A 55,122-nucleotide genomic window follows, 5' to 3' on the forward strand; every position below is an offset into this window, starting at 1 on the left:
CGATCGTGTTCGCCCGCAACGCGGACAGCGCCCGGTCCGACAGTTCGCGGACGGCGTGCCCGTCGATGCGCACCTCCCCCCGCGACGGGTGGTCGAGCGTGCCGATGAGGTTGAGCATCGTCGACTTGCCGGACCCGGACGGGCCGACGATTCCCACCAGCTCACCGCGCTCGACGGTGAGCGACACGTCCCGCAAGGCGACCACCCCCTGGTACTCGCGCCCGACCTCCCGCAACTCCACGACCGGTGTCACCGCGGCACCCCCACTTCGACGCCCTCGGCGATGCCCTCGCCGACGACCTCCACCCGACCGGACGCGAACAGGCCCGTCTCCACCGGCACCGAGCGGACCGCGCCACCCTCGACCACCTGCACGCCGTACGCGCCCCCGCCGAGCGACACCAAAGCGCCCACCGGCACCGCCAAGACGTCCTCCTTGCGCTCCGACACGAGCAGGACGTCCACCGGCGCCGAGTCCAGCCTGCCCAGCGCCGCCTGGTCGACCACGGACACCACCACGTCCACCGTCGTCGTCGAGGTGGCGCCGGCTTGGGCCGGACCGGCGGTGGCCACGGTGCCGACCGACTCGACCTTGCCCTCGACCGACTTGCCGTCCGGCAGCGTGACGGTGGCCGCCACGCCTTCGGCCACCAGGTGCTGCTTGCCCACCTCCAACGGCACGACGACAGCCCTGGTAGTTCCCGTGTAGGTGAGGACGGGGCCGGTGGAGCGGCTGCCAGGCTGGGCCTTCAGCTCGGCCACCCGCACGTCGCCGCCGGCGACCACGACGTCCGTCGGCTGCACCGCCCCCGTCCCCGACACCCCCGACGCCTGCTGCCACGCGCGCACCGCCGTTGCCGTGCCGGCGGTGTAGGTGTCGTCCACGGTGAAGCCGCCGTAGCCGAGCACCTGCAAGTTCTCCTCCAGCTGGCGGACGTCCCGACCGGTCACGCCGGAAGACAGTGGCCGGTACGCCGGGGTCGTGCCGAACAGCAGCGGGACCGGTCTGCCGTCCACCTCGTACACCGGCAGGCCGCGCCCGATGACCGCGCCCGGCTCGGGCAGCCAGGTGATGGTGCCCTGGGCACCGACCGGCAGGGGTGTGGCGGCGCCGTAGCCCAGCGTTCCGGTGACCCTCTCGGTGCGGGTCAGCGTCGTGGCCACCACCTCGGCCGTGGCCGGTGGCAGGTTCGCCGCGCTCGCGGGCGCCGGGTCCGCGCCGCCGATCCCGACGGCGGCGACACCTCCGGCTCCGAGCACGACCAGGGCGCCCGCGCCCACTGCGATCCGCGTCCGGGCGCTCATCGGCCCAACACCGGCAGCTTGTCCCGGCACGCCGTCAGCGCCGCCTTGAAGGCCGGGCTGTCCCGGTCGACCGTGCCCAGGCCGCCGAGCTTGCCGCCGGCCGGATCAGGGTCGGGGATGTCGACGCCGTTGTCCCGCATGCACTGCGCGAACACCCGCAGCTGCTCCAGCTTCTCGGGGTCCAACTTGGACAGGTCGCCACCGCCCGGCAGGAACTCGCGGCACGCGTCGACGGCGCGCTCGAAGTCCGGGTCGGTGCGGTCCACCTTCCCGAAGCCGCCCGCCTTGCCACCGGTTGGATCGGGGTCCGGCATGTCGACGCCGTTGTCCCGCATGCACTGCGCGAACTCCTGAGACCGCTCCTCCTGGCTCAGCTCGGCGCTCGACGACGGCCCCGCCACGTCCGCGACTCCGGTGCCGCACGCGGTGAGTGCCAGTGCCAGCGCCAGCGCGGCCGGCACGATGCTCCATCGCATGTCCCCTCCTTGTTCGGTGGGGACAGTCGACCAGGGCGGCTATAACCAGCGCGTAACTCGATCTGCTTATGCGGAGGTTATAAGGACGGGCGCACCATGGGGCGCATGCGCATCCTCGTGGTCGAAGACGAAACGACGCTGGCGGCGGCCATCGCCGAGTGGTTGCGCCGCGAGGCGTTCGCCGTCGACGTGGTGCACGACGGCGACTCCGCGCTGGAGCGGCTGTCGGTCAACGACTACGACGTGCTGGTGCTCGACCGCGACATCCCCCGCGTGCACGGTGACGTGGTGTGCCGCCAGGTGGCCGACTCGGGGGTCGAGACGCGGGTACTCATGCTCACGGCCGCCGCCGCGGTGCGCGACCGGGTCGAGGGGTTGGCCCTGGGCGCGGACGACTACCTGCCCAAGCCGTTCGCGTTCGTGGAGCTGTCCGCGCGCGTGCACGCCCTGCTCCGCAGGGTCCGACCGCCGAACCCGCCGGTGCTCGAACGGGCCGGCCTGCGCGTCGACCCAGCCCGCCGACAAGTCACCCGAGCGGGTGATTTCATCCCGTTGGCCAACAAGGAGTTCGCGCTGCTGACCGAGTTGCTCCGCGCGCAGGGCGCCGTGGTGACCTCCGAGCACCTGCTGGAGAAGGTGTGGGACGAGCACATCGACCCCTTCACCAACGCGGTGCGGGTCACCATGGTGAAGCTGCGCCGCAAGCTCGGTGAGCCGCCGGTGATCGAGACCGTGTCCGGCGTCGGGTACCGGATCCCGTGATCGGCCGGTTGAGCATCCGGGCCCGGCTGAACGCGCTTTACGGCGGGCTCTTCCTGCTCGCCGGCGCCGCCCTGCTCGCGGTCACCTACCTGCTGGTGTGGCAAAGCCTCAACGGCCGGCTCCAGCCCTACGCCGACCTGATCAGCCTGCGCGACCTGCGCGACGCGACCGCCGACGAGGTGATCACGTCCATCCGCACCGCCCAGGTCCGCTACCGCGACGAGGTGCTGGAGTCGCTGCTCACCCGAGGAGGCCTCGCATTGCTGTGCGTGGCGCTGATCGCGGTGGCGTTCGGGTGGTTGCTGGCACGCAGCGCGTTGCAGCCCGTGCACCGCATCACCGAGGCCGCGCGACGCATCGCGGCAGGCCACGGCCTGCACGAGCGGATCGCGCCGACCGGTCCGCGCGACGAGGTCGCCGAGCTGGCCGAGACGTTCAACGCCATGCTGGACCGCCTTGACCGCGCGTTCGACGGCCAACGCCGGTTCGTCGCCGACGCGTCGCACGAGATGCGCACCCCGTTGGCGGTGAAACGGGCGCTCATCGAGGTTTCCATCACCCGACCGGGCGCATCCGCGGACGCCAAGCAGCTGGGCGCCGAGCTGCTGAAGGTCAACGCCCGCCACGAACGGCTCATCGACGGCCTGCTCACCCTGGCCGACAGCGAGAACGAGCTGACCGAGCGGACCCGCACCTCCGTCTCCGACATCGCCGAGCACGTGCTGTGGCAGTCGAAGGGCATCGCCGACCAGGCCGGCGTCGACCTGCACCACGGCGAACTGGCGCCGTGCGAGGTGGTCGGCGACCCGGTGCTGCTCGAGCGCTTGGTGCGCAACCTGGTGGACAACGCGATCCGGCACAACCACCGCGGCGGGTGGGTGGACGTGGACACGCGGCCCGGTGTCCTGGTGGTCGTCAACACCGGTCCGAAGATTCAGCCCTTCGAGGCGGAAGGGCTGTTCCGACCGTTCCGCAGGTTGGACCGGGTCGCCACCACAACGGGCGAGCGCGGCCTTGGCCTGGGGCTGTCCATCGTCCGCGCCATCACCGCCGCCCACGGTGCGACGGTGACCGCGACACCGGGGGCGGACGGCGGGTTGGCGGTGACGGTCAGGTTTGTCGAAGAGACGTGAGGAAAGCCCGGAATGAGCGATCGGCGAAGGTCAATCCAGGTCCTGGTCGTTTGGTGTCCCTGATGCTGGTCGCGATCCGTCCCACGGCCAGCTCGACGCAGTTGTTCCCCGCGCCGGAGTGCGTGCTCTTGCGCCACGTCTTGTCGTTGCTCATGTGTCCTTCAGTGCCGTTGCCAGTTTTCTGATCAACGAAGCCGACTCCTTGGGCGACAGGGCGACCTCGCTCACCATTTCCTCGAAGTGCAGCAGGTACTTCTGCACGTCGGCGCGATTGTCCACCCACTTGCCGCCGCCCGCGTACTCCAGGTACACGGCCGAAGGATCACTGTCCTCGAAGCGAAGAGCGGTCGCACCACCACCGGACATGGTCCCGTGAGCCCCCGCCCCGAACGGAACCACCTGGATGGTTATGTTGTCCTGCTTCTGCTTCTCCAGCAAATGCGACAATTGCTCGCGCATCACCGCGGGACTGCCCACGACCCGGTGCAGGGCCGCTTCGTCGATCACCGCGTGCAGGCGCAACGCGGGCAGTCGGCGCTGCCGGTTGGCCAGGGCCGCGGCCACCTGTTCCACCGAAACCGAGGAGTCCATGAAACGCCGACCGGCGAGCCGGATCGCCGCCGCGTAGGCGGAGGTCTGGAGCAGGCCCGGAATAACGATCATCTCGATCGTGCGGACCTCGGTCGCGTCGGCTTCCTGACGGGCGTAGGTGCGCGCCTCAGGGGTGTACGCCGCCGCGTACACCAGGCGGGTGCCGTCCTGCTTGGCGTCCTCCCACAACGCTTCCGCCTCACGCCGTTCGGCGTCGGTCGCGCCGTAGATGCCCAACAGCGCGCCCAGTTCGGTCCAACTGGGACTGATGTAACCGTTCTCCATCCGCGACAGCGTGGACTGCGTCTTCCGCGTCAGCGCGTGGTAGTCGATCTCGGTCTTGCCCGCGCGTTTGCGCAAAGCGTTGAGGAACTGACCAAGCTTGCGCTTGCGTCGGGTTTGGACGGCTGCCATGCGGATCTCTCCTCGCTGGAAAAGAACTGCGAACACCCTAGTGCGGTGCCGCATCCTGCCCAGTTTCACTCGATCGAACGTCTAGACGGTGCATATACGCCCCCACGACCCGGTCCCGTCGACCGCCGTCCGGTGGTGCCGTTGGCGGTACCCGGGCACGCTGTGCGACGTGCCGGGCGAACTGGACGAGTCGCGATCGGCGCCGACTAAAGTCTGGCGACATGTACATCTCGCAGGTCCGCCTACGGAACGTCAAGGGGTTCCACGGTGCCCGCGAGGTTGATCTGAAGCTCACCGCGCCCGGTTGGACCGTGATCGCGGGCCGGAACGGGTCCGGCAAGACCTCGTTGCTGCGGGCGATCGCGCTGGCCGTGAGCGGCCCCGCAGTGGCACGCAACCTGGTGCCCGACTTCGAGAACTGGGTCACCGCCGGGCAGCGCGAGGGTGTCGTCCAGGTGCAGTTCACCCACGACCGGCGGGTCGAGAGGTTCGGCAAGGGGCGCCCTCCGGAGGGCAGGCTGTGGGCCGGGTTGAGCTGGACCATGCCGGACGAGGAGAGCCGCCCCACGCACCGGGGGCTCCAGCCGTCGCTCAGGGAAAAGCTCGAAGGCAGCAAGACCGCCGCCACCCGAGGCCCGTGGCAGGACAACCCGACCGGGTGGTTCTGCGCGGCGTACGGCCCTTTCCGCCGGCTCGTCGGCGGCGCGGGTGACGCGCAGCGGCTGATGCTGAGCCCCGGCCCGGTGTCACGGCTGGCGAGCCTCTTCCACGAGGACGCGTCGCTGGCGGAGGGCGTCGGCTGGCTGATCGAGCAGCACCTCAGGTCGCTGGAGCGCAGGCCCGGCGCGGAAGACCTGAAGACAGTGGCGCTGGGCGTGCTGTCGGACGGCCTGCTGCCCGACGACTACCGGATCGAGGGCGTCGACTCCGACGGGCTGTGGGTGGTCAGCGGCGGGCACCGGTTCCCGTTGCGGGAGATGAGCGACGGCTACCGGACGGTCGCCGCGCTCGTGGTCGACCTGATCAAGCAGATCCAGGAGTCGTACGGGACGCTGGAGCACAAGCCCACCGCGAACGGCATGGCGTTGACCGCGCCCGGTGTGGTGATCATCGACGAGGTGGACGCGCACCTGCACGTGTCGTGGCAGAAGCGGATCGGCGGCTGGCTCAAGGAGCACTTCCCGAACATCCAGTTCATCGTCACCACGCACAGCCCGTACCTGTGCCAGGCCGCCGACCGGGGCGGGCTGATCCGGCTGCCCGGCCCGGACCAGCAGGAACCGCCGCGCGTGGTGGACAAGGACCTCTACGAGCGGATCGTCTACGGCAGCGGTGACGACGCGGTGCTGTCCGAGCTGTTCGGCCTGGACACGCCCTACTCGGAGCGGGCGCAGCGGCTGCGCGCCGAACTGGTCGGGCTGGAGGTCGCGGTGATCGACGGCACGGCGGACGAACGCCAGGTCCGCCGTTACGAGCTGCTGCGGGCGCGGCTGACGAGTTCGCCGGTGGCGCGCACGCGCGAGGTGACGGCGCGGATGGAACGCGACGGCACGTGATCCGACTCGTCCGGCCGGTGCTGCCCACCGCTCTCGCGGACCGGCTGCCCGAGCTGACCGCCGAGATCGAGGCGTCCGGTCATCGGACGCGTGCCGCGCGGGCGTTGTGGAAACGGGCTGTGGTGCGGCGGAACGTGCACGCGCCGTTGAGGCGGCTACTGGAGGGCATGGCGCCGGGCTTCCAGCGGTGCATGTACTGCGGCGACAGCCAGGGCACGGACATCGACCACTTCGAACCGCTGTCGCGCAACCCGCTGCGCACGTTCGACTGGCTCAACCACCTGCTGGCGTGCTCGACGTGCAACAGCAACGCGAAGCGGGACCGGTTCCCGGTGGACGGGGACGGCGCGCCGCTGCTGGTCGACCCGACCACCGAGGACCCGTTCGACCACCTCCTGCTCACGCTGTCGCTGGGCGTGTACGTGCCGCGCACGGCGAAGGGCGCGGCCACCATCGACGTGTGCGGGCTCAACCGGCCGGTGCTGACGCAGGGTCGGGTGCACGCACGTCGGGTGGTGCTGATGTGCCTGGCCTTGTGGACGGACGCGCGGGACCGGGGTGCGCGGGACGAGATGCGCGAGGCCGTGCTGACCGTGCAAGGGCAGCCGTTCGCCGACGTGTGCCAGGCGATGCTGCGCCTGGCCCTGTCACCCGGCGCGGAGCGGGTGTTCGAGGACGTGCCGTGGGCGCCGGGGGGTGCTCCTGGACGAGGGTTTGCGGGCCGAACTTCTCGCCTGACGAGGAAAACGACCTGAAATTGTCGGACCCCAGGTCCATCATGACCCGCATGGCAGAAGCAATCGTGGCCGAAGGACTGGTAAAGCGCTACGGGTCGGTGGTCGCACTCGACGGCCTCGACCTGGTGGTGCCGGAGGGCACCGTCATGGGCCTGCTCGGACCGAACGGCGCGGGCAAGACCACGACGGTCCGGGTGCTCACCACACTGCTGGAGCACGACGAGGGCAAGGCGACCGTCGCCGGGCTGGACGTCGTCGCCGACGCGAAGGAGCTGCGCCGCCGGATCGGCCTGTCCGGCCAGTACGCGGCCGTGGACGAGAACCTGACCGGCTTCGAGAACCTCGACATGGTCGGCCGGCTCTACCACCTGGGCAAGAAGGCCAGCCGGGAGCGTGCGCGGGAGCTGCTGGAGCGGTTCGACCTGGTGGACGCGGCCGACCGGCCGGTCAAGGGCTACTCGGGCGGTATGCGCCGGCGGCTCGACCTGGCGGGGGCACTGGTGGCCAAGCCGTCGGTGCTGTTCCTGGACGAGCCGACCACGGGGCTCGACCCGCGCAGCCGGCTCGGCATGTGGGACGTGATCTCGGAACTGGTGGCCGGCGGCACCACGCTGCTGCTCACCACGCAGTACCTGGAGGAGGCCGACCGGCTGGCGGACAAGATCGCGGTGATCGACCACGGCAAGGTCATCGCCCTGGGCACCGCGAACGAGTTGAAGGACCAGGTCGGCGGTGAGCGGCTGGAGCTGACGGTGAGCTCCGCGCAGGACGCCGAGCTGGCGAAGACCGCGCTGGCGCCGTTGGCGATCGGGGAGATCGCGCTGGACGACCGCGGCCACCGGCTGACCGTGCCGGTCTCGGGTGGCGCCGACGTGCTGGTCGACGGGATCAGGCGGCTGGACTCCGAGTCGATCAAGGTGTTGGACATCGGGCTGCGCAGGCCGACGCTGGACGACGTGTTCCTCACGTTGACCGGCCACGCAGCCGAGGAGAAGCAGGGGGAACAGGGAGAATGAGCGCGTTCGCACAGGCGTTGGGTGACGGCGCGGTCGTCGCCAAGCGCAACCTGATCAAGATCAAGCGGGTCCCGGACCTGATCGTGTTCTCGACGTTGTCGCCGATCATGTTCGTGCTGTTGTTCGCCTACGTGTTCGGCGGGTCGATCGCCATCCCGGGCATGGACTACCGCGAGTTCCTGATGGCGGGGATCTTCGCGCAGACCGTGGTGTTCGGCGCGACCATCACCGGCGCCGGGCTGGCCGACGACATCCAGAAGGGCGTGATCGACCGGTTCCGGTCGCTGCCGATGGCGCGGTCGGCGGTGCTGATCGGGCGGACCACGAGCGACCTGGCTAACAACGTCATCGTCATCGTGGTCATGTCGATCACCGGTCTGATCGTCGGGTGGCGCATCCACTCGTCGCCGCTGGAGGCGCTGGCCGGGTTCGCGCTGCTGCTGCTGTTCGCGTACGCGGTGTCGTGGGGCATGGCGATCGTCGGGTTGATGGTGCGCAGCCCCGAGGTGTTCAACAACGCCTCGTTCATCGCGATCTTCCCGTTGACGTTCATCGCGAACACGTTCGTGCAGGAGAGCAGCCTGCCCGGACCGCTGAAGACGTTCGCCGAGTGGAACCCGGTGTCCGCGGTGACAGCCGCGGCGCGCCACCTGTTCGGCAACACCAACCCGCTGTCGCCGGTGCCGGACGTGTGGTCGCTCCAGCACCCGGTGCTGATGACCCTGATCTGGGTGGTGGTGTTCCTGCTGGTCTTCGTTCCGCTGGCGATCCGGCAGTACCGCAAGGCCGTGGCCCGCTGACGCGGATCACGAACAGTGGCACCGAGTTCTCCGTGTCAAGAGCCGAACAGGTTTCGAATCGGTCGCACGGCGGGTAGCCGGTTGGACATCAGAGCCCAAGGAGGCGCAGATGTCCACCGGTACCACCATCGGCGTGATCGTCGTCGTGCTGGTCGTACTGGCCGCGATCGCGGTGCTGCTGAAGTTCCTCGTGCAGCGCAAGAGGTTGCGCTCGAAGTTCGGCCCCGAGTACGAGCGGGCGCTGGAGCGCAACGGCAGCCGCATGGCGGCGGAACGGGAGCTGGCGGAACGGGAGCGGGAGCACTCGCGGCTGGAACTCCGCGCGCTCGACACCGTGACCCGCGACAGCTACGCCCAGAACTGGACCCGGGTCCAGGAGCAGTTCGTCGACGAGCCGAACGAGGCCGTGAGCCAGGCGGACCGCTTGGTCACGGACCTGATGGGCGAACGCGGTTACCCCACCGACGGGTACGAGCGCCGCGAGAAGCTGCTGTCCGTGGAGCACGCCCGCACGCTCGACCACTACCGCGAGGCCCACTCGATCAGCGAGCGCCGAGAGCGCGGTGAGGCGACGACCGAGGAGCTGCGCACCGCGATGGTCCACTACCGCGCGGTGTTCGAGGACCTGCTGGGCGGACACCGGGAAGGGGCGCGGTGATGACCGATCATCGGCAACACCTCACGACCGAGGACTTCGCGGGGCGCACGCCCGCCGAGCGCGAGTCGCTGGTACCGCGCCAGTCGGAACGGGAACCGGTCGAGCAGACCCCGGCCGACCGCGACGTCCTGGAGCCGGACCTGACCGATCAGGAACGCTTCGACCGGGAACCGACGGCGCACGACGAGACGGCCACGCACCAGGACCACGCCGCACGCCAAGGCGAGGCCGCACACCAGAACCGAGCCGGGCACTATGACCTGGCCGCACACCAGAACCAGGCTGGGCACCAGGACGAAGCCGGGCACCAAGACCAGGTCGGGCAGCAGGACCAAGCGGCACGCCAAGACCAGGCCGGGTACGAGGAGCAAGCGGCACCCCAGGACCGGGTCGAGCATCAGGAGCACGACCAGCATGACGCCGGGTACGACTCCCAGTCCGTCGAGGATGAAGGCCCGGTGGCGCGGGAACAGCTGGTCGAGCTGTCGGCGGTTTCCACGACGGCCGGCGACGCGCCCCTGTTCACCACCGACGACGCGGCCGACTACCAGGCCGAGTGGCGTGCCCTGCAGGCCGATTTCGTCGACGACCCGCGTGAGGCCGTTCAACGGGCCGACGAACTGGTCGCGCAGGTGATGCAGACCCTGGCCACCACGTTCAACGAGCACAAGCAGGCGCTCGAAGAGCAGTGGCAGCGTGGCGACGAAGCGCAGACCGAGGAGCTGCGGCAGGCGCTCAAGCGCTACCGCTCGTTCTTCGACCGGCTGCTCTCCGTCTGATCCCCCGTGAAGGTCTGATCCCCGTGGAGACTCCCCGTTGTGCGTCCGGCGACCCGGGTGCACAACGGGTGTTTCACGTCTTCAGCCCGGCAGTTCCCGGATCTCCACCTCCAGGACGTCGATCTCGTCGCTGATCGCCTCGTCCAGCATCCGGTCGAGCAGGTCGGAGCAGTCCGCGGAACCGACGCCGAACTGCGGCACCTGCTCCCACCACACCGCCGGGTTGTTCCAGAACGAACCGGAGCCCTGGTCGACGCCGTCGAGGCAGCGCAACCTCGAATCGTCGTCCGGCAACCGGCGCACGTAGTCGATGAACCGGGCCAAGGCGGCCGGGTGGCTCACCGGCACTGCGCCATACCCGCGCAAGCAGTCCTCGAGTTCCGCCAGGAACTCCTCTTTGAACGTCACGGCGCCACCCCCGCTTCCCCCGCGTCGTCGCGGGTGAGGAGGACTCACGTCCCAATACCCCACGGTACCTCCGCCGGGGCAGGCCGAAATTACTGCCAATGGGCGGTTCCGGGAAAAGATTTGGTGACGCTCGCACCGCCCGCCACGACCGTCCTCAGTGGACTGATCGTCACTCCGACCGGAGGCGGGCCACGAAGCTGAACCGGTCGCCGCGGTACAGCGAGCGGACGCGCTCGATCGGCTCGCCGCCGTCGTCGTGGGACACCCGGTGCACCAGCAGCATCGGCAGCGCCGGGTTGGTCCCGATCAGCAGCGCCTCGCGCGGCGTGGCCAGCACGGTCTCCACCCGTTCCTCCGCCTCGGTGAACACCACGCCGAGCCGGTCGCGCAGGCACGCGTACAGCGACGTGGTCGGGTCGAAGTCCTCCAGCAGCGTCGGGAACCGCGCCGCGGAAAGATAGGTGGACTCCAACCCGACCCGCTCGTCGTCGGCCAGCAGCACCCGTTCGAGGTGGACGACCGGCTCTCCCCGGCCGATCCGGAGGTCCCGCGACAGCACCTCGTCCGCGGGCAGGTGCTCGACCGTGATCACGCTCCGCGTCGGCTCAACGCCCTGCCGCCGCATGCCCTCGGTGTAGCTGAGCAGCGACAGCGGCTGCACCAGCTTGGGCGGTGCGACGTAGGTTCCGCTGCCCTGGCGGCGCTGGAGCCTGCCTTCGAGCACCAGTTCGCCGACGGCCTGCCGCAGCGTCACCCGCGACACCGAGAACCGCTCGGCCAGCTCGCGCTCCGGCGGGAGCGCGACGCCTTCACCCAGCGCCTCGACCAGCCACAGCAGCTCCGTCTTCACCGCGTAGTACCGGGGGATGCGACCGTGTTCGGGGATACCGGCGCGGACCGGCCCGTCCGCGCGGTACTGGGGCACGTATTGCGAGGCATGCACATTCCGAGCCTACGGGCGCGGCTCAGGACGCGATTGCGGGCGGGTCCGGGATGGCGTAACCGGATGCACCCACATTGGCCTCGAGCGACCTGCGCCATTCGCCGGTATCGATCATCTTCTGAACGGCAGCGGTGACCTTGGCCTTGCTGGTGGGGTCGCCCTTGCGCATGCCGATGCCGTACTCCTCCTTGCTGAACGGTTTGTTGACGACGCGCAGCAGCTCAGGGTTCTGCGCGGCGTAGCCGGCGAGGATCACGTCGTCGGTCGTCATGGCGTCGACCTGCTCGGCCAGCAGTGCGGTGACGCAGTCGCTGAAGTTGGGATATTCCACGAGTTCCACGGACTGCGCGTACTTCTCTTTCACGTTCTGCGCCGAGGTGGTGTTGTCCACGGAACACAGTTTCAGGCCACCCTGGTCGAGCGAGTCCGGGCCGGTGATCCGCTCGTCGGTCAACCGGACCAGCAGGTCCTGACCAGCCACGAAGTACGGGCCGACGAAGTCGATGATCTCCTTGCGCTTGGCGGTGATCGAATAACTGGAGACGACGAGGTCCACGGCACCGTCGGTGAGCAGCTTCTCGCGCTCCGACGGGGTCGCTTCTGTGAATTTGATACCGGACTCATCGACACCCAGTTCCTTCGCAACATAACGTGCGACGTCGACGTCGAAGCCCCGGTACGTGCCGTCGAGACGGCGCACACCGAGGCCGGGCTGGTCGTATGCCACGGCGATGGTCAGCTCGTTGGAGCTGTCCGCCTTGCCGACGACGGTGGTGCCGTCACCGGTGGCGCACGAAGTGAGGACAAGCGCGGCGGAACACGCCACAACAAGGGCGCGCAGCGATGCCAAAGCCATTCTTCCCCTTTTCGGGAGTTTCCTCGGGTTGCCCGGAACCTAAAGGGGACAAGGGATTGGCGTCCATAGCCGAGGGGAAGATGGGCACACCGGATCGGTCAAGGGTGACGGTTGTGCATCAAGAACTTGACCGCGCTAACGCGCGCCGCCGGGTGAACGCAGCCGTCTGGGACCGGTGTCATGCCGCGAGGGCGGCGGACCGAGGGTCACCCGGGCGCTGCTGACGTACGCGCCGGCGGCGCTGGCCAGCACCGGCTCCAGCGTGAGCTGCCGGACCTCGGGCAGGTCCTCGGCCAGCGCGGCGAGCCGCAACACCAACTCCTGCAACGCACCCAGGTCGGCGGGCTCGTCACCCCGGTAGCCCGCCAGCAGCGGCGCCGCTTTGGGCGCGCGGACCAGAGCCGCCGCATCCGCGTCGGTCAGCGGCACGGCGCGGTATGCCCGGTCCCCCAACAGGTCGCTGACCAGCCCCGACAGTCCGAACGACACCAGCGTGCCGAACGACGGGTCGTCCTGGAGCCCCAGCACGCAGGAAATCCCCTTGGGCGCCATGCGCTGCACGTACACGTCGGGCCGGTCGGACATCTCCGCGAGCATCGCGTACGCCGTGCGCACGGCCTCCTCGCCGGACAGGTCGAGCCGCACGCCGACCAGGTCGGTGCGGTGCCGCAGCCGGTCGTCGGTGGACTTCATCGCCACCGGGTAGCCCAACTCCTCCGCCGCGTCCACGGCATCGTCCGCCGACGTGACCACCCGGAACGGCACGAGTTCCACGCCGTAGCAGCCGAGCAGGCGCACGGCGGTGTCGTCGTCGACCAGCCTTTCGCCGGTCTCGTCCAGCTCCAGGGAGTCGACGATCGCGTGCGCCGCGTCCGGGTCGATGCCGTCGGGCCGCACGAACGTCCCCTGCGGCGCGTACCGCCAACGCGCGTAGCGGGTCACCCGCGCCAGCGCGAGCACGGCGCGTTCCGGGCTCGGGTACGACGGCACGGAACCCCGTCCGGGCGCGCCACCGGGACCGGGCACGGCCAGCTCGGCCGGCACGCCCTCCACGGCGAGGAACGTCGACGTGATCGGCTTGTTCCGCCCGCCCTGCTCCACGACCTCGCGCAACGCTCGGGCGAACGACGTGCCCGGCACCGCCAGCGGCGGCACGAACACGACCACGAGCGCGTCCGCGTCGGGGTTGTCCAGCGCTTCCTTCACCGCCGCCGCGAACACCTCCGGCCCGGCCTGCGCGCCCACGTCCACCGGGTCGCCCGCCAGTTCCAGCCCTTGTGCCAGCGCGGTGTCGGCGGCCAGCAGCCCGATCGCGGTCGAGTTGCCCACCACCGCGACGCGCGGCCCGGCGGGCAGCGGTTGGTGCGCCAGCAGGAGGGCGGTGTCGAACAGCTGGGCCAGCGACTCCACCCGGATCACGCCGGCCTGCTCGAACAGCGCCTGCACGCTCGACTCGTCCACCGGGACCGACGTGGCCGCCAAGGCGGGCGTGACCGCGTGCCGGCCGGACTTGACCGCCACGATCGGCTTGGTGCGGCCGAGCCGGCGGGCGAGGCGGGCGAACTTGCGCGGGTTGCCGAACGACTCCAGGTACAGCAGCACCACGTCGGTGGCCGGGTCGGTCTCCCAGTACTGGAGCAGGTCGTTGCCGGACACGTCCGAGCGGTTGCCCGCGGAGACGAACGTGGACAGGCCGAGGCCGCGCTCGGCGGCGGTGGCGAGGATCGCGGTGCCCAGCGCGCCGGACTGGCAGAAGAAGCCGGTGCGGCCCCGGGCCGGGAGGCTCGGCGCGAGGGTGGCGTTCAGGCGCACGCCCGCGTCGGTGTTCAGCACGCCCAGCGCGTTCGGGCCGACCACCCGCATGCCGTGCGCGCGGGCCTCGGCGGCGAGCCTGCGTTCCGCGCTCAACCCGCCCGGCCCGGTCTCGCCGAACCCGGACGTGACCACGACCAGCGCTTTCACGCCCTTGGCCAGGCAGGCGTCCATGACCTCGTCGACGCTCGCGGCGGGCACCGCGACCACGGCCAGGTCGACGTCGTCCGGGATCTCCAGCACGGACGGGTAGGCGCGCACCCCGCGCACGGACCGGTGCTCGGCGTTCACCGGGTACACCGGACCCGCGAAGTCACCGGTGAGCAGGTTCGTCAGCACCGCGTTGCCGATCTTGGTCCGGTCGGTGGACGCGCCGATGACGGCGATCGACTTCGGGTGCAGCAGGTTGTGCACGCTGCGCGCCTCGGCGGCCTGCTCGCGGGCCCGCGCCACCTCCACCGACTCCTCGGTGGGGTCGATGTCGAACTCCAGGTGCACCACGCCTTCCTCGAACGCGCGGCTCACCCCGTAGCCCGCGTCCCGGAAGACCCGCACCATCTGGCCGTTCTCGGCGAGCACCTCGGCGGTGAACCGGCCGAGCCCGCGTTCCCGGGCGGCGGCGGCCAGGTGCTCCAGCAGGATCGAGCCGAGTCCCCGGCCCTGGTGGCCGTCCTCGACCACGAACGCCACCTCGGCGCTGCCCGTGTCGTTGAGGCGGTCGTAGCGGCCCACGGCCACGATGTCGTCGCCGAGCAGCGCGGCGAACGCGACCCGGTCGACGTGGTCGACCGTGCTGAACCGTTCGAGGTCCCGCTTGGGCATCCGCGGGTAGGGGCCGAAGTAGCGGTAGTAGCGGGTCCGCTCGGACAGCCGGCCGTGGAACGCGAGCAGCTTCTCCGCGTCGTCGGGCGTGACGGGGCGCAGGTGGACCGTGCCGCCGTCGCTGAGCACGACGTCGGCCTCCCAGCGCCGCGGGTAGTCGAACGGGTCCACGGTCAGTCCCTCGGATCTTCCGGGTCGAGGCCGTGCAGCGGGTACACCGCGCGCCTGGTCTCGAGGATCGCCAGGTCGACCGGGGTGTCCACCTGGCCGCCCCACGGGACGAACCCCGTGTCGGCGCCGTCGGTCATGGACGTCGGCAGCGGCCAGTTCGGCGCGAGGGTGGAGGCGTGCGCGATCCAGTCCGCGGGCAGCGGGGTGTTCGGGTCGACGTCCCGGTCCAGCACGGTGGCGAGCAGGTGCGTCCAGCTGCGCGGCACCACGCGCAGCAGCTCGTACCCGCCGCCGCCGAGCGCCAGCCAGCGGCCGTTCGCGGTCTCCTCGGCGAGTTCGCGCAGGCGGTGGTAGATGGCGCGGTGGCCGTCCACGGTGAGCGCGAGGTCGGCCAGCGGGTCCTCGCGGTGCGTGTCGACGCCGCACTGCGTGACCAGGACCTGCGGCCGGAAGGCCTTCAGCAGGGCGGGGACGGTGGCGTCGAACGCGCGCAGCCAGGCCTGGTCGCCGGTGCCGGGCGGCAGGGCCAGGTTGACGCTGGTGCCCTCCGCGCCCTTCCCGCCCAGCTCGGCCGCCCGTCCGGTGCCCGGCCACAGGCTCAGCGGGTTCTGGTGCACCGACACCGTCAGCACGCGCGGGTCGTCGTAGAAGGCGGTCTGGACACCGTCGCCGTGGTGCACGTCGGTGTCGATGTAGGCGATGCGCTCGAAGCCGTTGTCGAGCAGCCACGAGATGGCGACCGCGCAGTCGTTGTAGACGCAGAAGCCGGCGGCGTGGTCGGGCATGGCGTGGTGCAGCCCGCCCGCGATGTTCACCGCGCGGTCCGCGTCACCCGACGCGATCCTCCGCGCGGCGGCCAGCGATCCGCCCACGACCAGCGCGGACGCCTCGTGCATGCGGGCGAACACCGGGTTGTCCGCGGTGCCGAGGCCGTGGCCGACGTCCCAGCCCGCCATCGGCGCTGCCTGCACGGCGCTGAGGTACGACGGCTCGTGCACGCGTTCGATCTCGGCGTCCGTCGCCGGCTCCGGCGCGACCAGGTCGACGCCGTCCAGCACGCCCAGCGCGGTGGCCAGCCGGACCGTCAGGTCCAGCCGGACCGGGTTCAGCGGGTGGTCCGATCCCAGGTCGTAACCGAGGAAGGACTCGGTCCAGACGACAGCGGCTGCCTTGCCCATGCCGAAAACCTAACCCACCCGGCAGCCGCCCATCCTGCCGCGCCTTAGTCTCTGCCGAGACGACGCGGGCCAGGATTGCGGCCATCGAGGATGGAACCCCGCACGTCGGAACGGGGTCTCAGAGGTATGCGCCTGCGACGAGTTTCCGCTTTTACCACCGTCCTGTCCCTGGCGCTCACGCTCGGCCTCACGGCCTGCGCCACCAAGGTCGGCGGCAACCCGGTCGCCGCGGCGGGCGCGTCGAGCGCCGAGGAGACCACCTCCGGCAAGCCGTCCGCGAGCAGGGCGACCACGCCGAGGGCCAGCGCGTCCAAGGCCACGCCCACCACGTCCGGTGCGGCGAAGCCGTCCTCCGACATCAAGATCACCACGCCGAAGAAGACCGCCGGCTACGAAGTGTGCGACGTCCTCACGCCGGCGGAAGTGGTCGCGGCCGTCGGTGCCGCGAAGGGCAGCGAGAAGGGCTGCGTGCAGAGCACCGAGGAGCCGTTCTCGGTCGTGCTGTTCCTGCTCTCGCCCGCCGAGCAAGAGCAGGAACCACGGGTGATCGAGGTCGGCGGCAACACCGCGTACGAGCTCAAGCAGGAAGGTGAGTGCACGGTCACCGTCATGCTGACCGACGACCCGGACGAGTTCACCCCCGGGTTCATGGTGACGGTCACGCCGCTCGGCGACTTCGACCCGTGCGAGGCCGCCCTCAAGCTCGCGACCACCGCCTTCGGCAAGATCCCGAACGCCTGAGGCCGCTCAGCCCGGGTTCGGGCCGGTGGCGGCGGGGCGGGACGGGTCCGAGGACCACTGGGACCAGGAGCCGGTGTAGAGCGGCGCCGGGGCGTCCGGTGTGGTGATCCCGGCCAGTTCCAGGGCCATGACCACCGAGGACGCCGTGACGCCGGAGCCGCAGTACGCCGCCACCGGCCGGTCCGGTGCGACGCCGATGGCCTCGAAGCGCTCGGCCAGGGCCGGTGCGGTCAGCCAGCGGCCATCGGCCGTGTGACCCGAGGTCGGGGCGTTGAGGGCACCCGGGATGTGGCCCGCGCGCGGGTCGACCGGCTCGGTTTCGCCGCGGTAGCGCTCAGGGGCGCGGGCGTCCAGCAGCGTCCCGTCCCGGGTGAAGGCGGCGGCCTCGTCGGCGTCCAGCACGGGCATGCCGCCGGGGCGGACGACGACGTCACCGGGAACGGGCGCGGTGGTGTCGGCGTCGACCGGGCGGCCCTCGGCGGTCCAGGCGGCGAAGCCACCGTCCAGGACGGCCACTTCCGGGTGACCGGCCCAGCGCAGCAGCCACCAGACACGGGCCGCGACCGAGCCGTCACCGGCGTCGTACGCCACGACCGGGTGACCTTCGCGGACGCCGGCGGCCCGGAGCACCCCCTGGAGCGCGGCCGGGTCCGGCAGGGGGTGGCGGCCACCGGCGCCGGGCGGCGACGACAGCTCGGTGTCCAGGTCGAGGTAGGCCGCACCGGGCACGTGCCCCACCTCGTAGTCTTGACGTCCCGACGGTCCGCCCAGTCGCCATCGGACGTCGAGCACGACTGGGGGTTCGGCGCCGTCCAGTGCGACGGCCAGGGCTTCGGTGCTGATCAGTGGATGCACGGCACCATCCTGCACCCGTGACCGGCCGACTAGCATTGACGGCATACGAAGGGGAGCGGGCGTGAACGAGCTCATCGACACTACCGAGATGTACCTCCGCACGATCTACGAGCTCGAAGAAGAGGGCGTAGTGCCTCTGCGCGCGCGGATCGCGGAGCGGTTGGCGCAGAGCGGCCCGACGGTCAGCCAGACCGTGGGCCGGATGGAGCGTGACGGTCTCGTCATCGTGGCGGACGACCGCCACCTCGAGCTGACCGAGCAGGGTCGCGGCCTGGCCATCGCGGTCATGCGCAAGCACCGGCTCGCCGAGCGCCTCCTGGTCGACATCATCGGCCTGGAGTGGGAGCACGTGCACAGCGAGGCCTGCCGCTGGGAGCACGTGATGAGCGAGGCCGTCGAGCGCAAGCTGGTCAAGCTCCTCGGCAACCCCACCACCTCCCCTTACGGCAACCCGATCCCCGGTCTGGACAAGCTGGGCGACGGCGAGCCCGCACCGCCCGCCGAGCCGGACCTGGTGCGGGTGGACGAGGTGGCCCGGCGCGGCGGCGGTCGCGTCGAGGTGCGCCGGATCGCCGAGCACGTGCAGCTCGACCCGGACCTGATGGCCGAGCTGAAGGCCGCCGGCGTGGTGCCGGGCGGCACGATCGAGGTCGACTCGCTCGGTGGCGCGAGGGTCATCCAGGTGCGCGGCAACGGCACGGTGGCCGAATTGGACCCGGCGGTGGCGCACGCCGTCATGGTGCAGGCGCGGTGAGTCCGGCGCGGCGTGCGGTCGCCGCGTTCACCCGGCTGCACGGCGCCGAGCCCCTCGGTGTCTGGTCGGCACCCGGTCGGGTGAACCTGATCGGGGAGCACACGGACTACAACGACGGCTTCGTACTCCCTTTCGCACTGCCGCACCGGACGGCGGTGGCCGCGTCGCCGCGTGACGATGGCCGGTTGCACGTGGCCACGGTCGGTGACGGCGGCACCGTGCAGCAGATGTCGCCGATCGCGGTCGCCGACCTCGAACCCGGCGCGGTCCGCGGCTGGGCCGCCTACCCGGCCGGTGTGGCGTGGGTGCTGCGGGCGCAGGGCGTGACGGGCGGCGCGAACCTGGTGATCGCCGGTGACGTGCCGACGGGCGCGGGCCTGTCCTCGTCGCACGCTATGGAGTGCGCGGTGGCGCTCGCGCTGCTCGGGCTCGCCGACCGCCCCGCCGACGACCTGCCGCGGATCGCGCGCTGGGTGCAGCGCGCGGAGAACGAGTTCGTCGGTGCGCCCACCGGTCTGCTGGACCAGACCGCGTCGCTGTGCTGCACCGAGTCGCACGTGCTGTTCCTGGACGTGCGGTCGTTCGAGGCGGAGCAGGTGCCGTTCGACGCGGCCGAGCACGGGCTGGAGGTGCTGGTCGTCGACACCCGGGCCAGCCACTCGCACACCGACGGCGGCTACGGCGCGCGGCGCGCGGGCTGCGAGAAGGCCGCTTCGATCCTGGGTGTGCCCGCGCTGCGGGACGTGGACGTGGGCGGGTTGGCCGACTCGTTGGCCGGGCTGCCCGAGGACCTGCGCCCGCTGGTGCGGCACGTGGTGACGGAGAACGAGCGGGTGCTGGAGTCGGTGGGCTTGCTGCGCGCGGGCCGGCTGGCCGAGGCGGGGCCGCTGCTGGACGCCTCGCACGCGTCATTGCGGGACGACTACAAGGTGTCCGCGCCGGAGCTTGACGTCGCGGTGGACGCGGCGAAGGCGGCGGGTGCGCTGGGCGCCCGGATGATCGGCGGCGGCTTCGGCGGGTCGGCCATCGCGCTGGTACCCGTGGAACGGCACGACGACGTGGTGCAGCGGGTGCTCGCGGCGTTCGCGGAGCGCGGCTGGACCACGCCCAGGACATTCACGGCGGTGCCCTCGGCGGGCGCCGGGCGCGACAGATGATCCGGCAGAAGGTGGGATTGCGGTGAAGTTGCTCGTCACGGGCGGTGCCGGGTACGTGGGCAGCGTGTGCGCGGCCAGGCTGGTGGAGTCCGGGCACGACGTGGTCGTGCTGGACGACCTGTCCACCGGGCACGCCGACGCGGTGCCGGACGGCGCGCGGTTGGTCGAGGCGGGCATCGACGAGGCGATCGGCGACGTGCTGGCCGCGGGCTTCGACGGCGCGGGCTTCGACGGCGTGCTGCACTTCGCGGCCAAGTCGCTGGTCGGCGAGTCCATGCAGGACCCGGCGAAGTACTGGCAGGGCAACGTGGTGACGTCGCTGCGGCTGCTGGACGCGATGCGCGAGCACGGCACGCCCCGGCTGGTGTTCTCCTCCACCGCCGCGACCTACGGCGAGCCGGACGAGGTGCCGATCGCGGAGACCGCGCCGACCCGGCCCACCAACACCTACGGCGCGACCAAGCTCGCGATCGACCACGCGATCACCTCCTACGCCGCCGCGCACGGCCTGGCCGCCGTGTCGCTGCGCTACTTCAACGTGGCCGGCGCGTACGGGCGGTTCGGCGAGCGGCACGGGGTGGAGACGCACCTCATCCCGATCGTGTTGCAGGTGGCGATGGGCAGGCGCGAGCGGGTGCAGGTGTACGGCGACGACTGGCCGACCGACGACGGCACGTGCGTCCGCGACTACATCCACGTCGTCGACCTGGCCGACGCGCACCTGCGGGCGTTGGCGCACGCGGCGGCGGGCGAGCACCGGATCTACAACCTGGGCAACGGGATGGGCTTCTCGGTGCGGCAGGTCGTCGAGGCGTGCCGCGAGGTGACCGGCCACCCGATCCCGGCGGACGTGGCGCCGCGCCGCGCGGGCGACCCGGCGGTGCTGGTGGCCTCCAGCGAGCGGGCCCGCACCGAGCTGGGGTGGAAGCCGGAGCGGGTGGACCTGGCCGGCATCGTGCGTGACGCGTGGGACTTCACCCGGGCACAACAGGGGGCGTGATGACAGGCAAGATCACCGAGGCCGGGTTCGGGGACCTGGACTCGTTCAACGAGATGCCGAGACTGTCGTCGCCGGCGCTGTCGCCGGACGGCACGCGGTTGGTCGCCGTGGTCGCGGAGCCGGCGCCGGACGGCAAGACGTGGCAGGGCGCCCTGTGGGAGATCGACCCCGCCGGTGAACGGCCGGCGCGGCGGTTGACCCGTGGCGCGAAGGGCGAATCGGCGCCCGCTTTCACGCCGGACGGCGCGCTGCTGTTCGTCTCGGCGCGGCCGGACCAAGAGGCCAAGTCGGCGGACGGCAAGGCCGCCAAGGACAAGGCCGCGCTGTGGCTGCTGCCTCCCGTCGGTGAGGCGCGCGAGCTGTACCGGCCCGCCGGTGGCGTGTCGGAGTTCGCGGTGGCGCGGGACGCGGGCACGGTGCTGCTCGCGGCGGGCGCGCACCCGGCAGCGGAGTTCGGCGAGCAGGACGAAGCGCACCGGAAGGCCCGTGAGGACGCCGGGGTGACCGCGATCCTGCACGAGTCGTACCCGGTGCGGTACTGGGACTCGGACCTCGGTCCGAGCTTCCCCCGGTTGCTGGCCACCACGTCGCCGGTGGACGTGGACAGCGCGCGGATCGACCAGGCCGAGGGTCTGGTGGACCTGACGCCGAACGCCACCGCGCGGTTGGACGACTCCCCCGCCATCAGCCCGGACGGGCGGTGGGTGGCGCACGCCGAGCGGGTCGAGGTGAGCGCGTCGTACGGCTCGCGGATCCGGCTGCGGCTGACGTCGACCGACGGTGCCACGAACCGCGTCCTGGCCGACCGCGAGGGGCATTCGTTCCTCCAGCCGGTGTTCCTGCCGGACTCGTCCGGGGTGATCGCGGTGCGGGCGTTCGACTCGACGCCGGACAGCCCGTGGACGAACACGCTGGTGCGCATCGACCTGGAGTCCGGCGCGGTCGAGGACTTGGCGGCGGACTTCCCCGAGGAGCCGGACAGCCCGGTGGTGAGCCCCGCCGGTGACGCGGTGTACTTCACCAGCAGCCATCGGGGGCACCAGCCGATCTGGAAGCTCGACCTGGTGTCGGGCGCGGTGGTGAAGCTGACCGCGACCGGCGCGTACACCAACGTCATGGTCAGCCCGGACGGTGAGTCCGTGTACGCGTTGCGCAGCGCGTGGGACCACCCGCCGCAGCCCGTGCGGCTGTCCGCGTCCGGGGTGGACCAGGACGCGGTGCCGCTGCCGGCGCCCGGTGCGGTGGAGTCGCTGCCCGGCACGTTGACCGAGATCGACACGGTGGTCGAGGACGGCCGGACCGTGCGCGCGTGGCTGGTGCTGCCGGCCGGCGCGTCGGCCGACCAGCCCGCGCCGCTGCTGCTGTGGGTGCACGGCGGTCCGGTGATGAGCTGGAGCGGGTGGAGTTGGCGTTGGAACCCCTGGCTGATGGCCGCGCGGGGTTACGCGGTGCTGCTCCCCGACCCGGCGCTGTCCACCGGCTACGGGTACGACTTCGTCCGCGCCGGGTGGGCCGCGTGGGGCGGGAAGCCGTACACGGACCTGATGGCGATCACCGACGTGGCCGTGCGGCGTGACGACATCGACGACTCGCGCACGTCCGCCATGGGTGGGTCGTTCGGCGGGTACATGGCGAACTGGATCGCCACGCAGACCGACCGGTTCAAGGCGATCGTGACGCACGCGTCGCTGTGGCACCTGGACGCGTTCACCGGGACCACGGACGACTCGTACTACTGGATTCGCGAGATGGGCGACCCCCTTCGGCAGCAGGAGCAGGTGCGGGCGAACTCGCCGCACCTGCGGGTGGCGGACATCAAGACGCCGATGCTGGTGATCCACGGCGACAAGGACTACCGGGTCCCGATCGGCGAGGGGCAACGGCTCTACTTCGATCTGGTGCGGCATGGCGTGCAGGCGAAGTTCTTGTACTTCCCGAGTGAGAACCACTGGATCCTGACGCCCGGGAACTCGAAGGTCTGGTACGAGACGATCTTCGCGTTCCTCGCCGAGCACATGCTCGACGAGCCCTGGCGCCGACCGGAACTGCTCTAGGCCGGAACTGCCTTACGCCTGACCAGCCCGCCCAGACCAGCCCGCCCAGTTGCTTCAGGGCAGCGTGCTCGGGCCGCACCCGCCGGCGGCGGCCCTTCGGGTACTGCTGAGCTGATCGGCGCTGATCCGGCGCTGCACTGGGCCGGAACCTTCCTGTGCCCGGACAGCCTGGGCCGGTACTGCGGTGGGCCGCGCTGCTCCTGACAGCGCGGGCTTGAGCAGTGCCGGTGCCAACCCGGGCAGCGCAGGGGGCAGTACGGACTTGAGCAGTGCCGACGGCAGCCGGGGCAGCGCAGTGCGGGCAGTGTGGGCCTGAGCAGTGCCGGTGTGGGTGTGCCGGTGTGGGTGTGCCGGTGTGGGTGTGCCGGTGTGGGTGTGCCGGTGTGGGTGTGCCGGTGCCGGTGTTGCCGGTGGCGGTTGCGGTGTGGGCAGTTCGGGCCTGGGCGGTGCTGGCCTGGGCAGTGTCGGTTTGGGCAGTGTCGGTTTGGGCAGTGTCGGTTTGGGCAGTGTCGGCGGCCGGGCGATGCCGGTCAGGCAGTGTCGGCGGGCTTGGGTGGTGTCGGCGGTCGGGGTGATGCCGGCCTTGGCAGTGTCAGCGGGGCTGGGCGGTTTCGGTTTTGGGCGGTGTCGGTTTTGGGCGGTGTCGGCGGTCGGGCGATGCTGGCCTTGGCAGTGTCGGCGGGGCTGGGCGGTGTTGGTTTTGGGTGGGGTGGCTCATGGGCTGGACCTGCCGGGTCGGGGCTGGGTCAGCCTTCGGGTGGGGCGCTCCAATCCGTCTCCGCCGCCCGTTCGGCGAGGCGGCGCAGGTGGTCCGGGGACAGGCCGGTGTCCAAAGCGGCCCGGAGCAGTTCGGTCAGACGGTGGCCCGGGTGGGCCTTTTCCGCCCGGTCCAGTGCCAGTGATGCCAGGGTGCCCAGGCCGTTGACGTAGGCCGAGAACGCCAGCAGAGAGGCGGGTTCCGCGCGTTCCGGAGCGGGACAGGCTCGGGTCAGTTCGGTCCACAGGGCCTCGGCGCTCCGGGCGTGCTGACCGACGCAGTACCCGAGCGCCGAGTCACGGACCCACGGGTCCGACAGGGCGTGCGCGAGATCGGCCACCTCCGAATCTGTCAGCGGACGCTTGCGACCGGCCGCGCGGACCACCTCCGCGTGGATCAGCTCACGGTGCCGGGGAGCGACGGTGCCGTCCGGTGGGAGGGGTGTGGCGTCGGCGGCCAGGCGGTTCAGCAGGGCTGCTCGACGGGACAGGGCCTCCGGTGGGTCCGGTGCCAGGAGCTCGCCCATCGCGGCACGGCTGGAGTAGGTGACGTGACCGTCGGCGGCCGACTCGGCGGCGAACGCCGTGCTCGTCGGATCAGGGACCGTCCCGGAAGTCCCCGCGTCGTGGTAGTCGAACCACGCCTCCCCCTTCGCCGTCGCACGGGTCCACGCGGCCAGCAGCAGTGGCACGCGGGCGGCGTGCAGGGCGTCGTCCATCACGTCGACCAGCGAGTCGTGCGGCAGGTCTTCCGGCGGGTCGCCCGAACCTCCACCGATCACGACCACCACGGCTTTGGCCGAACGGCACCGCGACAGCGGGCCGGCCAACTGCTCGGCCACCCGGTGCGGAGCGCCGGGCGGGGGCAGGTCGATGCGCAGGGTCAGGGCTATGTCGTGGCCCCGCACCACCAGCACGACCATCGAGTCGGCCGGGTGGAAGCCGAGGAGGTGGGGCACCGCGGCGATCAGGTCGCCCGGGTCGGTGAGCTTGACCGGGGGAAGGAGCTTCGTCATGGGGCCGACTGTGCCGGGAGCGGGCCGCACTTCCCACTGCGGGAGCCGGATCTGTGGACAACTGCGGAAGGGCCGCTCCCGGCGAACCGGAAGCGGCCTCGTCACCTGCGGAAACTCAGCAGTTCGGCGCCACTTGGCCGTCCGAACCTGTGTACACGAAGGCATCGGAGATGTAGCCCGACCCGATGTGGTCCCACAGGTCGGTGGTGCCGTACTTGCCCGTGACCGTCTGGCCGCGGGTCTGGCACCTGATGGTCACGGTCGCGCCGTTCGCCACCGACCCCACCGCCGCGTACCCGGTTCCGGGCCCCGAGCGGATGGTCACCGACGCGCCGCTGTCGGTGCCGACCGTGCCGGTCACCCCGCTGCACGAGTTGCGGCTGGTGTAGCTGCGGGTGCCCCAGTAGTAGATCTGGCTCCCGTTGAACACGATCTTCTGCGCCACACCGTTGAGCCGCTGCTCGAAGTGCAGGTGCGGCCCGGTCGAACCACCCGTCGTGCCGACGTCGCCGATGCGCTGACCCCGCGACACGACCTGACCGACGCTGACCCGCTGCACCGAGAGGTGCGCGTACCGGGTGGTCCAGCCCGAGCCGTGGCCGATCTCGACCCACCGGCCGTAGCTGGTGCTGCCCTCGTTCGCCACCCGCGTCACCGTGCCACCCGCCGACGCGACAACGGGATCGCCGTCGTCGTTGGCCCGGTTGAAGTCGACCGAGTTCGCGGGGCTGTGGTTGGTGCGGGTCTGGCCTTCCCACACCTGGCCGCACGGGAACGGCATCTGGAAACCGGGCGCCGCGGCAGCCTCACCCTGCACGAGGACGAGGCCGACCAGCGGCGCGACCAGCGCGGTCACGAACGCGCGCGCGACCCGCTTCATCAGCAGTTCCGGCTGGTGTAGTTGCGGGTGCCCCAGTAGTAGATCTGGCTCCCGTTGAACACGATCTTCTGCGCCACACCGTCGAGCCGCTCTTCGAAGTGCAGGTGCGGGCCGGTCGAACCACCGGTGGAGCCGACGTCGCCGATGCGCTGACCCCGCGACACGACCTGACCGACGCTGACCCGCTGCACGGACAGGTGCGCGTACCGGGTGCGCCAGCCGTTGCCGTGGCCGATCTCGATCCAGCGGCCGTAGCTGGTGCTGCCCTCGTTCGCCACCCGCGTCACGGTCCCGCCCGCCGACGCGACCACGGGGTCCCCGAGGTCGTTGGCCCGGTTGAAGTCCACCGCGTTGGCCGGGCTGTGACTGGTCCGGGTCTGACCCTCCCAGACCTGTCCACACGGGAACGGCATCTGGAAACTGGGCGCCGCGGCGGCCTCACCCTGCACGAGGGCGAGGCCGACCAGCGGTGCGACCAGGGCCGTGACTAACGCGCGCCTGATTCGGCTCATCTGCCACCTTCCTTCACGACTGTGGCGCCGATCCGACCACAACCGAGCGGTAAGTGGAAGACTTTCCAGGTTGATCCTTCGTGAATTACTTTCTAACCAACTGCCCGGCGCAACGCGCCCAACCCACCGACCACCGGCAGCTCCACCACCGTCGACGAGAGGTCGACCGACAGGCCCGTGCCCGGCGCAGGCCTCAGCGTGTAGTCGTAGTCGGACGACATCACCACGAACTCCACGCTGTGACCAGTCGGGACCACGTAGTCGGTCGGTTCCAGCTCCACCTCGACCCGGTACTGCTTGCCCGGCTCGATCGGCTTCGTCCGCGACGGCGACACCCGGTTCTGCGGGTCCGTCCACCCCCGCGTGATCACGTGCGACGTGCCGTCCGGCGCCCGATCCACCAGCAGCGCGGTCACGTTGGCCGCTGGCCGGTCGAACGAGACCGCCAGGTCGACCCGCGCGACACCGGAGAACCGGACCGGCTCCGCGGTCGGCCGCATCGCGTACGACAGCCGGTTGCCCGAGGCGGGCAGGTCGATCAGGTCCTCGGCGAGCTTGGACGAGTCGTCGCGCAACGACTCCACCACCGGGCTCCCCGGCACCGACTCGAACCGCAGTGAGCCCTTGGTCGGACCACCGGCCCACGGGTGCACGCGGGCCTTGGACGTGCCGGGAGCCGGCCAGTCCGCCTCGTCCACCCAGGTGGTCTTGTCCTCACGCTGGATCGTCGCCTTCGGCTCGCGCTCGATGCCGTTGTCGACGCCGTACAGGTAGTGGCTGAACCACCGGTTGATCGTGCGCCGCCACTCGACCGGCCGCAGCGTGTCCGGGTCGGTGTGCGCGGCCTGGTGCAGCCAGATCTTGTGCTCGACGCCGTGCTTCCGCAGCGCCTCGTACCACTGCGCGACGTGCTTGACCTTGACGTTCCAGTCGCTCAGCCCATGCACGGCGAGCACCGCGGCCCGCACCTTCGCGGCGTCCTTGACGTAGTTCCGCTCGTCCCAGAACGCGCTGTAGTCGCCGGTCACCCGGTCCTGCCGGTGCGCGATGTCCGCGATCACCGGCTTGCAGACCTCCCGGTCCGCACGGGTGTAGACGTACTCCGCGAGCACGTCCAGGTCCTCGCCCTGGTACCCGCCGGGCGCGACGACCGCGCCGTCGGCCCGGTAGTAGTCGTACCAGCTGGAGATGGCCGCGATGGGCACGATGGCTTCCAGGCCCTCGACGCCGGTCGCCGCGACGGCGTTCGGCAGGGTGCCGTTGTACGACACGCCCATCATGCCGACCTTGCCGGTGGTCCAGTCGGCCTCGACGGCAGCGCCGGCCGCGTCACGCGCGGTGGTGCGGCCGTTGAGCCAGTCCACCACGGACTTCGAGCCGACGGTCTCGTTGTGCCCGCCCGACGTGGGGCAGCCGGACGACTTGCCGGTGCCCAGGGACTCCGCGTACACCATGGCGAAGCCGCGGGAGATGAAGTAGTCCTCGTAGCGCCCGGACCGGATCGGCGTCGGGTTCGGCCCGACGGCCGCCGCGATCCGCGCGTCCGCCTCGGCCTTCAGCACCGACCCGTCGCGCTTGTCGTAGCCGCCGCGGCGGTTCGGCACGTACAGCTCCACGTCGACGTCGTGGTTGGCCACGTCGTTGCCGCCGGAGAAGTACGGGCTGTTCAAGAACACCACCGGCACCTTGAGCCCGCGGTCGGTGGCGGTCTGGCGCACCACCTCGGCGTAGACCTCGTCGTCCTGACCGTCGTGGTCGCTGTCGACCGGCGCGCGCACCCAGACGCTCTCGCGCACCACGTCCTTCGGGTCGAAGACGGGTTGCGCCTCGCCGCCGACGAACACCGGGCCATCCGTCGCGGCACCGCCCACCGCGGGGATCGACCCCAGCGGCAGCGTCACCAGAGCGGCGAGCACCGCGGCTCTCCGTACACCCTTCACGGCCGAACCCCCATCATGTGTAGGACAGGTTTCGGGCAGACCCTTCCCCGCGGCATAACCCCTGTCAAGGGTGCTTCGAGTCCACAGTAGACATTGGCGAAGACCCGACGATCGGCCCTTGACGACGGCGGCTGCGCAGGCCACCGGCCACCGCGACGCCCAGCCCGGCCAACGCCATCGCCGCGCCGACCCAGTTGGGCGCGGTGTAGCCGAAGCCGGCGTCGATCGCCACGCCGCCCAGCCACGCGCCCGCCGCGTTGCCCAGGTTGAACGCCGCGATGTTCGCCGCCGACGCCAGCGCGGGCGCGCCGGACGCCTGTTCCAGCACCCGTGTCTGCAACGGCGCCACGGTCGCGAACCCGAACACGCCGAACACCGCGATCGTGACCACCGCCGGAACGGCCGACTGCGCGGTGAACACGAACACCACCAGCACCACCGCGAGCGCACCGAGGAACAGGTAGAGGCTCGGCATCAGGGCGCGGTCCGCCGCACGCCCGCCGATCACGTTCCCGACGCACAGCCCGGCCCCGAACAGCACCAGCAGCCACGTCACCGCGCCCGGTGAGAACCCGGCGACCTCCGTCATCATCGGCGCGATGTAGGTGAACGACGCGAACACCGCGCCGAACCCGAGCGCCGTCGTGGCCAGCGCCAGCCACACCCCCGGCCGGCGGAACACCGCCAGCTCGCCCCGCAACCCCGTCGAGGCGGGCTGGACCGGCACCAGTGCGATGATCCCCACCAACCCGGCCACGCCCAGCGCCGTCACCGCCCAGAACGTCGAGCGCCAGCCGAACTCCTGCCCCAGCGCCGTGCCCGCCGGGACGCCCAGCACGTTCGCCACGGTCAGCCCGGTGAACATGAGCGCGATCGCCCGCGCCCTGCGGTCCGGTGCGACCAGCCCGGCCGCCACCACCGACCCGACGCCGAAGAACGCGCCGTGGCACAGCGCCGCGACGATCCGACCCGCCATCAGCACCGCGTAGTCGTCGGCCACCGCGCACACCAGGTTGCCGAGGATGAACAGCCCCATCAGGCCGACGAGCAGCTGCTTGCGCGGCAACCGCGATCCACCCGCCGTGATCAACGGCGCGCCGACCACGACGCTCAGCGCGTAGCCCGACACGAGCAGCCCGGCCGCCGGGATCGACACCCCGAGGTCGCCGGCCACCTGCGGCAACAGGCCCACGATCACGAATTCCGTGGTGCCGATGCCGAACGCGCCGATGGCCAGCGCGACCAGCGCGGGCGGCATCACAGCGCGCCCAGCCAGGTCCGCAGCTCGCCCAGCAGCACGCGGTACTCGTCCAGCACGCCGTCCATCAACACGAACGGGTGAATCGTGCCGTCGAACTCCCGCAGCCGGACCGGCACGCCCGCCGCCGCCAACTTCGCCGCGTACCGCTCGCCGTCGTCACGCACGGGGTCGTACTCGGCGATCGCCACGAACGTCGGCGGCAGGCCGTCCACCGACGACTGCAGCGGAGCGGCCGACTCGGAAACCCCGCCGGAACCGAGGTAGTGCGACCAGAACCACCGCATCCCGTCCGCCGACAGCCCGTAGCCCGTCGCGTTGTCCACGTACGACCGAGTGGTGAAGTCGACGTCGAGCGCGGGCACCACCAGCACCTGGAACGCCAAGTCGAGCGTGCCCCGTGCCCGCAGCGCCACCGCGGCGGCGAGGTTGCCGCCCGCGCTGTCACCCATGACCCCGATCCGCGCCGGGTCGACGTCCCAGGACTCGGCGTGGTCGAACAGCCAGGCGGTGGCCGCGTACGAGTCGTCCAGCGGCACGGGGAACGGGTGCTCGGGCGCCTTCTGGTAGTTCACCGCGAACACCGCGTGCCCGGTCGCGTTGGCCAACGCCCGCAACGCCACGTCGTAGATGTCGAGGTTGCACGTCACCCACCCGCTGCCGTGCAGGAACACGATCGCCGGGAACGGGCCGTCGCCCTCGGGGTAGTAGATCCGCGCGGGCAGGTCGGCGGTCGGTCCGGGCAGGAAGAGGTGCTCGACCCGCGCGACCGGCTCGGGAGCGCCTTGGAACCCGGTGAGGCCCCACTGCGACCGACGTGCCTCGGAAACCGTCAGGTCCTCCAGCGCAGGCGCGCCCGCGAGCTGGTCCAGCACCGCGAGCGCCTGTTCGTTCAATGACATGGCCCGATCATCAGGCCGCTAGGACCGATAAGTCCAAGGCATGTTCTTTCTTCAACCCATAAACTGTGCTCATGACACTGCGGCAGTTCGAGTACCTGGTCACGGTCGTGGACGAAGGGTCCTTCACCCGCGCCGCCGAGCTGCTGCACGTCACCCAGCCCGCCCTCTCGCACCAGATCCGGGCGCTGGAACGCACGGTGGGCGCGCAGCTGCTCGACCGACTCCCCCGAGCCGTCCGCCTCACGCCCGCCGGACGTGCCTGGCTGCCCCACGCCCGTGCCGCCCTGGCCGACGCAGAGCGCGCGCTCACCGCCGCACGACGCGCAGCGGGGCTGGAGTGCGGCGAACTCCGCGTGGCCACGCTCTACTCGCTCACCCTCGGCGTGCTGCCACCCGTGCTCAGGCGGTGGCGCGCGGAGCACCCGGACGTCCGCATCCGCCTGTTCGAGCACCGCCACGCCGACGAACTGCGCGAGGCGATGGCAGCGGGCCAAGCCGACATCGCCCTCGGCCCGGAGCCCGCGAACTGGGTCGGCTTCCGGCAGCCGTTGGGCGTGGAGGAGTTCGTGGTCGTCCTGCCGCCCGACACCCACCACCGCGAACCGATCGACCTGCGTGCGCTCGCCGACGACGGGTGGGTGCACTACGCGCCGGGCAACGGCCTCGCGGACCTGGTCGACGCGGCGTGCGCCGCCCGGGGCTTCCAGCCGGGCGCGGCGGTCCGCACCGAGCAGACCGCGGCGGCGCCCGTGCTGGCCGCGTCGGGGTTGGGTCCGGCGCTGGTGCCGCGCAACATCCTGCCGGAGACGTTCGACGGCGCCGTCCTGAGCACCGATCCCCCCGTGCGGAGAACCCTCGTCGCCTACGCGCACAAGACCCCGGACCCGCTCACGTCGGCCTTCGTGACGTTGCTCGCCGGTGCAGGATGGGACGCATGAGGCTGGTCATCCTGGGCGGCGGTGGCTTCCGCGTGCCGCTCGTGCACAAGGCTCTGGACGAGCACATCACCGAAGTCGTGCTGCACGACGTGGACGCGAACCGGCTGAACGCTATCCACCACGTGCTGCGCGGCGGCCCACCCGTCACCTCCACCACCGACCTGGACGAGGCGTTGCGCGGCGCGGACTTCGTGTTCTCCGCGATCCGGGTCGGCGGCCTGGCCGGGCGCGCGATCGACGAGGAGGTCGCCCACGCGCACGGCGTCCTGGGCCAGGAAACGGTCGGCGCGGGCGGTATCGCTTACGGCCTGCGCACCGCACCGGTCGCTGATCGGCTGGCCCGGCGGATCGCCGAACTCGCACCGCGGGCGTGGGTCGTCAACTTCACCAACCCGGCCGGGCTGATCACCGAGGTCATGGCCCGTCACCTGGGTGAACGGGTGATCGGCATCTGCGACTCGCCGATCGGCCTGTGCCGTCGCGTCGCCCACGCCCTCGACCTGGAGAACCCGACGTTCGACTACGCGGGCCTGAACCACCTCGGCTGGCTGCAAGGCGTGTACCTGGGCACGGAAAACCTGCTCCCCGCGCTCCTGGCCGACGACGACGCCCTGACCGGCTTCGAGGAAGGCCGGCTCTTCGGCGCGGAGTGGCTGCGCGCGCTCGGCGTCGTCCCGAACGAGTACCTGCACTACTACTACTCGACGCGGGAAGCGCTGGGCGACAACCGCGGCGCCTTCCTGCTCGGCCAACAGCAACGCTTCTACGACGGCGAAGTGGACTGGGAGACCACGCGGCTGGAGCGTGAAGCCACGTACATGGCCGAAGAGCGCGAGCGCGACACACTGGAAGGCGGCGGGTACGAGCACGTCGCCATGGCTCTCATGCGGGCCATCGCGGACAACGAGACGGCCACGCTGATCCTCAACGTGCCCAACAACTCCACCCTGTCCACCTTGGACGACGACGCCGTCGTGGAGGTGCCGTGCGAGGTGGACGCGACGGGTGCGCGCCCGCTCACCGTGACGCCGCTCCCCGACCACGCGGCCGGGCTCGTCACGTCGGTCAAGGCGGTGGACCGGCTCGTCATGGAGGGCACGCGGTCGGCCGCGCTGAAGGCGTTCGCCCTGCACCCGCTCGTCGACTCGGTCGCCACCGCCAAGAGCCTGCTGGACACGTACGTCCGACGGCACCCGGAGTTGGCCTACCTGAGCTGAGCCCGGCCCAGCGAGTCGGAACGCCGGGTCGTCTCCGGCAGCCGCGTCACGCACAGCCGCAGCACCTCGGCGCACGCCCGGTCGAGGTCGATGCGGTGCCCCACGGACACGAACACCGGCTTCACCCCTTCCCTCGTCCGCAACGTCCGCCCGACGACCTCGCCGTCGTCCACGAGGTCGGTGTGGGCGCCGCGCACGTCGTCGGGCATGGTGAACTGCCCCATGGGCGTCTTGGCCACGCCGACGCTCGGCACGCCGGTCACCACCCCGAGGTGGCACGCCAACCCGAACCGCCGCGGGTGCGCCAACCCCTGCCCGTCGCACACCAGCAGGTCCGGTGCGACGGTCAGCTTCTTCATCGCCTCCACCAGCGACGGCAGCTCCCGGAACGCGAACAACCCCGGCACGTAGGGGAAATCGGCCTTGCCCGACACCACCGCCGAGTCGACCGTCTCCAACGACTCCGCGTCGAGCACCACGACCGCCGCCGCCAACCGGTCGTCGTCCGCGTACGACACGTCGAGCCCGGCGACGTGCCGCACCACCAGCCCCGGATCGGTCCGCGTCGACACCAGCGGACGCAGCCGTTCCTGCTCCGCGATCGCTTCGTCCGGTGTCACTCGTGCCTCACCGACGCGCGGTGCGCGGCGAGCAGGTCGTCGCCGAAGTCGCCGGACCGCCGCCGCCACACGGAGTGCGCGTGGTTGGCGTCGTTGGCCGTGTTGTCGTACTCGATCAGCAATTCCGGCCCCTGTACCCGGTAGTAGTGCCCGTCGCCGCGCTTGGCCGAACCCTCCCACGCGAAGTGCAGCCGCTCGAGGTCCAGGGCGTCGAACTCCTCGTCGGCCAGGTCGCTGTGCAGCCGGTCGAGGTAGTACCGGACCAGCCCGACGAGCAGCCCGCGTGACGTCCGGTCGAGCTGCGCGGGCGTCACGCCGGCGGGTTCGAGGTCGCCCACGCGGGGCGCGTTGCCGGTCCGCAGGTCCGGCGGCGGGGTGTCGGCGACAACGGCCAACCCGCGCGCCGTGCGCCCCATCCGCTCCAGGAGTTCGCGGGCCAGCTCCTCCTCCAACCGCAAGGGCTGCAACACCGTTCGGCCCCGGTACGTCGTCCGCGCAGGGTTCGCGCCGAGGAAGAACGGGGTGGCCGACACGCGCCCGTCGGCCACCACCACGCTCACCGACAGGTGGTGCCCCTCGACCCGCCAGCCCCACGGCTCGTCACCGGGTTCGCCGAGCAGGACCGCCCAGTAGTCGCCCTGGTGCCGGTCGCGGAGGCCGCCTTCCCGGTCGTCCAGCACGTCCTCCAACGCCATGACCGTGCTGGCCTGCGCGTAGGCGTGCGGGCTGAGCACGCACGACAGCAGCCGGTGCACGGCCTTGCGCTGGTCGCGGTCCAGGGAGCCGTAGACGACGCCCGGCCGTTCACCGGGCGTGTACGCCCACCGCTTGCGCAGGTCGTCGTCGGACATCGCCCGCACCGCTTCCGCGCGCTGCCCGTCGTCCAACAGGTCGAGGAAGCCCCGCGTGGCTTCGGCGATCTCGTGCAGCATTGCCTGAACTTATCCGGCTGCCGGCCCGACCGCCCGCAGCCGGTGTCACGGCCAGGGCTTCAGCTCCGGCCGGTCGCCGGTGATCGGCCCCTCCGGCTCGCGCCCGGCGAGCCACGCGACCAGGTCGGTGCGGGAGCCGGTGAGCGTGACGTCCTCACCCTCGCCGATCACCCACCGGCGATCGTCGGCCTGCAACGTGAGCCTGACGCCGTCCGGCACCCGCGCCGACAGGAACTCGACCACGTGATCGCAGAACTCGGGCGACCACGTGACCGGGCCGCCCAGGTCGAGGTCGCGGGTGTGGATCTCGACCTCGCGCCAGAGCGCGTAGGCGGTGCCGGTCAGCGTGCCGTCGCGGTAGAAGGTCGCGGTGTCCCAATCGCGGACGCCGGCCCAGGCCTTCGCGAGCCGGGCGACGGCGTCGTCGATCCGGGCCCGGTGCTCCACCGCCGAGCGCCCGGCGTCCGCCTCGATCGCGGCGTCCCGGGCGGGACGCCCACCGGGGTAGACCTCGACCTTCGTGCCCTCGTTCTCCGCCTGACCGGCCAGGCCGACGGTGACGTTGGCCAGGTGCGCCAGCACGTGGCCGCGGGTCCAGCCGGGCAGCGCCGACGGTTCGGCCACCTGCGCGTCGGTGACGTCCTCGATCAGGGCGGCCAACCTGCGGTGGGCGTCCAGCACGTTCTCCTGGGTCGTCACAACTCCCCCTAATGGCATATGAGCTTTCATCCGTTAGGGAACCTATCACTAGACTGGATCGGATGGCACTGGCACTGGAGTTCGCGAGCACGGTCCGGCACGACGGGCACGGCGGGCTCACGGACGACCTGGCCACGCCGGACGGTTTCGCGGCGTGGACGGGAGCGTTGGCGGCCGACGTCCCACCGGACGAGGCGTTGCGGCAGCGGGTGGTCGAGCTGCGCTGGGCCGTGCGATCGCTGTTCGCGCACGTGGTGCGGACCGAAGAACGTCTCGACACACCGCACCTCTTGGACTTCGAGCACGCGCTGAAGACCGTCAACGCCGCCGCCGCGCGGGTTCCCCGTGCCGCCCAGTTGGAGTGGACCGATCAGCCCCGGCTGCGCCACGAGGACTCGGCCGACCCCGGCGACCGCCTGCTGGCGACGTTGGCCACGGCGGTGATCGAGTTCCTGGGCAGCGGGGCGCGGGAGGAGCTTCGGGCGTGCCAGGGGCCCCGGTGCATCCGGTACTTCGTCAAGGCGCACCCCCGGCAGGAGTGGTGCAAGCCGTCGTGCGGCAACCGGGCCAGGGTCAGCCGGCACTACCACCGCGCCCGCGACTGACGGACGCCGAGCCGCGCGAACACCCGGAGGCGCCCGCGCGGCCGGTCGTGCGCTCAGCCCTGCACGATGTAGGCGGTGAGCTGGTCCTGATCGTCTTGGAGCTGGTTGATCCGGCTCTTCACCACGTCGCCGATGCTGACGATGCCGGCCAACCGGCCGCCGTCGACCACCGGCACGTGCCGGATGCGCTGCTCGGTCATCAGCACCGTGAGGCTGTCGACCGAATCGCGCGGGGAGCAGGTGAACACCTCGCTGGTCATGATGTCCGACACCGGTGCGGCCAACAGCTCGCCGCCCCGCTCGTGCAGCTTCCGCACGACGTCCCGTTCCGACACGATCCCGGCGATGCCCTCGGGCCCGATCACGACCATCGCGCCCACGTTGTGCTCGGCCAGCGCGGCGACGAGATCCGCTACCGACGCTCTCGACTCGACCGTCGCCACGGCCGACCCCTTGCCACGCAACACGTCAGCGATCCTCATGGGCGCCTCCCGATCTACACCGGATCCGGTTGCTACCCAGCTCAGGCTAGTTCCATCGGCAAGTGATCGGCAGGTCACGCGCCCGATAGGAGCACCGCGCCGTCAACCGGTCCGCTGCTGCGCGACCGTCGCGACCACCCCCAGGGCGGTGATCGCCACCAGCACCGCGACGGTCGGGTGGAACCCTCCCAGGGACGCGCCCAACACCGGCCCGACGGAGAAGCCCACCGTGCGTACCAGCGTCGTCATCCCGCCGGCGGTGCCCATCAGCTCGGGTGGCGTGCGCGCCAGGAGGGCCGCCGCGTTGGGACCGGCGAACAGCCCGTGCCCGATCCCGATCACCGCCAGCCGCCACGCCAGGTCCCACGGATCGTCACCCGCTCGGAGCAGCAGCACGGTACCGATCAGGATCACCGCGGCGCCGGTCGACGCGACCACCCGGTACCCGTGCCGGTCCGCGACCACCCCGGCGATCGGCGACAGCACCGCCATGCCGACCGACATCGCCAGCAGCACCAGTCCGACCGTCCGCGACGGCAGGTCCACCAGCAGGTAGGGCACCACGAAGTTCAACGCGCCGACACCCGTCAGCATCAACGGCAACGACGCCAACGGCAACGCCAACGACCGCCGCCGCACCACGCGTGCACCGAAAACGACGGACTCCACCAGGATTCGCCGGCCCGGCCACGGCAATCCCCGCCCGTCCGCCGCGATCCCCCGCCGACCGGCCAGCACCGCGACCGCGACCACCGGCAGGTTGATCAGGAACACCGACCGCCAGCCGAACAGGTCGGTCAGCAGCCCGCCGAACGCCGGACCGGCCACCCCGCTCAACGGGATCAGCGTGAGCACGATCCCCATCGCGCGCGCCCGGTGCTCGGGACGCACGTTGCCCGCGATGATCGGCATGGTCACCGCGCCGATCAACGCGCTGAACGCACCCTGCAACGCCCGTCCGACCAGCACCACCCCCGTGGTCGGCGCGACCGCGATCAGCAGGCTCGTCGCCCCGAACCCGCCGACCGCCAGCAGGAACGCGGGCAGGTGCCCGGCCCGGTCGAGCCACCGCCCGGCCGGGATGCTCAACGCGATCAACGGGATGTTGTACGCCAGCAGGACCCACTGCGTGACCGTCGGCCCGGCACCCAGATCGGTGCCCAGGACCGGCAACGCCACCGCGACGGCCGTCAGGTCGAGCGCCGCGAGCACGATGCCCGACGACACCGCGAACACCGCGCCCCACCGCGTGCGCTCCAAGACGGTGGTCACACGACCACCCGGCTCGCGAGTTCCACGAGCACGCCGGCCAACGCGGCCCGCAGCTCGTGGTCCAGCAGGCGGTCGTGCTCGTCGAACCGCCGGAACGCCTGCCCCACCGCGACCGGCTCGCCGACCACCGACGCACCGGCCCTCGCCAGCACCCGCCGCAGGTCGCCTTGGGCCGTCGCAGCCCCGTGCGGGCTCGGGCTCGCGCCCACGACGGCCACCGGCTTGCCCGCCAGCACCGACGCACCGCGCGGCCGTGACGCCCAGTCCAGCGCGTTCTTCAACTGCCCCGGGACCGACCCGTTGTACTCCGGCGTCGCGATGAGCACGCCCGTCGCCGACGCGATGGCCTCCCGCAACTCCGCGACCGCCGCCGGCACCGGCCCGTCCTCGGCGTCCTCGTCGAACGGCGGCACGGACGCCAGCCCGTCCCACTGCGCCAACCGGACACCGTCCGGCAACTCGTGCCGCGCCGCGGCCAGCAACCTCCGGTTGAACGACTGCACGCGGATGCTCCCCGCGATCCCCAAGATCTCCATGCCGTCAACGGTCGGTCTAAGGCACCCCGCAGGGCATCGGGCGCCGGCCCTATTCGAACAGCCTCAGCCGGTGCGCCGTCGCCGCCGCCTCGACCCGGTTGGCCACGCCGAGCTTGCCCAGGATGTTCGACACGTGCACGCTCGCGGTCTTCGCCGAGATGAACAGCCGCTCGGCGATCTCCCGGTTGGCCAGCCCGTCCGTGACCAGCCGCAGGATCTCCACCTCCCGGGCGGTCAGCCCGAACCGCGCCCGTTCCGCCGGGCCGGCACCGGTGAGCGTCACCCGTGCCCGCCGTGCCAGGTCGGCGATCCGGTCCCGCAACGGCATCGCGCCCAGCCCGTCCGCCAGCTCGGCCGCCTTGCGCATCGCGGCGGCGTCGCGGGTCGCGGAAGCCAGGCCGAACAACGCCTCGGCGTGCCACAACGGCTGTCCCAACGCCTCCCACGCGGCGACCGCTCCCGGCCACTCGCGCCGGGACGTCAACGCCCACGCGGCCTGGACCGGTCCGGCCACCGGCATGTCCGGCACCGCCACCCCCGCCTGGACGCCCAAAGCCACCAGAGGCCACGCGAACCGGGACGCCACCAGCGCGTTCGGCACGTCCAACGCGGCACGCACCACGGCCGCCGCCTCGTCCACCCGACCCTGCGCCAGCCGCACCTCCGCCTCCAGCCGGGGCAGCTGCAACGGGTCCTGGGCGAACGGCACGTCCGCCAGCTCACGCGCCCGCGCCAACGCCCACTCGGCGCGATCCACGTCGCCGCGGCGCACGTCGACGAACCCCGCCAGGCACAGCAGGTGCGCGCGGTAGACGGCGGGCGGCGCGTGGTCGAGGGCGTGGTCCACGCACTCCAGCGCCTCGTCCCACCGGCCGGCGGCGATCAGCGTCCGGGCCAGGTCGACGGCGTGCGACGCGCCCGCGGACCGCGCCAGGCCGAGTTCCCGGGCCGTCCGGATGCCCTGCCGCGCCAGCTCCTCGGCCTCCGCCAACCGTCCGTAGGCCTCGGACAGCGACGCTTCGCAGTGCAACGCGCGCAGCCGGACGCGGTGCGCGGCGACGTTCTCGGCGATGGCCCTGGCGCGGCGGAGCCGGGGCAACTGCGCGTCCAGGTCGCCCAGCCGTGCGTCCAGGACGGCCAACGTGATCAGCGCGGCGGCCTCGGACGGGTCGTCACCGGCGTGGTGGGAGGCGCCCAGAGCCTCTTGGGCGACCTCGCGAGCCTCGTCCGGGCGCGGGATCTGCATCAGCCGGGCGGCCAGCGAGTTGAGCAGGTAGCCGCGGATCGGGTGCCCGACCGGCGCGAGCCGCACCGCCTCGCGGTGGTCCTCCAGCGCCCCCTGTCGGCCCAGCTGCGCGCGCAGCCGACCGCGTTGCTCCAGCACCGCCGCGTACCGGACGCACTCGGCGTCCGGGTCCACGACCGCCAGCAGCTCGGTGGTCAGCTCCTCGCCGCGTTCGTGCTCCCCGGCGCGGCTCGCCGCCTCACCGGCGGCTTCCAGCACGGTGCGCCGGTCGACTTCGAGGTGGGAAGCGTTGTCCCACAAGGACAGCACCCGTTCCAGCATCGCCAGCTGCTCGGCGTAGGCCAACGCCCGGCGTGCCGCGCCGGCGGCTTCCCACGCGGCGGACACCGCGCCCGGGACGTCACCCGCGGCGTACCGGTGGTGTGCCAGCTCGGCCGCCGCCGACCGGGGCAGCGCGGCGGCGTAGCGGGCGTGCAGCTCCACCCGTTCACCGGGGAGCAGGCGCCGGTGGACCGCGTCGCGGATCAGGGCGTGGCGGAACGCGTAGCCGTCGCCGTCGACGACCAGGATGCCCGCGTCCACAATGGACCGGACCGGGCTCACGTCGTGGACCTCGGCGAGCAGGTCGTGGGACACCCGCCTGCCGCCGACGGCCGCGGCACGCACGAGGGAGACGGCGTCCGGGTCGAGCCGTTCCACCCGGCTGAGCAGCAGCTCCTCCAGCGACAGCTCCACCTCGCCGTCCACCAGCGCCTCGACGAACAGCGGATTGCCCTCGCTGCGGCGGAAAACGTCGCGCGCGGTGACCGGATCCGGTTCGGCGCCGAGGATTCCGCGCAGTTGGGCGCGCACGTCACGGGCGGACAATCGGGGCAGCTCGATCCGGCGCACCCACGGCACCCGGGTCAACTCGGCCAGCAACGGCCGCACCGGGCCACCCAGTTCGTCGGACCGGTAGGTGACCACCACCAACGACCGCGGCACCGCGCGCTGGTTGCGCACCAGGAAGTCGAGCAGGTCGCGGCTGGAGCGGTCCAGCCAGTGCGCGTCCTCGACCACGAGCACGACCGGTCGGTGCTCGGAGAGCCGGGCCAGCAGCGACAGCACACCTTCGAACAGCCGCGGACGCGCGTCGTCGCCCGCTGCTCGTCCTTCGAACGAGGGCAGCAGGGGTGCGAGGTCGGCGCTCTCCCGGTCCGTCACCGGAACGCCGCGCAGCGCCGCGACGAACGGCGCGAACGGCAGGCCGTCCAGCTCGACGCAGCCGCCGAGCAGCACCGCGGCGTCCAGTCCGGCGGTGAAGTCGTTGACCAGCCGGGACTTCCCGACCCCCGCCTCACCACCGACGAGCACCGTCGCGGGCGCGTTGGCCAACGCGCCCGCGAGGTGCCCGATCTCGGCCGACCGCCCGACCAGCTCCGGGCTCACCAGGTGTGCGCTCATAGCGCACCGGAGACTAGTCGAGCGGTGTCGTGCCGACGGGGTCCGTCAGCCGCCGCTGGTGCGCCGGAAGACGCGCCGTCCCACGAACGTGTTCTGGTGCGGCCGGCCGGGGACCTTGTTCACGTTGCCGTTCTTCGCGGCGTGACCGCGGCGGGCGGCCCGGTTCAGCGGGGCGGCAGGCTCTTCCTGCGACTCCTGCTCGGGCTCCTGCTGCGCCGACTCGGGCTCGCCCTGCGGAACGTCGTTGTCGGTCATGTGTGCCTCCTGAGGTGTGGCGAAGTCGCTGGTCAGCGACGCCGCATGGAGTACTGGCGCGGGTTGACGACAGCCCGTCCCCCGCCGTAGCGCGAGTGGACCGCGCCGGACGAGCGGGCGCCGCGCCGGGCGGCACGGTTGGTCGGCTGACCGTCGTGTGGTGGTTCGTTGCGCATGGTGGGCATGCGTTCGCCTCCTCGGAAGGTCGAGGCGTGCAGAAGGCTACGGCCCCGCGTTCGACGGGGTCGCGTGAAGAGCCGCTAAGGCCACCAGGAGAAGGGCGCGGCGCGGCCCGAGGCCTGCGCGGCGCTGGAGGAAGAAGTCCTCAGAGGTAGATCTGGAAGAACATGGTCATGACGTTAGCGCGCTTGCCGCCGGAACACCAACCGATTATTCGCGAGCCCGATTGGTCCACCGCACGAGCTCGTTCCAGCCAGGTTCGACTGGACCAATCACTCCCGGATCTCCCGCACCTCGCCGTCGATGACGATGCCGTCCACAACCGCCGGCGGCAGCACCTCGCGCTCGGTGAAGAAGCGGGAGGCGAAGGCGCCCACGGCGCGCGTCGTCACGGCGTCGAACGCACCGCCGATCACGCCACCCACCAGCGGCACGCCCTTGGCCAGGGTGACGGTCGCCTTGCCCGCGCCGTACTTCGCCAGCAGCGTGAACCCGACGCGCTTGTTGATCTCACGGATGAGCTGGGCGGGGATCCGCTCGATGAGGTTCATGGTGAACCTGGCGCCCACCTTGATGCCCGCCTTCTTCAGCAGCTCCGTCCCCGCGTTGCCGAGCAGGCACAGCAGGATCGCCGTGCGCACCTCGTCGCTCTCCAGGTCGTGCCCGTACACGGCGGCGATCGACGCGATCAGGTGCGTCTGCACCAGGTACGCGGCGGTCAGGTTGGCGGGCAGGCTGATCGGCAGCGTGATCAGGCCGCCGACGTTCGTGGCGAAGCCCTGCACGCCCGCCGCCGCCACGTGCGTCCGGATCAGGTGCTTGATCGCCTCCTCCGGCGTCAGCCCCTTCTCCAGCGCCTCCACGGCCATCCGCTCGGCGCCCTTGAACGGCCCGAACCCGTTGATGCCCACCTTCAGCAGGTGGTCGACCGCGTTCTGCTGCACCTTGGTGATCGCACCCGGTTCGTCCACCATGCCCCCGAGGTTACGCGGCGCGCGAGCGGGTAGCCGAGGCCAATGGACATGTCTTCGCTGGGAGAGCTGGTCAGGCAACCCGGCCCGTTCGCGTCGGTCTACCTGGACGCCTCGCACGACACCGAGGACGCGGCCAAGGCCATGGAACTGCGGTGGCGCGCGGCCCGCGCGGAACTGGCCCGGCAGGGTGCGGACGAGGCGACGCTGGACGCGGTGGAGGCGGCGGCGCTGGCGCCGGTCGTCGGCAAGTCCGGCCGGGCGATGATCGCCGCGCACGGGAGGCTGCTGCTGGACCGGGTGCTGCCCCGCCCGCCCGCCACCGAGACGGTGCGCTGGTCCGACCTGCCGCACGTGCTGCCGCTGGCCACCTGGATGGAGCCGGACGTGCCGCACGTCGTCGCGCTGGTCGACCGGGCCGGCGCGGACCTGCACGGGTACGACGGGCAGGGCGAGCGGACCACGGCCGAGGTGCACGGTGACGAGCACCCGCTGCACAAGGTCGGGGGTGGCGGCTACTCGCACCGCCGGATCCAGAAGGGCGTCGAGGAGGCGACCAGGCGGAACGCCGCGCAGATCGCCGAGGAGGTCGACCGGATGGTCACCGCCGTGAACGCCCGGCTGCTGGTCCTGGGCGGCGAGGTCCGGGCCAGGGCGGACGTGCGGTCGGAGCTGAGCGTGCGGTGCCGGGACGTGCTGGTCGAGGTCGAGCACGCGACCCTCGCCGAGGGCGCGGACGACACCGCCTTCGACCACGCCGTGCAGTCGCTCGTGGCCCAGTACCAGTTCGACCTGGACAACGACGTGGTCGAGGAGTTCACCGCGCAGGCGGGACGCCCGGACGGGCTCGCCGTGCAAGGCCTGGAGCCCGTGGTGGCGGCGCTGCGCGAGGCGAAGGTGTCCGCGCTCGTGGTGTCCGACCCGGTCCTGGGCGACCGCACCGTGTGGTCCGGCGACGACCCCGCGCAGGTGGCGCTGCGCGAGAACGATTTGCGCACGCTGGGTGTCGAGCACGTGGGTGAGCACCGCGCCGACGAAGCACTGGGCACCGCCGCCGCCGCGACCGGCGCCCGGGTGGTCGTCGCCGACGTCGCCGGCCTGCGCGAGGGCGTCGGCGCGCTACTGCGCTACTAGCACCCCGTTCTCGAGGTAGAGGGTCACGCCGCGCTCACGCGCCTCGAGCGCGGCGGACACCCGCCTGGCGAGCCGCGGTATCAGCCGGTCCGGCACCGCGGCCGGATCGACGTACTCGTACCCGCGCAGCTCGGCCGCCGGCAGCCGGATCGTGGCGTCACCGAGCGAACCGCCGTCGAAGATGAACCGCACCAGGTCGCGGCCGTCCCACGGCGCCCAGTCCACCACGAGCAGCGGGCCCGGCTCGACGGCCAGGCCCAGCTCCTCCCGCACCTCCCGGGCGCACGCCTCGCGTGGCGTCTCGCCCGGTTCCACCGCACCGCCGGGGATCTCCCAGTGGTCCTTGTACGTCGGCTCGACCACCAGGACACGACCCCGGGCGTCGAGGAACAGCGCACCCGAGGCGGCCCCCAGTGCCACCTCAGACCGCCGCGGCGACGACGTCCTCGGCCGGCTTCTTCTCCAGCTTCAGCACCTTCTTGTTCCGCCGGCTGCGCTTCTCCAGGTACGTGGCCAGCCAAGTCAGCAGCAGGCACATCGCGATGTACATCGCGCCCACCACGATCGTGACGGGCACCAGCGGCCGGTCGAACTGGAAGCTGCTGCCGATGTCGCGCGCGAACTCCAGCAACTCGTCGTACGTGATGAGGAAGCCGAGCGCGGAGTCCTTGAGCAGCACGACCAGCTGGCTGATGATCGCGGGGAGCATCGCCCGGACCGCCTGCGGCAGCAGCACGTTGGACATCACCTGGGTCTTGCGCATGCCCACCGCGTAGGCCGCCTCGCTCTGGCCGCGCGGCAGCGACCGCACGCCCGCGCGGAACACCTCCGCCAGCACCGACCCGTTGTAGAGCGTCAGGCCGAGCACGACCGAGTAGAACGGTGGACCGGGCGACACGCCGTAGTGGAAGAAGAAGATCATCACGACCAGCGGCACCGCGCGGAACAGCTCGACGACCACCATCGACGGCACGCGGATGATCTTGTGGTCGGACAGCTGGCCGGCGGCGAAGATCGCGCCGAACGCCATGGCGAGCACCGCGCCGGCCGCGAACGCCTTCAGCGTGTTGAGCAGCGCGTCCACCATGGACAGCTGGATCTGCTTGTACTCGAGCCAGGACCACTTCACGGGCTCGAACTGGCCGGTCACGGTGAACCGGTACACCACGAAGCCGATCGCGCCGACCAGCACGACGATGGTCAGGAGCGCGTAGAGACGGTGTCGCAGCCGGGCCCGCGGCCCGGGGACGTCGAACAGGACCGAGCTCATCGGGCGATGCTCCACCGCTTCTCAAGGCTGCGCTGCAGCAGGGACATGGGGATCACGAGCAGGATGAAGAACAGCGCGACCCACAGCAGGCCGATCATCTGGTTCTCCCCCCGCTCGGACAGGTACAGGCTGATCGAGCCGGCCTGGAACACGGAGAACCCGGCCGCGATGGTGCTGTTCTTCAGCAGCGCGATCATCGTGCTCATCATCGGCGGCACGACCGCGCGGGTGGCCTGCGGCAGCACCACGGAGGCGAGCATCTGGCCGAACGTCAGCCCCAGGGCGCGGGACGCCTCGGCCTGGCCGACGGGCACGGTGTTGATGCCGGACCGCACGACCTCGCACACGAACGCCGAGGTGTACAGGATCAGCGCGCACAGGGCCGCGAAGAAGTAGTAGCCGGACGCGGAGCCGAACGTCGCCGGCGTCACGATCTCCAACAGCGGGAACGCGAACGCGAAGAAGAAGAACACCAGCGTGAGCGGCGTGTTGCGAAGAAGCGTCACGTACGAGGAGCCGATGGAGCGCATCACGGGCACGGGCGCGACCCGGAGCATCGCCAGGACCACCCCCAGCACCAGCGACGCCGCCGCCGAGATCAGGAACAGCCAAATGGTGCTGAGGAACCCGGGCCCGTACAGGTCCAGGTTGTCGAGCAGGACGTCCATCGGCTTCCTCGGCTAGGTGGTTGGTGGTGGAGCGGCCGGCCGCCGGTAGGGGCGACCGGCCGCGCTGTCCAGGTGATCAGTAGCGGTCGAGCACCGGCTTGTCGGCCGTGGAGCCCGACTTGCCCAGGGTCGCGTCGTAGACGGCCTGCCAGTCGCCGCCCTTGATGGCCGCGTCCAGGATGTCGTTGACCTTGTCGCGCAGGGCCTTGTCGTCCTTCGCCAGGCCGATGCCGTACGGCTCGTTCGAGAACGGCTTGCCGACGACCTTCATCTTGTCCGGCGTCTGGGCCGCGTAGCCCTTCAGGATCGCGTCGTCGGTGGTGACGGCGTCGATGGCGCCCTCGATCAGCTGCGTCACGCACTGCGAGTACGTCTGGAGCTCGACGATGTTGCCCGGCTCGGTCAAGGCCTTGGTCTTGACGTACTGGATCGGCGTGGAGCCGGTCACCGAGCAGACCTTCTTGCCCATGAGCGAGTCCGGGCCGGTGATCGAGCTGTCTTCCTTCTTCACCAGCAGGTCCTGACCCGCGGTGAAGTACGGGCCGGCGAACCCGACCTGCTGCTTGCGCTTGTCGTTGATCGTGTACGTGCCGACGTAGTAGTCGACGTCGCCGTTGATCAGCGCCTGCTCGCGGCCGGCCGACGGGATCGACTTGAACTCGACCTTGGCCTCGTCGAAGCCGAGCTTGGCCGCGACGAGCTTCGCGATCTCGATGTCGAACCCGGTGTACTTGTTCGTCGTCGGGTCCTTGTAGCCCAGACCGGGCTGGTCTTCCTTGACGCCGATGACGACCTTGCCGCGCTTCGTCATCTTCTCGAACGTCGGCGAGCCGTCGACCTTGACGTCGGCAGCGACCTGCTGGGAAGGGCCGGTCCCCGGGTCGCCCGGGGTGCCCTCCTTGCCGCATGCGGTCAGGGCGAGGCCGCCGGCCAGCAGCGCCACCGCAAGGGTGCGAACCCTCATCGTCCTTCTCCTGCTCTTGTTCGGTAGAGCGGCGCCAGGCTCAGCGCCGCGGTCGTGGGACTTCAGTGGGTCAGGATCTTGCCAAGGAAGTCCTTCGCGCGGTTCGACTTGGGCGCGGAGAAGAACGTCTCCGGGACCGAGTCCTCGACGATCTCGCCGTCGGACATGAAGATCACGCGGTCCGCGGCCTTGCGGGCGAAGCCCATCTCGTGGGTCACCACGAGCATGGTCATGCCCTCCTTGGCCAGCGTGGTCATCACGTCCAGCACCTCCTGGACCATTTCGGGGTCCAGCGCGGAGGTCGGCTCGTCGAACAGCATCACCTTGGGGCGCATCGCCAGCGCGCGGGCGATCGCCGCGCGCTGCTGCTGCCCGCCCGACAGCTGGGCGGGGTACTTCTCCGCCTGGTTCGCGATGCCGACCCGCTCCAGCAGTTCCATGGCCGTCTTGCGGGCCTGGGCCTGCGGCGTCTTGCGGACCTTCACCGGCGCGAGCATCACGTTGTCGACGATGCTCTTGTGGGCGAACAGGTTGAACGACTGGAAGACCATGCCCACGTCCGCACGCAGCCGGGCCAGCTCCTTGCCCTCGGCGGGCAGCGGCTGGCCGTCCACCTCGATGGCGCCGGAGTCGATCGGCTCCAGCCGGTTGATCGTGCGGCACAGCGTGGACTTGCCCGAGCCCGACGGCCCGAGCACCACGACGACCTGCCCCTTCGGCACCTCCAACGTCACGTCCTTGAGGACGTGCAGAGGTCCGAAGAACTTGTCCACGCCCGCCATCCGGATCATCGGCGGAGCAGGAGTGGCGGCGGTCATCAGTCCTCCAGGTAGGGGTTCTGAGCGATGGCGGAAACCTAGGTGCGTATCACCACACCAGTCCAGGCGGTTGAGCAAGACTTAGGGTCTCAACTCTGTCACAGGGTGGCGACACTTATCGGGGAGGCTCCACGGTGCGGGTGCTGTTGGTCGAGGACGACGACCGCGTGGCAGAAGCGCTGGTACCGGCGTTGACGAGGCGTGGATTCACGGTAGACCGTCAGGCCACCGGACGGGGGACGCTCGATCGGTTGGCCGGAATCGACGTGGTGCTGCTCGACCTCGGGCTGCCCGATGTGGACGGTGTCACGCTCTGCCGCCACATCCGTGCGGCGAGTGACGTCGCGATCATCGTCGTGTCGGCCCGCGGTGAGATCGACGACCGCATCCTCGGCCTGCACGCCGGCGCGGACGACTACCTGGTCAAGCCCTACGACGTGGGTGAACTGGTGGCCCGGGTGCACGCGGTGCGGCGGCGGCGCGGCGACCCGGTCGGGCTCGGCGGCACGGGCACGGAGGTGTTCGAGGTGGCCGACGTGCGGGTGGACCTGGCCCGGCACGAGGTCACCGTGGCGGGTGAACCCGTGGCGTTGTCGCGCAAGGAGTTCCAGGTGTTGTCCCTGGTCATGGCGGCGGGTGGCGCGGTGTGCACCCGGGAGCGCATCCTGGCCGAGGTGTGGGGACGCACCTGGGCGGGGGCCAACCGGACCCTGGACGTGCACGTGGCGACGCTGCGCACCAAGCTCGGGCGTCCTTCTTTGTTGGAGACGGTGCGCGGGGTCGGGTACCGGTTGAGCGGGGGCTGAGTGCGGTCGCGGCTGCTGGGCATCGTGTTGACGCTGGTCGTGCTCGTGCTGGTCGGCATGGGTGTGCCGCTGGGGCGCGGTGTGGCGCAGACCGAGCAGCAGGAGCTGTTCCTGGACCGGCTCACCGACACCAACCGGTTCGCGTCGGTGGCGCAGCGGCCGTTCATCGACGACCAGCCGGAGGTGCTGGAGGCGGAGCTGCGCCGGTACAACGAGCTGTACGGGGTGCGGGTGGCGCTGCTGGGCCTGGACGGGCAGGTGGTGGCGGCGTCCTCGGACGACGTGGACGTGTCGGCGCCCGAGGTGGCCGACCTGGTGCGGGGCGCGCTCGCCGGTCGCCAGCCGGTCGCGCCCGCGCTGGTCATGCCGTGGGAGTCGACCGAGCTGGTGCTGGCCGGGCCGGTGCTGGAGGCGGGCGAGGTCCGGGGCGCGGTGGTGACGTTCTCGCCGACGTCGAAGACCCGGCTCGAGATCGTGCTGTGGTGGTCCGTGCTGCTCGGGTCGAGCCTGTTGGTGCTGGTGGTGGGCGTGTTCGTGGCGTTGCCGCTGGTCCGGTGGACGCTGCGGCCCGTGCGGCGGCTGGACGACGCGACCGGGCGGCTGCTGGCGGCGGTGGTGTCCGGGCAGCCGGTGCAGCCGGTCGGGTCGTCCGACGGTCCGCCGGAGCTGCGGCAGCTGTCCCGGTCGTTCGACCAGATGGCGGCGAACGTGAGCGACGTCCTGGCCGCCCAGCGGGCGTTCGTCGCGGACGCCTCGCACCAGCTGCGCAACCCGTTGACCGCGCTGAAGCTCCGTCTGTCCAATTTGGAGGACCACGTGGTCGGCGAGGGGGTCGCGCACCAGGCCGCCGCGCTGGACGAGACCAACCGGCTGAACCGGATCCTGGACGAGCTGCTGTCCATGGCGCGGGCGGGTGCGCCGTCGGTCGATCCCGTGCCGGTGGACGTGGACCGGGCGGTGGCCGGCCGGCTGACGGCGTGGCAGCCCGCCGCGGCGGCGCGCGGGGTCCACCTGGTGCTGGACGGTGAGCCGGGCGGCCGGGCACTGGTGCCGCCGCGCGGTGTCGAGACGGTGCTGGACGCCCTGCTGGACAACGCGCTGAAGTTCACGTCCGACGGCACGATGGTGCACGTCGACGTCCGCAGGCGCGACGGTCTGGTGCGGCTGTCGGTGCAGGACGAGGGGCCGGGGCTGGAGCCGGAGGAGCTGGAGCGGGCCACCGACCGGTTCTGGCGCAGCCCGGCGCACCAGAACGTGCAGGGGTCCGGGTTGGGGCTGGCGCTGGTGCGGCAGATCGTCGACCGGGTGGAGGGGTCGGTCCGGTTGGAGTCGCCGGAGGAGGGCGGGCTGCGGGTGGTCGTGGAGTTCCCCGCCGTGTGACCGGCCGCGACTGCGACGGCCAAGCCGACCGCCGTGACCGGCCGGGCAGCGCTGACCGGCCCTGACCAGCGGCTCGACGTCGCGGCGGCTCAGATCTTCGCGTCGCGGTAGTACCGCGCGGCGCCGGGGTGCAGTTCCACCGGGGTGGTCTCGATCGCCGAGCGGACCTCTATCGACCTGGCCACCGGGCTCGCCGCGACCAGCGACGGCTGCGCCTGGAACAGGCCCTTGACCAGGGCTTCCGCCACGTCGTTCGACATCGTGCCGTTGACCAGCAGGAAGTTGCGCACGACCAGCGTGACGATCGGGCCGCCACCCAGCTGGTAGGCGGACGCGGGCAGCGTCGCCGAGCCGTACACCGGGTAAGCCTGGCGCAGCTTCGGCAGCACGTCGCCGAGGTCGAGCATCCGCAGCTTCACCGTCGTGGCCAGCGTGGTGACGGCGTTCGTCGGCACGCCACCGGACCAGAAGAACGCGTCCAGCGCCCCGTTGCGCATCGCGTCCGCACTGGTCGTCAGGTCCAGGTACTGCACTCTCAGGTCCCGCTCGGGCGAGATGTCCGCCGATTCCAGCAACCGCCGCGCTATCAGCCGCACCCCGGAGTCGGGGGCGCCCACGCTCACCCGCAGGCCCTTCAGGTCGGACAGCCTGGTCGCCGGCAGGTCGTCGCGCACGACCACCTGGAGGTAGTCGTCGTGCATCCTGGCCAGCGCGTACAGCTTGTGCCCGGAGTCGCCCTTCTGCTTCTCCTCCGCCGCGTCGGCCGCCGAGAACCCGACCTGCGCCTGGTTGGTCCGCAGCCGGTCCAGGTTGTCCACCGAGCCCGCCGTGTTCGCCACCTGCGGGCGGGGGATGCCCGGGTCGCGGGTCCACGCGTCGGCCAGGGCCGTGCCCAGGGCGTGGTAGACACCGCCGGGGCTCCCGGCCGCCATGGTCAGCTTCACGTGGTCGAAGTCGTCGCCGCACGCGGTCAATGACAGAGTGGCCAGGGCCAAGGCGGCCCCGACCGCGTGCAACCGCAGCAGCGTTCCCGACACCTGCGCATCGTCGCACGTCCACGCTCTACGCTGGACCCGACGGAAGGACTAGGTGCAGTGACTCGCAGTTACCAGATCCGCACGTTCGGCTGCCAGATGAACGTGCACGACTCCGAGCGCCTCGCCGGCATGTTGGAGGACGCGGGCTACACACCCGCCGAGGGCGACGCCGCGCCGGACGTGGTGGTCTTCAACACCTGCGCCGTGCGGGAGAACGCCGACAACAAGCTCTACGGCACGCTCGGCCACCTCGCGCCCGCCAAGTCCGCGAACCCCGACATGCAGATCGCCGTCGGCGGCTGCCTCGCGCAGAAGGACCAGGGCGAGATCGTCAAGCGCGCGCCTTGGGTGGACGTGGTCTTCGGCACGCACAACATCGGCTCGCTGCCGGTGCTGCTGGAACGCGCCCGGCACAACCGCGAGGCCCAGGTCGAGATCCTCGACTCGCTGGAGACCTTCCCGTCGACGCTGCCCGCCCGCCGCGACTCGGCGTACTCCGGCTGGGTGTCGGTGTCCGTCGGCTGCAACAACACGTGCACGTTCTGCATCGTCCCGTCGCTGCGCGGCAAGGAGAAGGACCGCCGCCCCGGCGAGGTGCTGGCCGAGGTGCAGGCGCTGGTGGACGAGGGCGTGCTGGAGGTGACGCTGCTCGGGCAGAACGTCAACTCCTACGGCGTCGAGTTCGGCGACCGGTTCGCGTTCGGCAAGCTGCTGCGCGCGACCGGCGGCATCGAGGGCTTGGAGCGGGTCCGGTTCACCTCGCCGCACCCGAAGGACTTCACCTCCGACGTGATCGCCGCGATGGCCGAGACGCCCGCCGTGTGCCACCAGCTGCACATGCCGCTGCAGTCGGGCTCGGACCGCGTGCTGAAGGAGATGCGCCGCTCGTACCGGACCGCGAAGTACCTGTCCATCCTGGACGAGGTGCGCGCGGCGATGCCGGACGCGGCCATCACGACGGACATCATCGTCGGCTTCCCCGGTGAGACCGAGGAGGACTTCCAGGCCACGCTCGACGTGGTGCGGCAGGCCCGGTTCTCGTCGGCGTTCACGTTCCAGTACTCGAAGCGGCCCGGCACGCCGGCGGCCGAGCTGCCCGACCAGTTGCCGAAGGCGGTCGTCCAGGAGCGGTACGACCGGTTGGTGACGCTGGTCAACGACGTGGCGCACGAGCTGAACCGGGAGCAGGTCGGTCGTCGGGTCGAGCTGCTGGTCGCGTCGGGCGAGGGTCGCAAGGACGCCGAGACCCAGCGGATGACCGGACGGGCGCGTGACGGCCGGTTGGTGCACTTCACGCCTGGTGACGCACGCGTGCGGCCGGGTGACGTGGTGGAGACGGTGGTGACGTACGGGGCGCCGCACAACCTGATCGCGGACGGTCCGCTGCTGTCCCACCGGCGGACCAAGGCGGGTGACCGGTCCGAGGCCGGGATCAAGCCCAAGACGCCGGGCGTGACGTTGGGGCTGCCGTCGTTCGGCAAGCCCGCCCCGCTGCCCGCGGCGGTGGGCGGGTGCGCGACTCCATGAGCGAGGAACCGGACGACATGGCCGCGCTGCGCGATGAGATCGACGACGTGGGCCGGTCGGCGGCCAAGCGGATCGACCCGGGCGCGGGCGCGTTGACCATCGCGATCGCGGCGCTGGCGATCCTGGTGTCGTTGATCCTGCCCTGGGTGGACGGCGCGGTCGGGTTGACGGTGCTGTTCGGCGAGGCGCGTTCGCTGCCGAAGGTGTTCGCGTACGCGGCGGTGATCGGTGGCGTGCTGCTGCCCGCGTTGACGCTGGCCGTGCGGCGGTGGGCGTTGGCCTGGATCTGCGCGCTGGCGTCGTTCGCGGGCTCCGTCACGGGCGTGCTGTCGATCTGGACCACGCAGACGACGACCGGTCACCACCCCGGGCCCGGACCCGGTCTCGGGCTGGTGCTGGCCGTGGTGGCGGTGGTCGTGCTGCTGGTGAAGTGGCTGAGGCTGGCCGCGTCCCGGCCGCCCATGCAGTGATCGGGCGGGCGGTCGACGCCCACTGACGACGAACCGGGCCCCCTCACCTCGTGGTGAAGGGGCCCGGTCTGTTGTCGCCCACTAGCGGCTGGAGACCGCCTGCTCGGCGGCGGCCAGCCATTCGCGCCACTGCTGGGCCTGTGCCTCGGCCTGCTCGGCGCGGCGCTTGTCGCCCGCCGTGCGCGCCTTCGCGGCCTGTGCCTCGAACTGCTCGACGCGCTCGCGGAACTGGGCCACCCGGGCTTCGGCTTCCGGGTCGGACTTGCGCCACTGGGCGTCGACCGCGCCGCGGACCCGCTCCTCGATCGTGCGGAGCTTGCCCTCCAGTTCGCGGACGCGCTCGCGCGGGACCTTGCCGATCGCGTCCCAGCGCTCCTGGATCTTGTACAGCTGCTGGCGGGCGGCTTCGAGGTCCAGCGCCGGGTCGATCCGCTCGGCCTCGGCCAGCAGCTCCTCCTTCAGCTTCGCGTTGGACGCGAACTCCGCGTCACGCTCGCTGAACGCCTCGGAGCGCTTGGCGAAGAACGCGTCCTGGGCGGCGCGGAAACGCTGCCACAGGGCGTCGTCGGCCTCCTTGGGCGCCCGTCCGGCGGCCTTCCACTCGACCATCAGGTCCTTGTACCGACCGGCGGTGTGACCCCAGTCGTCGGACTCGATGAGCTTCTCGGCCTCTTCGACCAGCTCCTGCTTGCGGTTCTTGGCCACCGTGCGCTGCCGGTCGAGGTCCGCGAAGTGCGAGCCGCGCCTGCGGTTGAACGCGTCACGCGCCTTGGAGAACCGCCGCCACAGCTGCTCGTCGGTCTTGCGGTCGACACCCCGGATGGTCTTCCACTCGTCCAGGATCTGCCGCAGCCGGTCGCCGGCGGACTTCCACTGCGTCGACTCGTTCGCCAACGCCTCGGCTTCCTCGACCAGCTCCTGCTTGCGCGCGCCGGCCGCGGCACGGGCCTCGTCCTTGGCGGCCTTCGCGGCCTCCAGGCCCTCCTCGGCCTTGACCAGCACGTGGTCGACGCGCGCGGCCAGGGCGGCGAGGTCACCGACCACCGCCGCGTCGGCCAGGCTCTCCTTGACGTGCTTCGCGCTGGTCAACGCGTGCTTCGGGTCGCCCGCGCCGGAGGACAGCCGCGTCACCAGCAGCTCGACCTCGGTGCGGATGTCGTCGAACCGGCGGGCGAAGTGCGCCAGGCCCTCGGCCGGCTCGCCCGCCTGCCAGGAACCGACGACCCGCTCGCCGTCCGCCGTCTTGACGTAGACGGTGCCGTCCGCGTCCACGCGCCCCCAGCGGTCAGGGTGGTCCGACGCCACGGGGACCGGCGGTGCCGCCGCCGCAGCTGCTACCGGCGTTGCCTCCACCCTGGTCTCCTCGACCACCGCCCCCGCACCACTGTCGCCAGTGGTTCCCGGTGTCGTCTCGTGTTCCGTCATCGCCGGCTTCCTCCTCGCCTGCCCACTTCGTGGTGCCCGTGCCGACCACGGGCGCCCCGCCTACGACGGGGCCCAGCACCCGGGTACCGCGACGCTCCTTCAGAGTGCCCAGTACCTCGCGCGCATTCAAACAGGTCAAAGCTCGCATCGGTACCGGTGGTGGCCGATGAGTAGCGTTGGCTGCCATGATCCCGCGTTTGGCGGTCCTGCCGCACCCTCCCCTGCTGGTGCCCGAACTGGTCTCCGGCGCCGCGTCGGACACCGAACCGGTGCGCTCGGTGTGCCTGGCCGTCGCCGGGGAGCTGGCCGAGCACTCGTCGGACTGGGTGGCGGTCGCGGTGGACCCGTCCGGGCCGAGGGTGGTCGAGGACGTCGCGGGCACGTTCCGCGGCTTCGGGGTGGACGTCCGGGTGTCGCTGTCCGCGGAAGTGCCCTGCACCGACGCGTCCTCTGTGGATGACGACCTGCCGCTGCCGGTGCTGGTCGCGGCGTGGCTGCGGGAACGGGTGGGCGCACGGCGGGTGCGGGTGCACCTCGTGCCGCCGGACCTGCCGGTCGCCGAGTGCGTCGCGCTCGGCGGGCGGCTCGGTGGTGAGCGGGCGGTGCTGGTGCTGGGTGACGGGTCGCACCGGCACGGTGAGCTGGCCGTCGGCCGCACCGACGAGCGGGCCGGGCCGTTCGACGAGGACGTGCGCAAGGCCCTGGCCACGGCGGACACGGCGGCCCTGCGCGCGCTGGACCCGGCGTTGGCGGCTGAGCTGGGCGCCTCCGGCCGGGCCGCCTGGCAGGTCGCTTCGGGCGTGCCGGGCGCGTGGCGGTGCACCCGGTCGTCGTTCCTCGCCCCGTTCGGCGTCGGCTACCACTTCGCAGTCTGGGAGGCTTGAGCCCGTGAGCACCCCCGTCGCCGTAGTCGGCCCCACCGCCACCGGGAAGTCCGACCTGGCCGTCCGGCTCGCCGCCGAGCTTGGCGGCGAGGTGGTCAACGCGGACGCGATGCAGCTCTACCGGGGCATGGACATCGGCACCGCCAAGATCACCGCCGGTGAGCGGCAGGGCGTGCCGCACCACCTGCTCGACGTGCTGGACGTGACCGAGACGGCGTCCGTGGCCGCCTACCAGCGCGAGGCGCGGGCCGTCGTGGAGCGGCTGCTGGCCGAGGGGCGCACGCCGGTCCTCGTCGGCGGCTCGGGCCTGTACGTGCAGGCGGTGCTGGACGACCTGGTGTTCCCCGGCACCGACGAGAAGATCCGCACCCAGCTGGAGCAGGAGCTGTCGGTGTTCGGCGCGGAGACGCTGCACGGGCGGCTGGCGCAGCTCGACCCGGCGGCGGCGTTGGCGATCCTGCCCAGCAACGGTCGCCGGGTGGTGCGCGCGCTGGAGGTCATCGAGCTGACCGGGCAGCCGTTCTCGGCGACGCTGCCCAAGCCCGGTCCCGCGCGTTACGGCACGGTGGTGGTCGGGCTGGACCGCGAGGTGTCCGCACTGGACGAACGGGTGGACGCGCGGGTGGCGCGGATGTTCGAGGCCGGTCTGGTGGACGAGGTCCGTGCGTTGGCGGAGCGTGGGCTGCGCGACGGCCGCACGGCGTCCCGCGCGCTCGGCTACCAGCAGGTGCTGGCGGCGTTCGACGGCGAGTGCACGCTGGAGGAGGCGGCGGCCACCACCGCGCAGGCCACCCGGCGGTTCGTCCGCAAGCAGCGGTCGTGGTTCCGCCGCGACCAGCGGGTCAGGTGGTTCGACGCGGCGGCACCGGACCTGGCCGGGGACGTGCTCGCGCTGGTCGCCCCGTAGCCTGGTCGCTGTGGGAGTCGAGTTTTTGAAGGGCCACGGCACCGAGAACGACTTCGTCGTGCTGCCCGACCCGGACGGCGTGCTGGACCTGACCGAGGCACGGGTGCGCGCGCTGTGCGACCGCCAGCGAGGTCTGGGCGCGGACGGCGTGCTGCGGGTCGTGCGGCCCGACTTCGGCCCGTGGTTCATGGACT

58 protein-coding genes (2 of these 58 only partly in view) are annotated in these 55,122 nt (G+C 71.5%); 24 read left to right on the forward strand and 34 right to left on the reverse strand.

Translation table 11 applies throughout. The features are described 5' to 3' along the window. The 3 genes in view from OQ02_RS05155 to OQ02_RS05165 are tightly spaced (each overlapping or abutting the next) and all read right to left on the reverse strand, a layout consistent with a single transcriptional unit that may run on beyond the window. Positions 1-253: the 5' portion of an ABC transporter ATP-binding protein gene (locus tag OQ02_RS05155; RefSeq protein ID WP_033437107.1), read on the reverse strand. Its footprint begins 413 nt before the window's first position; only the first 253 of its 666 coding nucleotides appear in the window; its start codon is at positions 251-253; the stop codon falls past the left edge of the window. Then, positions 250-1,305: a peptidoglycan-binding domain-containing protein gene (locus tag OQ02_RS05160; RefSeq protein ID WP_033437108.1), complete on the reverse strand. Its 1,056-nt coding sequence runs from the start codon at positions 1,303-1,305 to the stop codon at positions 250-252. The genes OQ02_RS05155 and OQ02_RS05160 overlap by 4 nt, the downstream gene beginning before the upstream one ends. Further along, on the reverse strand, positions 1,302-1,781 hold the full coding sequence (locus tag OQ02_RS05165; RefSeq protein ID WP_051771857.1) for a hypothetical protein: 480 nt from the start codon (positions 1,779-1,781) through the stop codon (positions 1,302-1,304). Before OQ02_RS05165 ends, OQ02_RS05160 begins: the two co-directional genes overlap by 4 nt. A gap of 105 nt (positions 1,782-1,886) precedes the next feature. Here OQ02_RS05165 and OQ02_RS05170 point away from each other — a divergent pair, with 105 nt between their 5' ends. Then, positions 1,887-2,543 (forward strand): response regulator transcription factor, encoded by a 657-nt coding sequence (locus OQ02_RS05170; protein WP_156076890.1) that lies wholly within the window; start codon positions 1,887-1,889, stop codon positions 2,541-2,543. 8 nt (positions 2,544-2,551) lie between these two features. Continuing rightward, positions 2,552-3,676, forward strand: a complete 1,125-nt coding sequence (locus OQ02_RS05175) for a sensor histidine kinase (protein ID WP_231499884.1) — start codon at positions 2,552-2,554, stop codon at positions 3,674-3,676. Here the strand turns inward: OQ02_RS05175 and OQ02_RS42175 are convergent. Continuing rightward, complete coding sequence (locus tag OQ02_RS42175) at positions 3,654-3,830, reverse strand: DUF397 domain-containing protein (protein ID WP_081915411.1); 177 nt, start codon at positions 3,828-3,830, stop codon at positions 3,654-3,656. The genes OQ02_RS05175 and OQ02_RS42175 overlap by 23 nt on opposite strands. Further along, a complete protein-coding gene (locus OQ02_RS05180) occupies positions 3,827-4,681 on the reverse strand; it encodes a helix-turn-helix domain-containing protein (protein ID WP_033437109.1) in 855 nt (284 codons plus the stop codon). Before OQ02_RS05180 ends, OQ02_RS42175 begins: the two co-directional genes overlap by 4 nt. Positions 4,682-4,902: 221 nt before the next feature. On the opposite strand from OQ02_RS05180, the gene OQ02_RS05185 reads away from it, so the two are divergent. The 6 genes from OQ02_RS05185 (at position 4,903) to OQ02_RS40740 (ending at position 10,227) form a co-directional block, all read left to right on the forward strand. Continuing rightward, positions 4,903-6,237 carry an AAA family ATPase gene (locus OQ02_RS05185; protein ID WP_033437110.1) on the forward strand — a complete coding sequence of 445 codons (1,335 nt, stop codon included), beginning with the start codon at positions 4,903-4,905 and terminating at the stop codon, positions 6,235-6,237. Then, the gene (locus OQ02_RS05190; RefSeq protein WP_051771858.1) at positions 6,234-6,992 is read left to right on the forward strand and encodes an HNH endonuclease; all 759 of its coding nucleotides are present in this window, start codon (positions 6,234-6,236) and stop codon (positions 6,990-6,992) included. The genes OQ02_RS05185 and OQ02_RS05190 overlap by 4 nt, the downstream gene beginning before the upstream one ends. A gap of 32 nt (positions 6,993-7,024) precedes the next feature. Next, on the forward strand, positions 7,025-7,990 hold the full coding sequence (locus OQ02_RS05195; RefSeq protein ID WP_033437405.1) for a daunorubicin resistance protein DrrA family ABC transporter ATP-binding protein: 966 nt from the start codon (positions 7,025-7,027) through the stop codon (positions 7,988-7,990). Then, complete coding sequence (locus OQ02_RS05200) at positions 7,987-8,790, forward strand: ABC transporter permease (RefSeq protein WP_033437111.1); 804 nt, start codon at positions 7,987-7,989, stop codon at positions 8,788-8,790. Before OQ02_RS05195 ends, OQ02_RS05200 begins: the two co-directional genes overlap by 4 nt. Before the next feature lie 109 nt (positions 8,791-8,899). Then, positions 8,900-9,448, forward strand: a complete 549-nt coding sequence (locus OQ02_RS05205) for a hypothetical protein (RefSeq protein WP_033437112.1) — start codon at positions 8,900-8,902, stop codon at positions 9,446-9,448. Next, positions 9,448-10,227, forward strand: coding sequence for a hypothetical protein (locus tag OQ02_RS40740; RefSeq protein WP_051771861.1), 780 nt, complete (start codon positions 9,448-9,450; stop codon positions 10,225-10,227). Before OQ02_RS05205 ends, OQ02_RS40740 begins: the two co-directional genes overlap by 1 nt. An 81-nt stretch (positions 10,228-10,308) precedes the next feature. Here the strand turns inward: OQ02_RS40740 and OQ02_RS05215 are convergent, their stop codons facing one another. The 5 genes from OQ02_RS05215 to OQ02_RS05235 form a co-directional block, all read right to left on the reverse strand. Further along, the gene (locus OQ02_RS05215) at positions 10,309-10,635 is read right to left on the reverse strand and encodes a hypothetical protein (RefSeq protein ID WP_033437113.1); all 327 of its coding nucleotides are present in this window, start codon (positions 10,633-10,635) and stop codon (positions 10,309-10,311) included. A gap of 169 nt (positions 10,636-10,804) precedes the next feature. Then, positions 10,805-11,578 carry a GntR family transcriptional regulator gene (locus tag OQ02_RS05220; protein WP_033437114.1) on the reverse strand — a complete coding sequence of 258 codons (774 nt, stop codon included), beginning with the start codon at positions 11,576-11,578 and terminating at the stop codon, positions 10,805-10,807. Between the two features lie 22 nt (positions 11,579-11,600). Beyond that, the gene (locus tag OQ02_RS05225; protein WP_033437115.1) at positions 11,601-12,434 is read right to left on the reverse strand and encodes a glutamate ABC transporter substrate-binding protein; all 834 of its coding nucleotides are present in this window, start codon (positions 12,432-12,434) and stop codon (positions 11,601-11,603) included. Positions 12,435-12,569: 135 nt separating this feature from the next. Further along, positions 12,570-15,239, reverse strand: coding sequence for a bifunctional acetate--CoA ligase family protein/GNAT family N-acetyltransferase (locus tag OQ02_RS05230; RefSeq protein ID WP_051771864.1), 2,670 nt, complete (start codon positions 15,237-15,239; stop codon positions 12,570-12,572). 2 nt (positions 15,240-15,241) lie between these two features. Continuing rightward, positions 15,242-16,417, reverse strand: coding sequence for an acetoin utilization protein AcuC (locus OQ02_RS05235; protein WP_033437116.1), 1,176 nt, complete (start codon positions 16,415-16,417; stop codon positions 15,242-15,244). Positions 16,418-16,543: 126 nt separating this feature from the next. Here OQ02_RS05235 and OQ02_RS05240 point away from each other — a divergent pair, with 126 nt between their 5' ends. Next, positions 16,544-17,158 (forward strand): hypothetical protein, encoded by a 615-nt coding sequence (locus OQ02_RS05240; RefSeq protein ID WP_033437117.1) that lies wholly within the window; start codon positions 16,544-16,546, stop codon positions 17,156-17,158. Positions 17,159-17,164: 6 nt separating this feature from the next. On the opposite strand, the gene OQ02_RS05245 is transcribed toward OQ02_RS05240, so the two are convergent. Further along, positions 17,165-18,013 carry a sulfurtransferase gene (locus OQ02_RS05245; RefSeq protein ID WP_033437118.1) on the reverse strand — a complete coding sequence of 283 codons (849 nt, stop codon included), beginning with the start codon at positions 18,011-18,013 and terminating at the stop codon, positions 17,165-17,167. A 61-nt stretch (positions 18,014-18,074) separates the two neighbouring features. Between OQ02_RS05245 and OQ02_RS05250 the strand changes: the two genes are divergently transcribed. From OQ02_RS05250 to OQ02_RS05265, 4 genes are read left to right on the forward strand one after another with little or no spacing between them, the layout of a single operon-like run. After that, positions 18,075-18,767, forward strand: coding sequence for a metal-dependent transcriptional regulator (locus tag OQ02_RS05250; RefSeq protein WP_033437119.1), 693 nt, complete (start codon positions 18,075-18,077; stop codon positions 18,765-18,767). After that, positions 18,764-19,924, forward strand: a complete 1,161-nt coding sequence (galK, locus tag OQ02_RS05255) for a galactokinase (protein WP_033437120.1) — start codon at positions 18,764-18,766, stop codon at positions 19,922-19,924. The genes OQ02_RS05250 and galK overlap by 4 nt, the downstream gene beginning before the upstream one ends. Positions 19,925-19,946: 22 nt before the next feature. After that, the gene (galE, locus tag OQ02_RS05260; protein WP_033437121.1) at positions 19,947-20,924 is read left to right on the forward strand and encodes a UDP-glucose 4-epimerase GalE; all 978 of its coding nucleotides are present in this window, start codon (positions 19,947-19,949) and stop codon (positions 20,922-20,924) included. After that, the gene (locus OQ02_RS05265; RefSeq protein ID WP_033437122.1) at positions 20,924-22,978 is read left to right on the forward strand and encodes a S9 family peptidase; all 2,055 of its coding nucleotides are present in this window, start codon (positions 20,924-20,926) and stop codon (positions 22,976-22,978) included. The genes galE and OQ02_RS05265 overlap by 1 nt, the downstream gene beginning before the upstream one ends. Before the next feature lie 746 nt (positions 22,979-23,724). On the opposite strand, the gene OQ02_RS05270 is transcribed toward OQ02_RS05265, so the two are convergent. From OQ02_RS05270 to OQ02_RS05295, 6 genes are all read right to left on the reverse strand, one after another. Continuing rightward, positions 23,725-24,750 carry a DUF4192 domain-containing protein gene (locus tag OQ02_RS05270; RefSeq protein WP_033437123.1) on the reverse strand — a complete coding sequence of 342 codons (1,026 nt, stop codon included), beginning with the start codon at positions 24,748-24,750 and terminating at the stop codon, positions 23,725-23,727. A 115-nt stretch (positions 24,751-24,865) separates the two neighbouring features. After that, positions 24,866-25,630, reverse strand: coding sequence for a M23 family metallopeptidase (locus tag OQ02_RS05275; protein ID WP_033437124.1), 765 nt, complete (start codon positions 25,628-25,630; stop codon positions 24,866-24,868). Beyond that, positions 25,630-26,142, reverse strand: a complete 513-nt coding sequence (locus OQ02_RS05280) for a M23 family metallopeptidase (protein WP_081915413.1) — start codon at positions 26,140-26,142, stop codon at positions 25,630-25,632. The genes OQ02_RS05275 and OQ02_RS05280 overlap by 1 nt, the downstream gene beginning before the upstream one ends. A 92-nt stretch (positions 26,143-26,234) precedes the next feature. After that, positions 26,235-28,082 (reverse strand): Xaa-Pro dipeptidyl-peptidase, encoded by a 1,848-nt coding sequence (locus OQ02_RS05285; RefSeq protein ID WP_033437125.1) that lies wholly within the window; start codon positions 28,080-28,082, stop codon positions 26,235-26,237. A 64-nt stretch (positions 28,083-28,146) separates the two neighbouring features. Further along, positions 28,147-29,340 (reverse strand): MFS transporter, encoded by a 1,194-nt coding sequence (locus OQ02_RS05290; protein ID WP_033437409.1) that lies wholly within the window; start codon positions 29,338-29,340, stop codon positions 28,147-28,149. Continuing rightward, the gene (locus tag OQ02_RS05295; RefSeq protein WP_033437126.1) at positions 29,340-30,242 is read right to left on the reverse strand and encodes an alpha/beta hydrolase; all 903 of its coding nucleotides are present in this window, start codon (positions 30,240-30,242) and stop codon (positions 29,340-29,342) included. Before OQ02_RS05295 ends, OQ02_RS05290 begins: the two co-directional genes overlap by 1 nt. A 71-nt stretch (positions 30,243-30,313) precedes the next feature. Here OQ02_RS05295 and OQ02_RS05300 point away from each other — a divergent pair, with 71 nt between their 5' ends. After that, entirely contained in the window at positions 30,314-31,180 is an 867-nt protein-coding gene (locus OQ02_RS05300) for a LysR family transcriptional regulator (RefSeq protein WP_033437127.1), read from the forward strand. After that, on the forward strand, positions 31,177-32,397 hold the full coding sequence (locus tag OQ02_RS05305; RefSeq protein ID WP_033437128.1) for a family 4 glycosyl hydrolase: 1,221 nt from the start codon (positions 31,177-31,179) through the stop codon (positions 32,395-32,397). The genes OQ02_RS05300 and OQ02_RS05305 overlap by 4 nt, the downstream gene beginning before the upstream one ends. Here the strand turns inward: OQ02_RS05305 and OQ02_RS05310 are convergent. Genes OQ02_RS05310 through OQ02_RS05320 form a run of 3 tightly spaced genes read right to left on the reverse strand, consistent with a single transcriptional unit; the run spans position 32,385 to position 34,648 of the window. Continuing rightward, the gene (locus OQ02_RS05310) at positions 32,385-33,017 is read right to left on the reverse strand and encodes an endonuclease V (RefSeq protein WP_033437129.1); all 633 of its coding nucleotides are present in this window, start codon (positions 33,015-33,017) and stop codon (positions 32,385-32,387) included. The genes OQ02_RS05305 and OQ02_RS05310 overlap by 13 nt on opposite strands. Then, a complete protein-coding gene (locus OQ02_RS05315) occupies positions 33,014-33,949 on the reverse strand; it encodes a DUF3500 domain-containing protein (protein ID WP_033437130.1) in 936 nt (311 codons plus the stop codon). Before OQ02_RS05315 ends, OQ02_RS05310 begins: the two co-directional genes overlap by 4 nt. Positions 33,950-33,994: 45 nt before the next feature. Beyond that, positions 33,995-34,648 carry a maleylpyruvate isomerase family mycothiol-dependent enzyme gene (locus tag OQ02_RS05320; RefSeq protein WP_231499885.1) on the reverse strand — a complete coding sequence of 218 codons (654 nt, stop codon included), beginning with the start codon at positions 34,646-34,648 and terminating at the stop codon, positions 33,995-33,997. A gap of 62 nt (positions 34,649-34,710) precedes the next feature. Here OQ02_RS05320 and OQ02_RS05325 point away from each other — a divergent pair, with 62 nt between their 5' ends. Further along, positions 34,711-35,253 (forward strand): CGNR zinc finger domain-containing protein, encoded by a 543-nt coding sequence (locus OQ02_RS05325; protein ID WP_156076891.1) that lies wholly within the window; start codon positions 34,711-34,713, stop codon positions 35,251-35,253. 53 nt (positions 35,254-35,306) lie between these two features. Here OQ02_RS05325 and OQ02_RS05330 read toward each other — a convergent pair whose 3' ends face one another. The 7 genes from OQ02_RS05330 to OQ02_RS05355 all read right to left on the reverse strand — a co-directional run bounded on the left by OQ02_RS05330 (position 35,307) and on the right by OQ02_RS05355 (position 41,641). Next, positions 35,307-35,735 (reverse strand): CBS domain-containing protein, encoded by a 429-nt coding sequence (locus tag OQ02_RS05330; RefSeq protein ID WP_033437132.1) that lies wholly within the window; start codon positions 35,733-35,735, stop codon positions 35,307-35,309. Between the two features lie 102 nt (positions 35,736-35,837). Beyond that, positions 35,838-37,007: an MFS transporter gene (locus tag OQ02_RS05335; protein ID WP_033437133.1), complete on the reverse strand. Its 1,170-nt coding sequence runs from the start codon at positions 37,005-37,007 to the stop codon at positions 35,838-35,840. After that, on the reverse strand, positions 37,004-37,543 hold the full coding sequence (locus OQ02_RS05340; RefSeq protein ID WP_033437134.1) for an NADPH-dependent FMN reductase: 540 nt from the start codon (positions 37,541-37,543) through the stop codon (positions 37,004-37,006). Before OQ02_RS05340 ends, OQ02_RS05335 begins: the two co-directional genes overlap by 4 nt. Positions 37,544-37,592: 49 nt before the next feature. After that, positions 37,593-40,232, reverse strand: a complete 2,640-nt coding sequence (locus tag OQ02_RS05345; RefSeq protein ID WP_033437135.1) for an ATP-binding protein — start codon at positions 40,230-40,232, stop codon at positions 37,593-37,595. 45 nt (positions 40,233-40,277) lie between these two features. Next, positions 40,278-40,487, reverse strand: a complete 210-nt coding sequence (locus tag OQ02_RS05350) for a hypothetical protein (protein ID WP_033437136.1) — start codon at positions 40,485-40,487, stop codon at positions 40,278-40,280. Between the two features lie 32 nt (positions 40,488-40,519). Next, complete coding sequence (locus OQ02_RS43600) at positions 40,520-40,672, reverse strand: hypothetical protein (RefSeq protein ID WP_156076892.1); 153 nt, start codon at positions 40,670-40,672, stop codon at positions 40,520-40,522. Positions 40,673-40,939: 267 nt separating this feature from the next. Continuing rightward, positions 40,940-41,641: an EcsC family protein gene (locus OQ02_RS05355; protein WP_033437137.1), complete on the reverse strand. Its 702-nt coding sequence runs from the start codon at positions 41,639-41,641 to the stop codon at positions 40,940-40,942. Positions 41,642-41,689: 48 nt separating this feature from the next. Between OQ02_RS05355 and OQ02_RS05360 the strand changes: the two genes are divergently transcribed. Beyond that, a complete protein-coding gene (locus tag OQ02_RS05360; protein WP_156076893.1) occupies positions 41,690-42,772 on the forward strand; it encodes an Rv2629 family ribosome hibernation factor in 1,083 nt (360 codons plus the stop codon). Here the strand turns inward: OQ02_RS05360 and OQ02_RS05365 are convergent. From OQ02_RS05365 to OQ02_RS05385, 5 genes are all read right to left on the reverse strand, one after another. Next, a complete protein-coding gene (locus tag OQ02_RS05365) occupies positions 42,758-43,192 on the reverse strand; it encodes an NUDIX domain-containing protein (RefSeq protein WP_033437139.1) in 435 nt (144 codons plus the stop codon). The genes OQ02_RS05360 and OQ02_RS05365 overlap by 15 nt on opposite strands. Position 43,193: 1 nt before the next feature. Then, complete coding sequence (locus OQ02_RS05370; protein WP_033437140.1) at positions 43,194-44,042, reverse strand: amino acid ABC transporter permease; 849 nt, start codon at positions 44,040-44,042, stop codon at positions 43,194-43,196. After that, positions 44,039-44,710, reverse strand: a complete 672-nt coding sequence (locus tag OQ02_RS05375) for an amino acid ABC transporter permease (protein ID WP_033437141.1) — start codon at positions 44,708-44,710, stop codon at positions 44,039-44,041. The genes OQ02_RS05370 and OQ02_RS05375 overlap by 4 nt, the downstream gene beginning before the upstream one ends. Positions 44,711-44,786: 76 nt before the next feature. Beyond that, positions 44,787-45,674 carry a glutamate ABC transporter substrate-binding protein gene (locus OQ02_RS05380; RefSeq protein ID WP_033437142.1) on the reverse strand — a complete coding sequence of 296 codons (888 nt, stop codon included), beginning with the start codon at positions 45,672-45,674 and terminating at the stop codon, positions 44,787-44,789. Between the two features lie 62 nt (positions 45,675-45,736). Continuing rightward, a complete protein-coding gene (locus OQ02_RS05385; RefSeq protein WP_197043231.1) occupies positions 45,737-46,465 on the reverse strand; it encodes an amino acid ABC transporter ATP-binding protein in 729 nt (242 codons plus the stop codon). A 161-nt stretch (positions 46,466-46,626) separates the two neighbouring features. Between OQ02_RS05385 and OQ02_RS05390 the strand changes: the two genes are divergently transcribed. Together OQ02_RS05390 and OQ02_RS05395 are read left to right on the forward strand one after the other, a co-directional pair. Next, positions 46,627-47,298: a response regulator transcription factor gene (locus OQ02_RS05390; RefSeq protein WP_033437144.1), complete on the forward strand. Its 672-nt coding sequence runs from the start codon at positions 46,627-46,629 to the stop codon at positions 47,296-47,298. Next, on the forward strand, positions 47,299-48,678 hold the full coding sequence (locus OQ02_RS05395; protein WP_033437145.1) for a sensor histidine kinase: 1,380 nt from the start codon (positions 47,299-47,301) through the stop codon (positions 48,676-48,678). An 89-nt stretch (positions 48,679-48,767) separates the two neighbouring features. Here OQ02_RS05395 and OQ02_RS05400 read toward each other — a convergent pair whose 3' ends face one another. After that, a complete protein-coding gene (locus OQ02_RS05400; RefSeq protein ID WP_063747012.1) occupies positions 48,768-49,715 on the reverse strand; it encodes a TAXI family TRAP transporter solute-binding subunit in 948 nt (315 codons plus the stop codon). 57 nt (positions 49,716-49,772) lie between these two features. On the opposite strand from OQ02_RS05400, the gene miaB reads away from it, so the two are divergent. Next, positions 49,773-51,242, forward strand: a complete 1,470-nt coding sequence (gene miaB / locus OQ02_RS05405) for a tRNA (N6-isopentenyl adenosine(37)-C2)-methylthiotransferase MiaB (protein WP_081915414.1) — start codon at positions 49,773-49,775, stop codon at positions 51,240-51,242. Further along, the gene (locus tag OQ02_RS05410) at positions 51,239-51,712 is read left to right on the forward strand and encodes an Rv2732c family membrane protein (RefSeq protein WP_033437413.1); all 474 of its coding nucleotides are present in this window, start codon (positions 51,239-51,241) and stop codon (positions 51,710-51,712) included. The genes miaB and OQ02_RS05410 overlap by 4 nt, the downstream gene beginning before the upstream one ends. An 81-nt stretch (positions 51,713-51,793) precedes the next feature. Here OQ02_RS05410 and OQ02_RS05415 read toward each other — a convergent pair whose 3' ends face one another. Next, complete coding sequence (locus OQ02_RS05415) at positions 51,794-53,137, reverse strand: DUF349 domain-containing protein (RefSeq protein WP_033437146.1); 1,344 nt, start codon at positions 53,135-53,137, stop codon at positions 51,794-51,796. A gap of 185 nt (positions 53,138-53,322) precedes the next feature. On the opposite strand from OQ02_RS05415, the gene OQ02_RS05420 reads away from it, so the two are divergent. The 3 genes in view from OQ02_RS05420 to dapF are tightly spaced (at most 10 nt apart) and all read left to right on the forward strand, a layout consistent with a single transcriptional unit that may run on beyond the window. Further along, a complete protein-coding gene (locus OQ02_RS05420; RefSeq protein ID WP_033437147.1) occupies positions 53,323-54,021 on the forward strand; it encodes an aromatic ring-opening dioxygenase LigB in 699 nt (232 codons plus the stop codon). 4 nt (positions 54,022-54,025) lie between these two features. Further along, a complete protein-coding gene (miaA, locus tag OQ02_RS05425; protein ID WP_033437148.1) occupies positions 54,026-54,928 on the forward strand; it encodes a tRNA (adenosine(37)-N6)-dimethylallyltransferase MiaA in 903 nt (300 codons plus the stop codon). A gap of 10 nt (positions 54,929-54,938) precedes the next feature. Further along, positions 54,939-55,122, forward strand: partial view of a diaminopimelate epimerase gene (gene dapF, locus OQ02_RS05430; protein WP_033437149.1) — the 5' end (the start) only. The gene runs 617 nt beyond the window's last position; 184 of the gene's 801 nt are visible here — the first part of the coding sequence; its start codon is at positions 54,939-54,941; the stop codon falls past the right edge of the window.

Source organism: Saccharothrix sp. NRRL B-16314, from assembly GCF_000716595.1.
Lineage (GTDB): Bacteria > Actinomycetota > Actinomycetes > Mycobacteriales > Pseudonocardiaceae > Actinosynnema.

Coding starts and splice junctions, on each gene's coding strand:
- OQ02_RS05280 (WP_081915413.1), bottom strand. CDS start 26,142: ATGAGCCGAATCAGGCGCGCGTTAGTCACGGCCCTGGTCGCACCGCTG.
- OQ02_RS40740 (WP_051771861.1), top strand. CDS start 9,448: ATGACCGATCATCGGCAACACCTCACGACCGAGGACTTCGCGGGGCGC.
- OQ02_RS05410 (WP_033437413.1), top strand. CDS start 51,239: ATGAGCGAGGAACCGGACGACATGGCCGCGCTGCGCGATGAGATCGAC.
- OQ02_RS05275 (WP_033437124.1), bottom strand. CDS start 25,630: ATGAAGCGGGTCGCGCGCGCGTTCGTGACCGCGCTGGTCGCGCCGCTG.
- OQ02_RS05380 (WP_033437142.1), bottom strand. CDS start 45,674: ATGAGGGTTCGCACCCTTGCGGTGGCGCTGCTGGCCGGCGGCCTCGCC.
- OQ02_RS05160 (WP_033437108.1), bottom strand. CDS start 1,305: ATGAGCGCCCGGACGCGGATCGCAGTGGGCGCGGGCGCCCTGGTCGTG.
- OQ02_RS05415 (WP_033437146.1), bottom strand. CDS start 53,137: ATGACGGAACACGAGACGACACCGGGAACCACTGGCGACAGTGGTGCG.
- OQ02_RS05340 (WP_033437134.1), bottom strand. CDS start 37,543: ATGGAGATCTTGGGGATCGCGGGGAGCATCCGCGTGCAGTCGTTCAAC.
- OQ02_RS05375 (WP_033437141.1), bottom strand. CDS start 44,710: ATGGACGTCCTGCTCGACAACCTGGACCTGTACGGGCCCGGGTTCCTC.
- OQ02_RS05195 (WP_033437405.1), top strand. CDS start 7,025: ATGGCAGAAGCAATCGTGGCCGAAGGACTGGTAAAGCGCTACGGGTCG.
- OQ02_RS05235 (WP_033437116.1), bottom strand. CDS start 16,417: ATGGGCAAGGCAGCCGCTGTCGTCTGGACCGAGTCCTTCCTCGGTTAC.
- OQ02_RS05295 (WP_033437126.1), bottom strand. CDS start 30,242: ATGTCATTGAACGAACAGGCGCTCGCGGTGCTGGACCAGCTCGCGGGC.
- OQ02_RS05165 (WP_051771857.1), bottom strand. CDS start 1,781: ATGCGATGGAGCATCGTGCCGGCCGCGCTGGCGCTGGCACTGGCACTC.
- OQ02_RS43600 (WP_156076892.1), bottom strand. CDS start 40,672: ATGCCCACCATGCGCAACGAACCACCACACGACGGTCAGCCGACCAAC.
- OQ02_RS05180 (WP_033437109.1), bottom strand. CDS start 4,681: ATGGCAGCCGTCCAAACCCGACGCAAGCGCAAGCTTGGTCAGTTCCTC.
- OQ02_RS05350 (WP_033437136.1), bottom strand. CDS start 40,487: ATGACCGACAACGACGTTCCGCAGGGCGAGCCCGAGTCGGCGCAGCAG.
- OQ02_RS05290 (WP_033437409.1), bottom strand. CDS start 29,340: ATGCCGCCCGCGCTGGTCGCGCTGGCCATCGGCGCGTTCGGCATCGGC.
- OQ02_RS05185 (WP_033437110.1), top strand. CDS start 4,903: ATGTACATCTCGCAGGTCCGCCTACGGAACGTCAAGGGGTTCCACGGT.
- OQ02_RS05360 (WP_156076893.1), top strand. CDS start 41,690: ATGTCTTCGCTGGGAGAGCTGGTCAGGCAACCCGGCCCGTTCGCGTCG.
- OQ02_RS05370 (WP_033437140.1), bottom strand. CDS start 44,042: ATGAGCTCGGTCCTGTTCGACGTCCCCGGGCCGCGGGCCCGGCTGCGA.
- OQ02_RS05315 (WP_033437130.1), bottom strand. CDS start 33,949: ATGCTGCACGAGATCGCCGAAGCCACGCGGGGCTTCCTCGACCTGTTG.
- OQ02_RS05205 (WP_033437112.1), top strand. CDS start 8,900: ATGTCCACCGGTACCACCATCGGCGTGATCGTCGTCGTGCTGGTCGTA.
- OQ02_RS05170 (WP_156076890.1), top strand. CDS start 1,887: ATGCGCATCCTCGTGGTCGAAGACGAAACGACGCTGGCGGCGGCCATC.
- OQ02_RS05345 (WP_033437135.1), bottom strand. CDS start 40,232: ATGAGCGCACACCTGGTGAGCCCGGAGCTGGTCGGGCGGTCGGCCGAG.
- OQ02_RS05385 (WP_197043231.1), bottom strand. CDS start 46,465: ATGATCCGGATGGCGGGCGTGGACAAGTTCTTCGGACCTCTGCACGTC.
- OQ02_RS05305 (WP_033437128.1), top strand. CDS start 31,177: ATGAGGCTGGTCATCCTGGGCGGCGGTGGCTTCCGCGTGCCGCTCGTG.
- OQ02_RS05355 (WP_033437137.1), bottom strand. CDS start 41,641: ATGGTGGACGAACCGGGTGCGATCACCAAGGTGCAGCAGAACGCGGTC.
- OQ02_RS05265 (WP_033437122.1), top strand. CDS start 20,924: ATGACAGGCAAGATCACCGAGGCCGGGTTCGGGGACCTGGACTCGTTC.
- OQ02_RS05420 (WP_033437147.1), top strand. CDS start 53,323: ATGATCCCGCGTTTGGCGGTCCTGCCGCACCCTCCCCTGCTGGTGCCC.
- OQ02_RS05225 (WP_033437115.1), bottom strand. CDS start 12,434: ATGGCTTTGGCATCGCTGCGCGCCCTTGTTGTGGCGTGTTCCGCCGCG.
- OQ02_RS42175 (WP_081915411.1), bottom strand. CDS start 3,830: ATGAGCAACGACAAGACGTGGCGCAAGAGCACGCACTCCGGCGCGGGG.
- OQ02_RS05330 (WP_033437132.1), bottom strand. CDS start 35,735: ATGAGGATCGCTGACGTGTTGCGTGGCAAGGGGTCGGCCGTGGCGACG.
- OQ02_RS05300 (WP_033437127.1), top strand. CDS start 30,314: ATGACACTGCGGCAGTTCGAGTACCTGGTCACGGTCGTGGACGAAGGG.
- OQ02_RS05325 (WP_156076891.1), top strand. CDS start 34,711: ATGGCACTGGCACTGGAGTTCGCGAGCACGGTCCGGCACGACGGGCAC.
- OQ02_RS05200 (WP_033437111.1), top strand. CDS start 7,987: ATGAGCGCGTTCGCACAGGCGTTGGGTGACGGCGCGGTCGTCGCCAAG.
- OQ02_RS05240 (WP_033437117.1), top strand. CDS start 16,544: ATGCGCCTGCGACGAGTTTCCGCTTTTACCACCGTCCTGTCCCTGGCG.
- OQ02_RS05270 (WP_033437123.1), bottom strand. CDS start 24,750: ATGACGAAGCTCCTTCCCCCGGTCAAGCTCACCGACCCGGGCGACCTG.